Genomic DNA, 57,671 nt, shown 5'->3' on the forward strand with positions numbered 1-57,671 from the left:
AATTCAGCCAGGAAGACGATTTGACCTTGATTGTTTAACCCTTGACGCGAAAAACGCACACTCTTCACAGTCGAGCCGAATAAGGTATCACCACTAGCTATCACTTTATCATTCACCGGGTCAGCACCTGTGAAAATCCCTGATTCTCCCAAAGCTAATGTCGCAGCAAACGCTACTTTACCACTGTTATTAATCACAGGATTGCCAAATCCTCTAAACTGACCACTAGTGTTGGCGATCGCGTTCAATATCCCGGTAGCACGATGGAACAAACGAATAGTATTCCCAGTTAACAGCGCCACATCGCCACTATCATTAATATCTAGTGCATTAGCGCCTGTTTCCACCAACGGAGAAACTGAACCACCTCTATTTGTATAGATTGCTTTTGTACCATCTCTGCTGGTGGCAGCAAAAACTACTTCGCTATTGTTATTAATGTCAAATGAGCTAAACTCGCTAAAAAGTACATTAGGTGGGGGTGGGGGGTAAGAACCGGAATTACCTCTAGCAATAAGCCTATTCCCAAATGAATTTGGTCTGCTGAGCACAATTGTATTCGTATTAAAGGCAAAAGATCTTTCCAAATAAACTACTTCCTCAAGATCGTTAAGTCTTGGTTGACTTACCTCGACAGTTCCACCACCCAGGCTGATAGTGCCGAATGCGCGACGTGTAGTGAAGCCGTTTTGACTTGTTGTAAAAATATCTATCCCCCTATGGAAAGCTGTAAATGCAATAGTACCGTTGTTATTAATTCCTTCTACTGAGTTAAGAAAGTAATTTCTCCCCCCAGGGAATTCACTGGATGCAAATAATAAAGATGGTAAGTTATCCGAGTTAACAATCTCTGTCAACTGGTTTCCATTACTGGTGTATACTATCTTGTAGCCGGAAATATATTGGCTTTGTCTTGTTGAAGTTACCAGAAAAGCTACTGTGCCACTATCATTAATGACAGGATTGGAAATACTTTGCCAGGGGAAGCTTTTGGTATCAGCGATTTTAGTGAAGGAATAAGTAGCTGCTTGTACCTGTGTTGCGGCAAGGGCGCTCAGACACAGGCTCAATGTTACCCCTCCACACCAGTTTTGTAACCATTTTTTCCATTTCTCGCCCAGCTTCGCATTCTGGTGAGAATTTTCCACAGCAAAGTTGGTCAGTCGGCGCTGATTCACAGTCTGACGGGTAGATGTATTCATTTGACAATTGTGTTATTTCTGGGTAGTATGAATAAAATGGGTAGTATTTAACTTCGTAGCATGAGTGAAACGTTGCCGCACTTGTGCGGACACACAGTTAAGATACAGCAATAAATACTCTAATTGAGCGAAGCTTTAAAATTATATACAATAGACATCTCCAAAAATTAATTATGCGTTGTCTACAAACCTTGTAGAGACGTTGCATGTAACGTCTCTACATTGTTTTTCACTGCTGATGTGGTCTTAACGACATTTCAGCGCTATTGCTAACGGCGCTCACGCCCATGCCAGAATAGTTGGTAGATATCTTCATTCTGTATCTCAGGTGAGTGCGATCGCTACGTTCTCATGATTGCAGACTTTGCCCCTATAGCAATACCCTAGAAGGGTATTGCTTCCTGCAAAGGATACTCATTCGGTTCTGGTTGTGATGGTGGAGTTTCTAATGCTGGATCGGCACGGTAGATACCTTCTGTACCATCTGCCAACCGAGCAAAGAAAGCGATTTGTCCATAGTTATTTAATCCTTGGGACGCAAAACCTACGCTAACTACAGTAGAACCTAACAGAGAATCACCCGTAGCGATCACTTTGTTAGTAGTGGGATCGGCACCTGTAAAAATGCCTGTTTCACCGTTATTCAAAGTGGCTGTAAACGCTACTTGACGATTATTATTGATAGCAGACACATTACTACTGAGAGCAGGAGATAAAAATGACTTGAACAAACCGCTGTTGGTATCAGTAAGGGTGCGCACAGTACCATCTGCTGAGTCTAATAAGTCAATGGAATTGTTACTTGACAACAAAACATCGCCGCGATCATTGGTGGAAAAAGATACATAATCTGTAGAATTCAAAAGGGTAGTGCGAGAACTACCATCACTGATAAAAATACTTTTTGTGTTTTCTCCTCCCTTGCGTGCGGCAAACGTCACTATGCCCTGGTTATTGAAAGCAAAATTTCCCAGTTCGGCAAATTCATTTTGTATTCCTATGTACGAACCTGCACCAGCAATAGTGACATCAGGTTGATTTATTCTAGAGAGGATGAGATCGGATGTGGTGGGAGCTGATTTTCGCGCAACAACTGATTTATAAACTAAATCATCTTGATTATTCAGCGTTAAATCTAGGCGCAAACCAGACAAGCCAACCATGAGATAGTCGTAAGTAGTTCTGGAGCGATTAGTCAAGGCTCCCCCAAGATTAGTAAAAATGCCGATCTTAAAATCTGGTAAGGAAGCTACTGAGAATGCTACTGTACCATTGTCATTAATATCTACTTCGCGAAGAATAAAGTATTGTGACGGACGGTTGGAACTATTAAATAAAGATGGTAGGAGACTATTATTGACAACTTCTGTGATTTGCGCCCCATCACTAGTGTACACTCCGCGCACTTCATCAGTTTCAAAGATACTTCCTAGATTTGACGGTCCACCAACTGGTCTAGCAACAAAAACTACTGTACCACTATCATTAATTGCTGGTGGTGCACTCACAATGCTGGGAAAGTCACTTTTAGTATCAGCCATTTTTGTGAAGGAAAAGCTATCTGCCATTGCCTTACCTACAGCAACTAGGCTCAGGCAAATACTTATCGCCACCGACTCAGTTAGTCGGCGCATCCATCGTGATGATTTCTGTTTGTCACAAGTGACTTGATGATTGATTGATGTTTTCATGATTTACAGTACTTCTCAAGAAAGGTAAAAAAACATTTGCTCTCTCGACTATGGTTGTGTGAATTAAATCAGTGCGAGAGCTGGGGACTTTAACACTTCCCACAAAAGCCACAATGTCACCTTCAATTACCAGATATTTGAAGCTATCAAAGGTTCTCCTACTATCGGTAATCTTTGTATTGTTATTTAATAACTGTATTACACCAGCGCGGCTAATGTATATTCCCTGCTGAATATTAACACCAAACTTATCTAAAGTCGCTTTTGAGTCAGCAATTTTAGTGAAGCAATAAGTAGCTGAGAGCGCCTCTGATACGGCAAGTCTGCTTTAATCTTACCCTTTTAACTTGTAAGTACTTTTGGAGGTGTTGGTAACGGGTGCGATCGCTACTGCTTTGATGATTGGTAGATATCTTCATTATTCTTCTTAATATTTACTAAATCTTCAGGCACTGGCTGTAGAGGAGTTTCGTCTGAGTCTGGCTCAGCGCGAAAGATACCTCTAGTACCATTTGCTAACTGGGCATAGAAGGCAATTTGACCAAAGTTATTTAACCCTTGAGGTAAAAAGCTTACGCTAGTGACAGTGGAACCAAGTAGGGAATCACCAGTAGCAATTACTTTGTCAGTAATAGGATTATTGCCTGTATACAGCGATTCCTGTGACGATCGGTGAATAGAGAACAGTGTCCGTCTGCTGTTAACAGGCGGATACTAAGGTTGTTAATGATTAATTGTTCATAGCAATTAACCATTAACCATTAACTATTAACCACCCTCTTGAAGCGCGTGATTGTCCAGACTTGATGTTAAACTATGGCTGTGTGATTAAATCAGCGCGGTAGATACCTCTAGAACCATCAGTAAATCTTGCGGTGAAAGTCGCAGAACCAGAGTTATTGAGGGCATCTCGACCTAAACTTAAATAAGATAATTTTTTTCCGTCTAATCGATGATTAAAATCAACTACCTTTAGTAAGGTATTACCTTTGTAAATATATATACCTATAGGTATATTATCAACATTTCCCGCAAAAGCGACAATGTCACCCTTAATTACCGGATTGCTGAAGCTATCGAAGGTTCTCCGACCACCGGGAACCTTTGTATTGTTATCTACTAATAACTTTAGTACACCATCGCGGCGAATGTAGATTCCCTGTTGACTATTAGCACCAGACCCACCAAACACAATATTATCACCGTCTATTCCCGGATTGCTAAATCCAGTGAAGTTTCCCACACCACCAGGAATATTAGTATTGGTATCTGCTACTACCTCTAGTGAGCCATCACGGCTTTGATAAACACCAAATTGTCCTTGTCCCCCTGTAGAAAAAACTACACGGTCCCCCGACAGTGCCACGTCACCAAAAGACGAGAAGTTACCTGTACCACCAGGAATCGGAGTGTTGCGATCGGCAATCAGTTCCAAAGTCCTATCATGACTAAGATAAATACCTTGTTGATTGAAATCTCTAAACGCTACATTACCTCGATCTAAAGCATAAATTCCCAAACTAGAGAACTTTCTACCACCGCCACCGGGAATAGGAGTATTGTTATCAACGACTACGGACAATGTCTCTCCACGTTGGATGTAAATTCCTTCAGTAAATGCCGACGAGTTGGAGCCAGAAGCGCCAAACACTACATTACCACTCTCAATCACTGGAGCAAAAAAACGAGAAAAAGTTAAATTACTACCAGGAATGGCGGTATTTTTATCAGCAATCATACTTAGTACACCGTCACTAATTTTGTAAATACCTTGACTTATATTGAAGACTATAGTGTTGCCATCAATTGCTGGATTAGTCAATAAGAAGTCCACGTCATCAACAACTTTGCTGATTGTAAAGGCTTCTTCTGGTAGAGGGATTTGAGGCTCTTGTTCAGAAGTGACGTCGGATACAGGTTCGGCAAGGAACACCCCTTGTGTGCCATCTGTCAATTCAGCCTGGAAGACGATCTGATCTTTATTGTTTAACCCTTGACGAGAAAAACGCACACTCTTCACAGTCGAGCCGAATAAGGTATCACCAGAGGCAATCACTTTATCCTTCACCGGGTCAGCACCTGTGTAAATGCCTGTTTCTCCCAAAGCTAATGTCGCGCTAAACGCTAGTTTAGCATTGTTGTTAAAAGCAGGTACGCCCAATCCTCTATACTGACCACTGGCCTTAAAGATCACGTTCCATATCCCAGTAGCACGATGGAACAGACTAATAGTATACCCAGTACTAAGCGCCACATCGCCACTATCATTGATATATAGTGCATCCGATTGACCAGCGCTTGTTTCCACCAAACGAGAAACTGAACCACCGCTACTTGTATAGATTGCTCTTGTACCATCCTGACGACTAGTCGCGGCAAAAACTACTTCGCTATTGTTGTTAATGTCAAATGGCCCAAGATCCCCGATAAAACGTGTATTATTTGGGGGGGATGAAGATAATAAAGCTGCTGAAGCAATATACACACTGTGTATAGAGTTAGATGGATTTGGGCGTGTGAGGATAATGTTATTTATATTACCTACAGCAGCCCAGTACAAATAAACTACTTCCTCAAGATCGTTAAGTCTTGGTTGACTTACTACCTGAGATCCACCACCACCGAATGAGCTGGATGCGATACGTGTAATGAAGCCGTTTTGACTTATTGTCAAAATACCTGGGAAAGCGCCTGCTCTCAATACAATAGTACCGTTGTTATTGATTCCTTCTACTGAGTAAATAGAGGATGATATGGTACCGGAGTTACCAATCTCTGTCAACTGGTTTCCATTACTGGTGTATAGTATGTTGTATCTGGAAATATTCTGAGTTTCTCTTAAATTTACCAGAAAAGCTACTGTGCCACTATCATTCATTACCGGAGTGGAAATACTTTGCCAAGGGTAGCTTTTGGTATCAGCGATTTTAGTGAAGGAATAGGTAGCAGCTTGTACCTGTGTTGCGGCAAGGGCGCTCAGACACAGGCTCAGTGTTACCCCTCCACTCCAGTTTTGTAACCATTTTTTCCATTTCTCGCCCAGCTTCCCATTCTGGTGAGAATTTTCCACAGCAAAGTTGGTCAGTCGGCGCTGATTCACAGTCTGACGGGTAGATGTATTCATTTGACAATTGTATTATTTCTGGGTAGTATGAATAAAATGGGCAATATTTGGCTTCGTAGCATGAGTGAAACGTTGCCGCACTTGTGCGGACACACAGTTAAGATACAGCAATAAATACTCTAATTGAGCGAAGCTTTAAAATTATATACAATAGACATCTCCAAAAATTAATTATGCGTTGTCTACAAGGGTTGTAGAGACCGTACATTACTGTCTCTACATTGTTTTTCATTGCTGATGTGGTCTTAAAGACATTTCAGCGCTATTGCTAATGGCGCTCACGCCCATGCGAGAATAGTAGGTAGATATCTTCATTCTGCATCTCAGGTGGGTGCGATCGCTACGTTCTCATGATTGCAGACTTTGCTCATATAGCAATGCTATAGTAAGCTGAGGATCTTGCCAGTCCCTTTTATTTTTTGACTTCGGGATACCTAAGGCGCGTGCCGCTGTTGACGACGTAAACCACCAAGTCCTAGCACAGCAAAAGTTGCTAATCCAAAATAGGATTAGAGGCGGATGTCACAACAGTGGTAGTAGAGCCGTCGCGAATAGTAAAAACGGATCAACTACCCCAAACCCAAAATTACGTGATGCTAAGAAAGCTACAGTGCCATTATTATTGATGTCCACTCCATGAAATAAGTAATTAGGGGAGACACTGGGAGATACAAAACCAAATAGAGGCTGAAGTTGACTTATGTTGAGCAATTCTGTAATTACATCACCACTACTGGTATAAATTCCCTGATCTCCTATTTTTGGAGTAGCAATGAAGGCAACTGTGCCACTATCATTAAATGCCGCTCCACCAAAGTTGGTAAAATCGCCGCTATCGGCAATTTTAGTGAAAGAAAAGCTAGCGGCAACAGCTTCACTAGCAGCTAGTAAACTCAAACAAAGACTTGCTGCTACTCCAGTACAAACCTGAAGTAGTGATCGCTTGAATTTGTCTGTGTCAATAGGAAGATGATTGGTAAATTTCTTCATTAAATTCAGTATTTTTAATGTTACTTGCCTGGGTTAATTTAGTTACGTTTGTGCCACAGTTTCGCTCAAGCTCTTTAATCAACATAGATCGATAATTGTGATCGCTTCTTTTGTGACGCAACCTATTAGAACTCGACCGAATTTCAATGTGCGTTATCCTTAATCCTTGTAGAGACGTTCCATGAAACGTCTCTACATTATTTTCACCAGATGCCTATTGAAGAACAAGGCAACTAAAACTAACCCCAAAACCGAAGTACCTTCAGGAACTGACTTCGGTGATTCGCTGATTAAATCAGCGCGGAAAATTCCTTGAGTGCCATCAGAAAACTGTGCAAGGAAGGCAATTTGACTATTGTTATTAAATCCTTGAGGGATAAAATTCAAATTTGTCACTGTGGAGCCGAATAAGGTATCGCCAGTGGCAATTACTTTGTCGGTGATGGAATCAGTGCCTGTAAAAATGCCTGTTCCGCCTATATCTAAGGAGGCGACAAACGCTATGTTACCGTTATTATTGATTGCTGGACTGCCGAGCCTGCTGAAAATACCACTGGTGTCAGCAATTGTGGTTAGTACATTGTTAGAACGGTTGAATAAACCGATGGTATTACCATTAGAGAGTACAACATCGCCATTGTCGTTAATATCTAATGCAAATGCAGAGGCGTTTGTCTCAACTAAGGTATTGAATGAATCACCAGAATATGTAAAAATTGCCGATGTACCAGGAGATAGGAAAGGAGAGTTTTCTCGGCGTCTTGTGGCATCAAAAATCACTTCACCAAAGTTATTGATGTCAAAACTGTTAATTCTATACAAAGATATCTGTGCTGCTGGAGGATTACCACTTGGAACTCCAGACAATGCTCTAGCGATATTAACATTAGTTTGATTTGGTCTACTCAAGGTGAGACGAGAACCCGATACTCCTGGAAAACTATTGGTTTCGGTAAAATAAACTAGTTCATCTTGATTGTTGAGAGCAAAATTCAAGATGCTGTCTCCCCCGAAACGAGATGTACCAGATTCGCTCCCACGAGTTATAACAGAACCACCTTGGCTAACAAAAACACTTGACGTAATTCCTATTACAGAATTAAGTCTCCCAATAAATGCTACGGTATCGTTGTTATTAATAGCTACATTTGAAATCAAAAAGGTGCCGAAAAAACTTCTAGGGAGTGTATTCAAAAAAGGGGGCAAAGAGTTAATCTCCGTAATCTGAACGCCGCTGCTGGTATACACTCCCTGCTTTGTTCCACTCAAAGCAATAAAGGCGACTGTGCCACTATCGTTAATTGCCACGCCATTAAGAATGCTAGTGAACTCACTTCTAGTATCGGCAATTCTGGTGAAGGAAAAGTTAGCGGCAATCGCTTCGCTTACTGCTAGTAAACTTAGACATAAACCTGCTGCGACTCCAGTACAAATCTGAAGTAGCGATCGCTTTAATTTGTGTGTTCCCATTGTTGCATCTAGGCTCATATATTTTGATTTTGAACTGGTAAGTATGGAAAGATGATTGGTAAATGTCTTCATGAGATTCAGTATTTTTAATGATAATCGCCAGAGAAAAAGTCATTGCTTTTGGTTTAATCTGCTTGCTCTTGCTAATAAAGCAAACGCCATTAACCCAAATGCATTCGCTCCTTCAGGAACAGACTTGGCATCCGGATGAGTAATTAAATCAGCGCGGAAAATACCTTGAGTACCATCTGCTAGCTGTGCAAAGAAGGCTATTTGACTATTGTTATTAAACCCTTGAGGTAAAAAATTCACACTTGTTACAGTGGAACCATTTAGAGGATCGCCAGTGGCAATTACCTTGTCTATGGTGGAGTCAGCATTTGTAAAAATGCCTGTTCCTCCCAAATCTAAGGTGGCGGCAAACGCTACGTTACCGTTATTATTGATAGCCGGACTCCTTAGGCTGCTGAAAATACCACTAGTATCAGCAATTGTCGTTAGTACACCGTTAGCACGGTTGAACAAACGGATGGCATCACCATTAGAGAGTACAACATCGCCATTGTCATTTATATCCAAACTAGAGGCGTTTGTCTCAACTAAGGTATTGAATGAATCACCAGAATATGTAAAAATTGCTGTTGTGCCATCGCGTCTGGTAGCAGCAAAGATTAGTTCGCTCTGGTTATTGATGGCAACAGCGTTAATACTAGCAAAAGGTGAATCTGTGGGTTGAATTGATGCAGTGGCAACATTGATATTAGGTTGATTTGTTCTGGAGAGAACTAGGCGATCGTTCTGAAGTCCTGTTATAGGTTGACTAAGTCTGATTGTATAAACTAGTTCATCGATATCGTTGAGAGCGTAATCAACGAATGACGCTTCTCCCCCAGCAATTGATGCACTAATACCACTTGCACGATTAGTCAAAGAGCCGTCAATACTGGTAATAATACTTGTTTCAACTTCACGGCTGTTTAATGCCGCTTGTGCTATGAATGCTAAATTGCCGTTGTTATTAAGATAAACTGAGCCAAGATTGTTAAATACAGCATTAGGAACGGACGGATTGGAGTTATTAAACAGAGGTGGTAGGACATTCGAGTTGACAACTTCTGTAATCAAGCCACCATTGCTAGTGTATACTGCCTGCTGTCTTTGTCCAAGAACAGGAGCAAAAGCTACTGTACCACTATCGTTAATTGCAACTTCTCTGGAAAAGCTTTGGAAGTTGGTGCGATTATCTGCGATTTTGGTGAAGGAAAAGCTGGCGGCGATCGCCTGTGTTGCTGACAGTAAGCCCAAGCAGAGGCTGAGTGCCATTCCGCCACTGATCTGACGTATCCATCTATTTACATGAAGGTGATCGCCTGTAGCTGTCTTGTTAGTCTTACTACAAGAGTACTCGGTAAATGTCTTCATTTAATTTGTGTGCTTGTCATGAGCGTTACCAAGGTGTATTTAGCCACAATTGGTACACCTGCACAAGTTAATTGTTGCCACACAAAGCTAATTTTCACGAAAAATACAGTAAATCAGACCAAAATTCATGAAAGCTTCACAGTAAGTTCTGTTCAGCATTTAAGTAAATCTACTCCCCCCAATGCGATCGCGGTGTTTATTGACGTGTAGTGAGCGCTTAAGCGCTTACTACAAACAGGAATTCTTTATAGTAGTAGCACTTTACGGAATTAACTTGGGCGTATCAGTAATTAAATCAGCGCGAACGAGAGCTTGAGTGCCATCAATTAAAGATGCTCTAAAAGTAAGGGAAGTACCGCTAAGCTTGATAGTATCCAAGTTTAAGGAAGATATTCTCGCACCGTCAAGGCGATCGCCTAAATCAGCTACCTTCAGCAAAGAACCACTAACATTAGCATATATACCAATTGCGGTAGAGTCGAGAAATCCTAAAAATGCCAAAGTTTCCCGCTCGACTACAGGGTTGCTGAAATCACTGAATTTGCCTTTACTACTAGGAAAACTTGTGTTAGTTTTGTCTACTACTACTTGCAACTGCCCATTACGTTTAACGTAGATTCCTCTTTGCCCGTTACTGCCAAAACCAACAAAAAACACATTGTCACCCTCGATTTTCAGAAAATTAAAATTATCGAAGTTGCCCACACCGCCAGGAATGGGTGTGTTTTTATCCACCACTACCTGCAAAGCGCTGTCACGATTAATATAAATGCCTTGTAACTGACTAAAGCTGCCACCATTTAAACCATTACCTAGAAACACTACGTTATTTTCACTTACGGCAGAAGTAGAAAAACTAGAGAAATTACCTATACCACCAGGAATCTGCGTTTTGTTATCTACGACTACAGATAGTGGAGCCTCGTCACGTTTAATGTAAATTCCCCGTTGCTCACTAGAAGCATATCCTTCAAAAACAACATTGTTTCCCTTGAGAAAATAAGAAGAAAAATTGGCGAAATTACCTGTACCATCAGGAATCGGTGTTTTACTGTCAACTACTAGCTGCAAAGTTCCGTTACGGTTGACATAAATGCCCTGTTGCCCCGACGCATCTGAGCCTTGAAACGCTACATTATTGCCATCAAAATTGCTATCAAAGATATCATCAAAATTAGAGAAATTGCCTGTGCCACCAGGAATAGGTGTGTGGTTGTCCACCACAAGTTGCAAAGTACCTTCACGGTTAATGTAAATGCCTTGCTGCCCATTTGAATCAAATCCTCGAAACGCCACATTGTTTTGTTTCAAGCTATAAACATCAACACGCGCAAAATTTCCACTACCATTAGGAATAGCTGTATTCGTATCGGCAATTACAGATAAAGAAGCGTCACCACGTTTGATGTAAATTCCCGAATTTCCTTGTGTACCAGAACCACTAAATACTACGTTGCCATTTTCAACTTGAGGAGTTGTATCAAAGGAACTAAAAGTTCCACTACTACCCGGAATAATTGTATTTAGGTCTACGATTGTACTAATTGTGCTGCGATCGCTATTATAGATCCCTCTTTGTCCATCAGATCCTGAACCAGAAAAAACTACATTATCACCTTGAATGAAGAAGCTATCAATATTGATGAAATTGCCAGTTCCATTTGGAATTGGTGTTTTGGTATCAACTATTCTGCTCCGCTTAAAGGTATCTTCTACCGGAGACACTGGTTGTGGTGGTGGAGCTTCGGCAACAGGCTTTGCACTGTAAATACTAGTAGTGCCATTTGCCAATTGTGCAAAAAAGGCAATCTCACCGTTATTGTTAAATCCAGACTTCAAGAAATTTAAGTTAATGACAGTAGAGCCAGCCAGGGGATCACCTGTAGCGATTACTTTGTCAGTAATCGGGTTAGTGCCTGTAAAAATACCTCTTTCACCATTATTTATGGTAGCTGTAAACGCTATATTACCCTGATTATTTATAGCAGGACTACCAAGTCTTTGAAATGAACCATTATTATCAACAATTGTGCGCAAATTACCACTAGCATAATTAAACAGTTGGATACCATCGCTAGTGGAGAGTATCACATTCTCATCGTTAGCGTCCAGAGCAGAAGCACCTCTTTCAATTAAGGTAGTAAGCCCAGTACCAGTGCCTGTGAAGATTGCCTGCTGTGAACTTGGGATAAAAGCTCGCTGTGTTTCAGGTAAGCCTGGTGGGAAGATTTGTTGAAATTTTGTGGCGCTAAAAGTTACTCTGCCCAAGTCATTGAGAGCAAAACTATTAATCTGGTACAAAGGATTTTCTAGTGTTGAAAATCGATAGTCTCCTGCATCAGCAATAGTAATATTAGCTTGATTTGGTCTATTGAGAAATAGTCTATAAGTTTCTGGATTTAATCGAGCAGAAGACTTGGTTAAATAAGCTAATTCGTCCTGATTGTTAAGAGCAAATCCTATGATATTTGTAAAGGCGTTAGCAATTCCTCCACTGGAAATAGCTGTTGCACGAGTGGTAAAGGAACCATCTTTACTGATAAAAATGCCTGATACTTCCCCTCCCCCACTTCTGGAAGTTTTTCTTGCTGAAAATGCAACAGTGCCGTTATTGTTAATATCTACCAATGAATTAAATAAGTATGCTGGGAAGGGAATTGGTGCAGCTTCAGTTATTTTACTTAATAAGTCTGGCAGTTGATTTTCATCGATAATCTTGACAATCTGTTCACCATTGCCAGTGTATACTCCCCGCGCTCCTACTAGTGGTGTAGCAATAAATACTACACTTCCACTATCATTCATAGCTGTTGTGATGTTAATCTGAGAGAAATCAATACTGTCAGCGATTTTAGTCAAAGAAAAGTTGCCAGCCATCGCTTTACCAGTCGCCACCAAACTTAGGCAAATAGCGTACGCTAACCCCTGACTCAGCCGACTCATCCATCGAAGTGATTTCTTTGTCCTTAAAGAAGCATAATGAGGAGGACAAGATACTGTGGTATGGTTGTGTATTTTATCATACATAACTGAATTATTGCTCAATGTTTTCATAGGATTAATTATTACTCATTAACGAGATTAATTTAATGAACATGATTTCAGTAATACAAGTTAAGTTTTGACATTGAGAGAATATATTCATGAAAATTTGAAAAACTTTAGGCAAATTTAGCAAATATAGATGATTCGTGAGCAAAAATTGGTTACTAATTAGACATAGCAGTGAAAAATAATGTAGAGACGTTCCATGGAACGTCTCTACAAAGGTTACGATATCTACTTATTAGTAATTAAATCAGCGCGGAGTATAGTTCGAGTGCCATCTGACAAGATAGCAGAAAAGACAACGGAATTTCCACTCAGTCTCAAGTCGCTTAAAGCTGATATTCTTTTTCCGTCAATTTTACTATCTAAATCAGCTACTTTCAGCAAGCGATCGCCAATCAAAGCATAGATGCCAAAATCTCCCAAAAACGCCACATTATCGCCATCAATTACAGTGTTTCCAATGCCACTAAACTTGCTGTTAGTGCCAGGAATATTTGTATTCTTATCTACTAACACTTGCAGTAAACCATCACGACTGATGTATATACCATTTGGCTGATTAGTGCTAGAAGTAGTTATAAATATCACATTCCTACCATTAGTAGTTAAGAACAAGTTAGAGAAATTTATAAAGTTGCCTGTGCCGCCTGGAATCGCTGTGTTTTTATCTGCGATTACTTGCAAAACCCCGTCACCACTAATTTTGTAAATACCTTGCTGTTGATTTGTACCTCTTGCTGTAAAAACTACATTATTTTCATCCACCACAAAATTACTGAAGGAGATGAAATTGCCTGTGCCGTTGGGAATCGATGTGTTAGTATCAGCGATTAACTGTACAACTCCGTCACCACTGATTTTGTAAATACCTTGTTGCCCCGAAGCACCGCTTGCTGTAAAAACCAAATTATTTTTATTTAACCCCACCGAACTAAAAGAAGAGAAATTGCCTACGCCACCAGGAATCAGTGTGTTAGTATCTGCTATTACTTGTAAAGTGCCGTCACGCAACAGATAAATACCTCGTTGCCCCGAAGCACCAGATCCTATAAAAACCAAATTATTTTCATTTAACACTACCGAACCGAAAAAAGAGAAATTACCCGTGCCACCAGGAATTGGTGTGTTAGCGTCTGCTATTACCTCTAAAACACCCTCACGACTGATGTAAATATTTCCTTGTCCATTTGTGTTTCTAAAAACCACATTATTTCCATTCACTGCAAAATCATTAAGACGAAAGAAGTTTCCTGTAACACCAGGAATCAGTGTGTTTTTATCCTGGTTAACAGTTGTATTTTGATTGACTATCGTCTTGAACTCGCCATTACTAACTTTGTAGATACCTTGTTGCTCTCCACTAAGTGCACCAAAGTTTATGAAGCCTATGACACCAAAAAACACATTATCGCCGTCAAAATTTAATAAATTCAACGATAATTCGTTTCCGAGGGCTTTGATAATTGGTGTATTGGTATCGACAATTTTACTTAAAGAGAAAGCATTTTCCACGGACGGCAGAGGCTTCTGTTGTGGAATTTCTACTCCAGGGACTGGTTCAGCACGGTAGATGCCACGAGTACCATTTCCTAACAGTGCATAGAAGGCAATCTGACCGTTATTATTTAACCCTTGTGGTAAGAAATTCAAGCTGATAACAGTGGAACCAAACAGAGTATCACCAGTGGCAATCACTTTGTCAGCAACGGGATCTGCACCTGTAAAAATACCTTTTTCTCCCGTATTTGATACAGTGGCTGTAAATGCTATGTTGCCCTGATTATTAATGGCGGCATTACCTAGTTGGCTGAACGAACCACTGGTATCAACAATCGTGCTCACTTCATCACTAGCGCTCTTCAAAAGACGGATAAAATTAGTACCTTTTAAAAACAAAATATCACCATTGTCGTTGACGTCAAGTAGAGATGCGTTTGGTTCAATTAAGGTAACAGGAGAACTGTTACTTACTGTGAAAACAGATGAACTACTTCCAACTGAACTAGCTGAAAAAGTTACTTGTCCTTGATTATTAATTTTAAAAGTTCCTATATTTAAGAGAGTCACAAAAGGAATTACAGATCCCCCACATAGGGAGTTGCCTCGGCAGGCACTAGCAAGAGTGAAAGTTTGGTTTGCTCTATTAATCAGGAGACGCTGAGACTCAAAGGGGCTTAAGAACGGCGTGGACAATCTTAAATAAGCCACCTCTTCAAGATCGTTAAGGTCGAAATTAGTGACTATGTTACTATCACGACCAGCAAATCCTGTTGCAACTGTTTTAACAGTACTGTTACTAATAGTAGCAATAACTAAATCCCACTGGGAGCCTACTAATCGAAAGGCTACAGTATCATTATTATTGATGTCCACACGATCCGTATCAAATGCGTAAGTATAGTTATTAGGTCTAATTATAGATACCAGGAGTTGATTGGTGTTCAGCAGTTCTGTAATTATGCCGTTGCTGTTGGTGTAGATTCCTTGACTTCCTGTATTTGGAGTAGCATAGAAGACTACTGTACCACTGTCATTAATTGCTACATTTGGAAAAATTTGGCTGAAATCATTGCTATCAGCGATTTTAGTGAACGAAAAGTTGCCCGCAAATGCTTTACTAGCTGCTAACAAACTCAGGCTCATCGCGATCGCTAACCCCTGACTCAGCCGACTCATCCATCGAAGTGACTTCTTTGTCCGTTTTGAAGCATAATTAGGAGGACAAGATACTGTGGTATGGTTGTGTATCTGATCATTCTTGACGGAATTATTGCTCAATGTCTTCATAGGATTGATGATTTCTCATACTGATGTATGAGATTAAATTAATCAACATGTTCTCCGTAGTACAAGTTAAGTTTTGACATGTAGAGAATTTATTCATGAAAAGTTGAAAAACTTTATGTAAATAAGAGCAACTGAACAGAGAAACCGGGTTTCTGCAAGAAACCCGGTTTCTGAGGGCTAACTAATTTATAACTCAAATAGGAAGAATATCTACTTATTAGTAATTAAATCAGCACGGAGGAGAGATCGAGTGCCATCTGACAAGGTAGCGAGAAAGACAAGGGAATTTCCATTCAGTCTCAAGTCCCCTAAACCTGATATTCTTTTTCCGTCAATTCTACTATCCAAGTTAACTACTTTTAGTAGGCGATCGCCAATCAAGGCATATATGCCAAAATTGATAGTGTTAGAAATGCCAAAATTGATATTGTTAGAACGTCCCACAAACGCTACATTGTCGCCATCAATGATAGAGTTTCCGATGTCACCAAACTTGCTCAAACTACCAGGAATATTTGTATTGCTATCTACTAACACTTGCAGTACACCATCACGACTGATATATATGCCATTTCGCTGATTAGCGACAGAAGTAGTTCTAAATATCACATTCCTACCATTAGTAGTTAAGAACAAGTTAGAGAAATCTCTAAAGTTACCTGTGCCGCCTGGAATCGGTGTTTTAGTATCTACTAAAACTTGTAAAACGCCGTCACGACTGATATAAATACCTTGTTGCCCCGAAGCACCGCTTGCTCTAAAAACTAGATTATTTTCATCCACCACAAAATTATCGAAAGAAGAGAAATTGCCTGTGCCGTTGGGAATCGATGTGTTACTATCTATTAAAACTTGTAAAACGCCGTTACGACTGATATAAATACCTTGTTGCCCCGAAGCACCCCTTCCTCTAAAAACTAGATTATTTTCATCCACCACAAAATCATTGAAAGAAGAGAAATTGCCTGTGCCGCCAGGAATCGGTATGTTAGTATCTACTAAAACTTGTAAAGTGCCGTCACGACTGATATAAATACCTTGTTGCCCCGAAGCACCGCTTGCGATAAAAACTACATTATTTTCATCCACCACAATATTACTGAAAGAAGTGAAGTTGCCTGTGCCGCCAGGAATCGATGTGTTAGTATCTACTAAAACTTGTAAAACGCCGTTACGACTGATATAAATACCTCGTTCCCCCGAAGCACCGATTCCTGTAAAAACCACATGATTTTTATTCGCTGTGACTAGAGAAAATCCAGAGAAATTGCCAGTACCATTGGGAATCGGTGTGTTTTTATCCACTACTACCGATACTGGAGTATCGCCGCGCTTAATATAAATTCCCTGTTGTTGATTTACACCGGAACCACTAAACACCACATTGTCACTGTTAATGCTGATCGTGCCAAAAAAAGTGAAAGTTCCATTGCCACCGGGAATAGTCGTATTTTGGTCGGCGATCGCCTCGATTATACCATTACTAACTTTGTAGATACCTTGTTGCTGTCCACTGCTTACACGAAAAAACACATTATCACCGTCAAAATTTAATAAATTCAACGAGTTAATGTTATCGATGGCTTTGAGAATTGGTGTATTGGTATCAACAATTTTACTTAAAGAGAAAGCATTCTCCACGGACGGCAAAGGCTCTGGTTGTGGAGTTTCTGCTCCAGCCTGAGCGCGGTAGACACCACGAGTACCATTTCCTAACAGCGCAGAGAAGGCAATCTGACCGTTATTATTTAACCCTCGCGGTGAGAAATTCAAGCTGTCGGCAATTTGAGTGAAAGAAAAGTCAGCGGCGATCGCATCGCTTGCAGCTAGTAAACTCAAACATAGACTTGCTGCCACACAATTACAAACTTGAAGTAGCGATCGCTTGAATTTGTCTGTTGCAAATGCATCTAAGTTAAAATGTTTTGCTATTGATTTGGTGAGTACATCACCACGAGTAAGACGATTAGTAGATATATTCATGAGAAGTATTTTTCATGCAGGAGTGCCAAAATTAGCTTATTTACAGTCGCTTCCATCGCACAAGTTAACACTGGCACTAATACACATTACGAATAAAAAATATAGAAAAATTCATCGTTTTCAGTATGTTGGCTCTCTGACTAACACATATTGCAAACCGAAATTGCATTCTCAGATACCCGACTTCTTCAAGAAGTCGGGTATCTTATTGCTCAGATTTCTGCGCACAATCAAACAGGTGTAAACCTAAATGTTGGGAAAGTTCTTCACAAACCTTCACGCCTCGCACACTATTACCACGTGAGTCTAGCAATGGTGAGAATACACCAATTCCCATTTGGTTGGGAACTATCGCAATAATCCCCCCAGAAACACCGCTTTTTGCCGGAATACCAACTTTATACGCCCATTCCCCGGCAAAATTATACATGCCGCAGGTATACATAACACTGAGAATATCTTTGATGTAACGCTTATCTACAGCTTGCTCTTTAGTGATAGGGTTGATCCCTTTATTAGCTAAGGTAGCTGCCATTACAGCTAAGTCGAGGCAATTCACCATTACAGAACACTGTTGAAAGTAGAGATCCAAAGCCTCATCAATGTTACGGTCAATCATACCGAAATTTAACATTAAGTGAGCCATAGCGCGGTTGCGGTGTCCGGTGGTGCGTTCGGATGTAAATACGGAAATGTCTACGAACACATCATGTCCGATGTATCGATGGAACATTTCTAGCATCCGATTGAGACGTTCGGTGGGACCAGATCCTTTGATGAGGCTTGTAGTGGCGATCGCACCTGCATTCACCATTGGATTGTAGGGTCGTTTTGATTGCTCGTCAAGGACAATCGCGTTGAAAGCGTCCCCAGTTGGTTCGACACCTACCCTAGTCAAAACGTAATCCCTTCCATGATCCTCAAGTGCCAGCCCGTGAACAAACACTTTGGAAATCGATTGAATCGTAAATAGCTGGTTATAATCTCCAACTTTGTATACTTCGCCATTGACTGTGACAATACAAACGCTGAATAAATCTGGGTTTACCTTTGCTAGTTCGGGAATATAGTTTGCTACCTTACCATCCTGCAATGACTTGTACAAGTCATGCAAGCTGGTGAGGAAAGATGGAAACGACTCGGTAGGTAAATCATCTTGTGCCATGAGGTTAATATCCACAGCCGATCAAATTACGCTTTCTTAACTACACTTGTGTGACAAATGCCTCTGTATGCGCAAGCAAATATTTTTAATTTTTTCATCAGAGTTTTTCGTGAATTGTCAGTAATATTAACACATACTGCATTGACAATACTACTTTCAGTATTCACACTACTAGTAAATTACTTTACAAGTTTTTCATGAAAATTTATTTTCTTTTTCTACTTAAGCTTGTATTGTAAATGACTTATAACAGAAGATAAAAAAGAGCAGTATGACTTGAACACCTAGTTTCCAAGTCCGATGATAAATGCTTTTTATCCTACCCAAAATGAAAATTAATGATTGACAACTAGTATCTTTTGTGTAATTAAGGTAATTAAAATAACTAATAAAATTATTGATAGGTAAAGCTTGGCATAAAGTATAAATACTGTGTTATAAGTATTATTTTGGTCAAAGATATTTTGTTGGCTTAAAATAGCATTAATTGACTTTGTAGGCAACCGTAAATTCCTTTTCATCAATTTAATTAACAAATTATTGTGAAGTTCTGCTAATAAAATTTCTAATTAATCGAAAAACTTTTAAATAGCCAAAATTCGCTTTTGAGAAAGGTTTTGCGCTAAAAAAGGAGATTTAAGTTTGATAAAATTACCCATACTGCGCTAAAACCCTGATCCCCTAACATAGAAGTTCATGTTAGTCTGTTGCAGTCATAAACAAAAAGTGAAACCGGAACGAGTTTAAGTTTTGGAAACATTCCATTTCTACGGGTGTAATATCCCACGAAGATCAAAATCTCTGTTCTTAAGTCGCTTTAATATCGGACGCATGAATCAAAGATATATTTGGATTGTTGTCTTGTTTACTACTCTTTTGGGGATACCGTCAGTCGGTCGCGCCCAAACTACCAAACAAACGGCATCAGCTTCGATGCCTTCTAGCGATGTAGTGAAGGTTGGAGAGTACCAATCCCCTGTAGAGAATTCTGCCTCAAATGCTGCTGCGATCACTGAAATTCGTACTCATAACCAGGCAGGTCGTCAAACAGCAACGCTCTATATTCGCAAAATTCCTGTTATCAGCTTTGTCGGAAAATCAGTTGCAACCGAAGAAACTAAAGTTGGTGTAATTAACAATATCGACCGTACTCCAACAAAAGTAGCGGCAATTGGGGCAAGTACAGATAATGCTGCCGCTAATGACCCAGTTCAAAGAGCTACAGTAGTAGCAGCGAAAATCAATCAGCTCATCCAAGATAAAGTGGATGCCAACAAGATTACGGTGAGTTGGACAGGAGAAAACTCACAGAATCAAAAGTCGTCACCTCGCTACATCATCAAATTCAACGAGCAAGAACTAGTGAAAATTGATGGTGACACAATATTAGCGGATACAACCAAAGATCCAGCAATAGATGCATTGCAAGCAACCAATCGCTTGCGCAGACTTATTGGCAATGCATCACCTTTAAAGGAGATTGCTGACTTACCGCAAAGAATTGCGATGCCAATAGCATTGCCAAAACAGATTGCGATCGGACCTGTGCTATTGACCATGAACGGTAAAGCTTCTTGGTACGGCTATGATGGTTCGGGAAATCGCACTGCTACTGGTGAGAGATATAAACCGGAAGGAATGACAGCAGCTCATCGCAGCTTACCTTTCGGCACGCGAGTTCGCGTTACCAATACCCGTAATGGTCGTTCTGTGATAGTGCGAATTAATGACCGGGGACCATTTATTCGCGGCAGAATCATTGACCTTTCCGCCGGAGCAGCACGAGTCTTAGGCATGATGGGACGCGGTATTGCACCAGTGCGGATTGAAGTTCTGGGAAGGTAAAATTCGTATTTCCCTAGTTAATAGTCTCTTCTCTCCCTAATCAGAGATAAACTAACGGGGAGAGCAAGAGAAAAACTAGGGGTATTTTTTGTGCGCCTGTTGTCAACAGTTGCGGCTTTACGCTGCTATTTAACTAAACGCCGCACCTTAAACCAGTCTTTGGATCAAGATCTGCCGCAGCAATATGAGGTGACTGGCAGATCTAAGACTGCTGTCGGGCTTGTTCCCACAATGGGAGCTTTACATCAAGGTCATTTAAGCTTAATTCAACGAGCGCGACAAGAAAACGCTACGGTGATTGTGAGTATTTTTATTAATCCTTTACAATTTGGACCAAACGAGGATTATCAACGCTATCCCCGCACTTTGGCGCAAGATCGGCTTTTCTGTGAACAAGTTGGAGTAGATGTAATTTTTGCGCCGACTCCGGAAGAAATGGGAGTCGTCTTGAATAATATACAAGAGTTAAAAGTTACACAAGTTGTGCCGCCGGATGCTATGATATCAGGCTTATGTGGTCGTTCTCGACCAGGTCACTTTCAGGGTGTGGCTACAATTGTAACCAAGCTTTTTAACTTGGTGCAACCTGAGCGAGCCTACTTTGGTCAGAAGGACGGACAGCAACTAGCAGTTATTAGAAAGCTAGTTGCTGATTTGAATCTGCCCATAGAGATTGTTGCTTGCCCAACGGTGAGAGAACCATCTGGTCTTGCCATCAGTTCTCGTAACCAGTATTTGACTGCAACACAAAAAGAGCAGGCGGCGGTGTTGTATCGTGGTTTGCAAAAAGCTCAAGCAGCTTTCAAAGCAGGCGAACGTAATAGTAGCAAGCTTATATCAGTGGTACAGCAAGAAGTGGCAATGGTCAGTACTATATCTGTGGAATATACTGAATTAGTTGAACCGAATACGTTAATGCAACTACAAACAATTGAGGAGGAAGGAATGCTGGCGATCGCAGCTCGTCTTGGTTCTACACGTTTAATTGACAATACCATTTTGCGCGAGCGCTCACCTATCATCGCCATTGACGGACCTGCCGGCGCTGGAAAATCCACTGTCGCTCGTCTTGTTGCCAACGAGCTAGGCTTAGTATACTTGGATACAGGAGCAATGTACCGAGCAATTACTTGGTTGGTGTTGCAAAGTGGAATTGCTATAGACGATGAGTGCGCGATCGCCGAATTGGCATCTTCGTGTGCGATTGAACTTACTCCCAGTCAAGGTTTAGATTTCTTAGTGCGAGTTTGGATTAACAGTTATGATGTGACCAAAGAAATTCGTACTATGGAGGTAACTTCTATTGTATCAGCAATAGCTGCCCAAAGCTCTGTGCGCCAAGCACTAGTTAAACAACAGCAAAGCTGGGGTAAAAAAGGTGGTTTAGTGGCGGAAGGAAGAGACATTGGCACCCATGTTTTCCCGGATGCGGAAGTAAAAATATTCTTAACAGCCTCCGTAAGTGAACGCGCACGTCGCCGCCAGCAAGACTTTAAAAAACAAGGTCAACCTGAAGTATCCTTAGAGCAGTTGGAACGGGATATTGCCGAACGTGACTGGAAAGACAGTACCCGCAAAGTTTCTCCTTTGCAAAAAGCCCCAGACGCGATGGAAATTAATACAGATGGTTTATCTGTGTCTGAAGTTACAGCACAAATTATTGATCGTTACCAACAACGGTTATCTCAATTGTAATTATCGGTACAAGTAAGGGTGTAAGGGTGTTGGGCGCTTTAAAGTTAAACGAAAGATGTATTGGTTTTTCTTTTTACTTTTACCTTGGTTCTTTTAACTTGTATTCACCCTGCCCTTACCATGCATTCCAAGATAAACTTGATAAGCAAAACACTCTTAAGTGCCACCACGATGAAACCATCTGCAAAATTCGACTTTGAGGACGAGAAATTTAATGCGCCGCCTTCTCAAGTCATACCTTGGTGTCAGATGATTAATCCTCGGTATGGCGAAGATGGTATCCAGCCCTACGGCTTAGCAGTTAAGCTGGATAATGCCCATACTGTTGGTTTTCAACCAGATGACAATTGGCATCAAGTAGAGCATGAATTCAGTTCTGGAAACGAAACAGTTTTTATCACCACCACTCCACGCTTAGTCGTAGTGCGTCGGGGACCTTTGTCAGTCAAAGACCGGGAAACTGGAGCTAAACTGGGTACACTCAAAGATAATTATGATGCTTTTTTAGCAGACAAACTTAAATTTAGAACCTTCACTCGTTATCTAATTTTTTTAGTCGGAGAAAATAAAGAATTTTTACATGAATCACCACTGCAATTAACTCTTAACGGTGTAGCAGGGGTAAGTTTCAGTAAAGCTTACTGCGAATATCAACAAGGTAGAATCACGGGTGGGTTCCTTGGTGAACTAGAAAAGGCTTATGCAGGATTTCGCAAACTACCACCAACACCAAAAGGTCCCCTGTTCCATGCCCACGGTATTTTTTGCCCGATTATTGATTGTGAAGAAAGAGGAATTGATCAAAATACTGTTTTAGTAGCTTCAACTGTGGACTATAAACATCCCACAGTATCAACTTTAACACAGTACCTGATTGCTTCCGACGCCGATGAATCAGCAATTCTCTCTAAAACTTTTGAAGAATACAAGGAATTTGGTAAGGAACCTGTAAAACCAGAATCCAAAATGGAAATGGCTGCAGTTTCTACTTCTTACGTCTACCCTGACGAAGATTTTGCCTACCCTCCTTATTGATGTCCCCACCTTAGAAGGGTAAGGCTACACAAACAAGAGCCACACCTGCGTGGGCTTCTCGTCCCCCTCGCTCCCACGCGGAGCATTCCTCGTTCCCACGCGGAGTGTGGGAATGCCTGTCTTGTGGCTCTGCCTCCAGTAACCAGAAAAACCAGAAAAAGAGCCTTTCAAAAGATTATTTCTTAGTTCTACTAGGAAACCAGAGTATCGTAATAAGGATGATAATTTCTGAACAAGTGGTGGAAGCGCTTCGAGCAGACATTCAGCGTGTCTTAGAGGTGTTTAAGGTTGAAGGCGTTGCCAAAAGTGACAGTCCCTACTCTGATTTAAATATCTCAGATATAGCGGTGATTATGTTTATTGGTCAGCGCCAAACCTGCATTGTGCGTGAAGTAGCCGAGCATCTGCGGCTTCCCCTCACCACTGTTTCAAGCATTGTTGAGCGACTAGTGCGGCGAGAGTTAGTGCAGCGCGATCGCACTGAAACGTTCCTTAAAAGGAAATCCAGGTCGGATCGTCAATATTAGCTCAGTTGGTGGTAAGCTGGCAGGACCATTTATTGGTGCTTACATAACTTCCAAGCATGGTTTGGAAGGTTTTTCTGATAGTTTGCGCCGTGAATTGATGCTCTACGGGATTGATGTCATTGTTGTTGCACCAGGATCAGTAGCTACGTCTATTTGGGATAAGGCAGAAGCTTTTGACTTGTCCGCTTACAAAAATACTGATTATGCAACAGCCATGAAGAATTACCGCGATTACATAATTCAGCAAGGGCGCAAAGGATATACGCCAGAGCGGATTGGCGAGAAAATTTGGAAAGCTCTAACAGTTCATAATCCATCTGCACGCTATGCAGTTGTGCCGCAACGCTTATTCAACTGGATAATTCCGATGATGCTTCCTAAGCGCCTAGTGGATAAGATGATTGCACGTCAACTCGGTTTCAAGCGCAGTTGGTTCGAGGGTAGGTAAGCGATCGCGATCGAAGGCGGATTAATTCAAGATTGCTTCAATTCCATTTTGTACTCGTGTCAATTCTTCACGCTGCTGCTCAATCCAAGCTTTTTCAGCTGAGCGTTGTTCAGGTGTCTCTTGCCGATACCGCACCTGCCGCTCTAAAAACTCATTATAGAATGCTAAAGCTTGCTCAATCGCTTGAGTTGCTAATCTAACCAACTCATCAAAAACGGTAACTACAATTGTTTCCAATTTTGTAGCAACTTCCTCGTAGCACTTTGTAAACTGTTCCCTACTAATTCCTAAAACACCTTGCTTTGCTAAATTTTCTGCGGCATTTCTTATAGAATCAATTAAACCTTTAACATTAACAGAAAGAGTATATAATCGCTCATTAAATACTCTTTCAACTAAATTAATTATTGGTTCAGCGATTGAATTGAGCTTAGATGTTATTTCAGCTTTTTGTTTCCCATCTAATTGACTAATACATTTCTGAATAAATGGTATTTGCACTTCAAGTTCTTGAATGATTAACTCTGTGCTTTGTCTAACAGTTTTTTTCAAATATTCTATCTGTAATTCCGTTGCTGAATTTAGCTCTTTAATTAAATTATCCTTCTCAAAAATACTTAACCCACTTTTCAAAGTTTTATTATCATAAAAACATTGATTTGTAATTCTTTGTACTCTTACATACCAAGAATTTTTAACTTGTTGCACAGCTTCTAGTTTACATTGACTCCCTAAGCGACTAATTCTGATGGCACGCCCACTCAAATCACCAATTTGTTCCCATACATCATGAGTTGGTAGTTCGGAAATTTTCTGCTTGCTATGCCAAACATCTTGAGCATGATGCAAATCATAAAAACATTGCTGAACTAAACCCTTTAATTTTGTAGCTGATTGCTTAAGCTCCTGAAAGCAGGGTTCAACTGACTGCTTCAAACTTGTGGCAGATAGTTTAATTTCTGGCGAATTATATTCATCTGTTAGCAATGGTTCAACAGATTGAGTAATAGATTGAAATGTCGTTAAATATTCATTCATCCGTAAAATCTCCGATGCTGTTTGTTATGAGCAAAAAATAAAATTATAACTAATGTATTCTTACCCATGCTTATTATATAAAAGTTATGCTTTTTGTATTTCGCCCAGAACACTTAGTTGGTATTGCCAATGGTACTCTAAAGCAGGTCGTATCATCATCAGGGGTACCACTGAGTATGGTTAGAGATGTAGCGACTGGTAAAATTGTTGGTCATGCTGTTGGTATAGTAAGTCAGCCATTTGTAGTTATTCCAGAGCTAATAATGGACGGCTTACAAATGATTCAAATCGATAGAGGGTTTCAAAAAACCTACAGAATGCTTGACGCTCTCCAAAATAGTGTTGGAGTTCTGCAAGCAACTACAGCTTTGATTGGTGTGGGAACTGTAGCAAGTGTAGTTTTATCAGCAGTGAACCTCCACCAAATCTTGAAACTGAGGGAAGATGTAAAGCAACTAAGAGTGGAAGTCAAAGATGGATTCATTGATTTGAAGCAAGCCTTAAAAGATCAAGGAGCAGAAATTATCAAAAGAATCGATCAAGTTGCTCAAGATATCAAATTTGAGGCACATCGTTTAGTCTTAATTCAAGCTTACGGAAAGTTTCAGCAAGCGCTGAAGCTAATTAAAACTGCTTTATCTAGTGAAGACATAAGTATCAGAAACGCTACTTTGGGACATGCACAAATCATGTTATCTCATGCTTTAGCAGACTATAACAGTCCTCATCTATTATCAGAAACTTGTGCCGCAGGACATCTTCGCCGAATGGAATGTGCTTGGGCAATCGAGCAGACTTTTGCGTTAACATATCAATTGCAGAATCAATCTGCTGCTGTATGCGATCTCCTTGCCAATCTCCAAGATAAAATTAGTCAAGATTGCCTTACTGTGATTGAACAGTGTGAGTCTGAGGAAGAGCTAGATTTTCTCTTTCCGGAAATCAATCGGATTTGCAATCATGATTTACCTGTTCTAAGCTCCTGGCAAAACCACGCTGATTGGATGCGAACTTTATCTCCAGATGAACGACAGTTTTTGGCTATTTCAGATATTCAATATGCTGATATTTTAGATACTAATCAAGACTCAGCCATTGTCAAAGAAGCAGAAGAATTATTACTTTATAAAAACTTAAAGCAAAAATCTCATTATTTATCACTACGCGACCAGCTTCTATTTATAATTAAGCCTAGTTTACGTACAAATCACGAATCTTACATAACTCAGCAAGCAACAGCCTCTGGTTATAAAGGTTTAGCTCCTTCCAATTGGCAAGAAATACCCGATTTAACTGTTGCTAACCTCTACTGGTATTTCAAGGTAAAAAATAAAGAAAATTGCTTGTAAAATAATTCATCTGTAACTTGTACTAGTGAAAAATTTCTGAAGGACTCTACCAACGTGGCTATACTAGAAACCAGATTCTGGAGTTGTTCCGGTTAATTGAGTGGATGATGGTGCTACCGACGGCTTTAGAAGGTAGCTTTAGAGAGGAACTGAGGCGTTACTAGGAGGAAAGAAGGATGCCATACATTACAGGTTTTGAGCGAGATGGAATGGTTAAAGCTACTCGCGATAATGTGATTGAAATTCTACAGACGCGCTTTGAAGTAGTACCAAAAGAATTAAGCGCGAGCCTCGCTCAAATAGCGGATAAGTAGGTAGGCATCAAAAATTAAAGGTTTGTAGTCAGCGCTTCAGCGTACAAGAGCGCTGACTACGAGCGAAAGAGATAAATTTTACATTTCTTTACATAGTTTTGTTTATTCACGCCAACTTACTTATTGCTTTACTCAAACAGCTTCACAAACAATCGATTACCATCGGTTCTGTGCAAGAGTTTGAGCAGTTGATACCAGAAGAGCACAGATAAAATTTAACATTTTAGAAGTTTGGAGAGCAATCTCCGTCTGTTGATGAGGAATAGAGGATGCCGTTGGGCAACCTATCTTGTAGAGACGTTACATGTAACGTCTCTACATTACAGCGCTCACGGAAAATTTAAATTAGCCTTACTTATTGAAAGATTGTATAAAATTTAAAGATACAGCTTTTCTGTATTCTCAAGCTTGTCTATATTATTACTTACATCACCTAAGTAATTTTTAGCGTAAATTTAGCTGTGTCAAGTTTCACTTCTCAGACAGAATCCTATGAAGCTAGGAATTTAAACTTACTGAATCATCTTGATTCAGTAGAATTACCACAACAAACTTTTCATCCTTCTGTGACAAGCATTACCAAACGATTAATTGACATTGTTGGTGCTATTGTCGGATTGATGATTACGGGTGTGGTGGCAATTCCCGTAGCAATTGCTACTCAGTTTGACAACCCCGGTCCAATATTATATAGTCAAATTCGTTGCGGTCTTCACGGTAAAACCTTTCGGATATGGAAGTTCCGTTCCATGATTGTTGGAGCAGAAAAACTCAAGCATCTAGTGAAAAACGAAGCTAAGGGTCATATCTTTAAATCAAAAAGCGATCCTCGCATTACTCGTGTAGGTAAATTCTTGCGGCGTACTAGCTTGGATGAGTTACCACAATTTTGGAACGTTTTAATGGGGGAGATGAGCCTAGTTGGTACTCGTCCACCCACTCTTGATGAAGTGAACCAATACGAAACACACCACTGGCAAAGACTGCAAGTCAAACCAGGTATCACCGGTGAATGGCAGGTTAATGGTCGTTCTAGTATCAAAGACTTTGAGACTATAGTAAGTATGGACATTAACTACCAACGCAATTGGTCTATAGGCTACGATTTAATGTTGATTCTCAAAACTATCAGAGTAGTGTTCCAAAAAAACGGTGCATATTAACCTTTTATACCGCTACTAGTTTCCGTAGGTACAATGTAGCGTTGTAAAAATATAAACAATAACAGTACTGGGGCGATAGAAATTACTGAGCCTGCTGCTACCAACCGCCAGTTTAAGTCTCTTGAACTTGCTAGATATTCTACTCCTAAGGGGAGTGTAAATAAATTTTGGTCTTGAATGATAATTAAGGGCCACAAAAAGTCACTCCAAGAGCCAATAAATACGAAAATTGCCAGGGTTACCAGTGCTGGGCTAATTGCGGGAAGCATGACGTACCACCAGATGCCAAGTTCTGAACAGCCATCCATGCGTGCCGCTTCTTCCATTTCTTTGGGAACACCGATAAAAGCTTGTCGCAAAAGAAAAATACCAAAGGCAGAAGCTAAGCTGGGAAAAATAATTCCTAAATAAGTGTTTCTCAAGCCTAGCTGCACTGTCAAAATGTACAACGGGATCATGACTATTTGGAAGGGAATCATAATTGTAGAGACGATCGCCACAAAAATCCAGTCTCTTCCCGCAAACGATAGTCTTGCTAACGGGTAAGCAGCTAAAGCGCAAAACACCAAATTCAACAACACAGTGAGTACGGCTACAAGGGTGCTATTGTACAGGTATTGCCCAAAAGGTAAGGTGTTCCAAACAGAGATAAAATTCTCAAGCGTTGGTTGAGTGGGCAATAACTGTAGTGACGTAGCAAAGATATCTTCGGTTGACGATTTCAGTGCTGTACTCACAAGCCAAAATAGGGGGAAAAGCGTCAGTAGTGCGATCGCCCCTAGTAGTCCATACATCCACAACCGATTTTGCATCTTCAAATTATTCATTCAATTACCTTTGCAACAAAAATATACAACTACTGATTATCAAGCTGTTTTTTCATGAATTATATTTGAACTTCTATCAGAAAAAGTCAGAAAAAATGCAGAGGCGACAAGTTAATATTTTCTCCACAGGAAAATGTCTACCTGGAAATCTTGTCACAGCATCTGAACTCGAACAAAGTCTTGGATTAACCAAAGGGTGGATTGAGAAAAAATCAGGAGTACTAATTCGCCACTTCGTTGTTGTTATTAAGTCGATGCTTCCTCTGGCTCCTCAATATCTGAGATGCCAACTAAGGTAACGGGTGGACAATTTGGAAACTCAACAACAAGCCTTAACTCGCCCCCCATTGCCTCAACGTACTTTCGCAAAGTTGAAAGCATTAAGTCAGTTCGCTGTTCAAGCCGAGAAACATTTCCTTGATCAATTTGTAAATGTTTTGCTATTTGCTCCTGAGTTAGTTTGAGTGCTTGCTTAAGTTGCTGCCGTGTCATTTCTTCTGCTAGAAGTTCGGCAGAGCGTTTTTCAATTTCCTTCTGTTCTTCCAATGGCAACTGTTTTATTATTTCTCTTAAAGGTATTCCCATATTTATCTTTATTCTTCCTAGCGCTCAAGGGGTCAAAAGGAGAGATAAACCGTAACAGAATGTTTGTATCCGCCATGTAAGGCATCAGTCATGATCCCCATAGATGCTTTCACGAGTAAAGGCGTCTTCTGGTAAAACGGGTATTTCTTTCGCTTCAGCAAGTACTTTCACATCGGCTTGCCAAGCTTGGGGATCAAAAGGACGCTTCAGCAAAAGTTCGCTTATTCCAGTAACCTCTATTACGTTATTTTCCATTTTATTTTTCATTTTAATGCTTCTATTATGGAAAAATTTTACAACAAATGTAAAATCACTGTATGCCAATCCTTATAAGTAACCATTGACTGCTGCTGATGACTCGTAAAATACACCAAGGTTTGCTTGTACAAACCTACCAGCATCCGTTTGATCGCAAAGCGCTCTTCGCTTTGGAGAAGATGCCGGGATTACCGCTACTGCTGAAAAAGATTAATGAGTATGGGATCGATCGCCTCCTGCGGCTACAAACCAAAGGCGGTGAATTACGGGTTTCTCCGCGCAATTTTCCCAAGTTGCATAATGCCTTGGTTGAAACCTGCCTTCTGCTAGATTGCCCCCAACCAGATTTGTACCTCTATCTGGGAAAGGGAAGCATTTCCACCTATGCGATCGGCGTGGAAAAACCGTTGATTGGTGTTAATTTAGAGGCGATGGAATGGCTCTCTGACGAGGAACTGCTGTTTGTGCTGGGGCATGAGATTGCCCGGATTAAGGGAGGTTATTTAACCTATCAACAATTGGCTTCTGTGATGCCGTTGCTGAAAAATCTGATCAGCAGTACGACGCTGGGATTGGGCGGATTAGCCGCTAACGGGATCGAAGTGGCATTGTATAATTGGATTATCATGTCAAAATTCACAGCAGATCGCATAGGGTTATTAGCTTGTCAAAATCAAGATGTGGCGATCGCTGCTTTGATCAAATTAGGTGGGTTACCCAGTGACTACTTGAGTCCGGAAGTCATCGAAGATTTTTTAGCGCAAGCACGCGAGTTTAACATTCAAGACCTTGATCGATTAGACCAAGTTACCAAAATTTTCAGTTTTATGGAATATCTATACCCGTGGAGCATTATGCGGGCGTCAGAACTGCTAAAATGGGTCGATTCTGGGATGTACGAGCCGTCGGGACAAGAACCAGAGTCAGAGCAGTCAGACAAGCCATCAGAACCTCCAGAACAGTGGAATTTTCTTTCGTCTTGGTAATGGCATTCCTGATGCCATCAACCTAAGCTGTTGACTTGCTCAAATATTGCTGCAAGTTTGCGCTCCGTAGAGTTTACCATTAGTACGCGGGGTATTAGTAGTATCGGAACCGAAAACCGGGTTAAGCTTAAAAGTCTTATTGCATAAGGATTTTATTGAGAGTTGTAGTAGCTCATTAGACATCTGCGAAAATTAATCTCAAACCCTTGCACTGTTTAGGCTGATGTTTCATTTCTGAAGATGTCTATTTTTGAAATCGCCAACTCACCTCTTAACGAAAAATCAAGGGTTTCAGCCCATGACCCCTATCTGTAGTAGTCATGTAATACGCCGAAACCCGGTTTTCTGTTCCAATGATACTTGTAGCCCAGATTAGTCGGCAGATTTGCAGCGGGGTTGGTTCGCCCAAGACATTCTATGGCTTACCGCATGGCTTCTAGAAAGCGGTAGTCGTGCATCCAACCTTCCTTTTCGTAGTCGCTCAGCACGGCGATCCGACCCGTACTCAAAAACGCCAGCTTGAAAATTTCCCACTGCTCGTCGGTGATGTCACCCACCTGCGAGGTGACGCCTCCCTCCTCCCAGATAATCGTCGCTTCTCTGCCTCCGGCAATCTCGAAGTTCCCTAAGCGGGTAACCCGACCGAAATGCCACTCGAACTTAGCCCCGGCTTGTTTAGCCTGAGCCGCCTCGAGTCCCTCGGTGCTGGAGTGAAGAGTTTGGTCTCCCTCATTTGCTAATGATTTTTCCTGTGTCATTACTTAGCCTTGCTTTAGTTAATTCTGCCAAAGGGCAATTTTATCTGCGGTTCGAGTTCAACTATTTGATACCACCCACGGCTCATGTCGGGTTTTGTTTTTGGTAACGGGGTGAAATGAGCAGTAGAGCAGAAAGTTACGTTAAAGACATGATGAACCAGTCTTATCTGCCTGCACATAACCCCTATATAGAAGCTAGGAGTCGATGTGCTCTTTAGAGAAGCCCTCATCCCTAAGACTCTAGATGAGATTTTTGTTTCAAAGCTTAGTAGCGATTACGGGAGCTGGCGTATCCTCCCCGGTTACCACCAAACGAACCTCTGTCTTCCTTGGGCTTTGCTTTACTGACTTTCAGGTCACGACCCATCCACTCAGCACGATCAAGACCATCAATGGCAGCAGCTTCTTCAGCATCTGTACCCATTTCCACAAAACCAAAGCCGCGCACACGACCTGTTTCACGGTCAGTAGGTAGCTGAATCCGCTTGACAGTACCATATTCTCCAAAAACAGTATTTAGAGCATCTTCTGTAACTTCATAGGAGAGGTTACCTACATAAACTGACATAAATTGTCTCCAAAATCATAAGCTGTAGAGATTTAGATTTCGGAGAGAAGGTTGCAGATACCAAAAGGGAAAAACCTGTCAATATAAGGAACAAACACAATCACCGAATTAATTCTCATCTTTAATGATGACATATCAGCCAATCATTAGAAGAAGAACTTGAAAACTGTCACAAAAAGTTAATGTGTCCAAGAAATCCTACTGATTTGGGGTTATTCTAGCCAGCGTGTTATGAGGGGCATTCTGAGACTGAAAGTATTGCTATATATACTTTTCAGATATTGTTTCCTCTGAAATCATCTAGACCTAGCTCGTGTTCATCTGCCTAAAGTTACCACAAGGGTGGAACGAAAGAATAAAGGTTTTAGCCATGTTCTGTTATACTACAAACTGAAATTTTGTACTACTTGCCCCTGGTAACACGCTCGCGCTTATTAACCCCTATAAGTGTGTTTTCCCAACAATAGGTCATAAGTTGGTATTTGAGTTCTAACTGTCTTAATTAGTTCCCATCCTCTGTCAACCGTATATTTATGCTTTTTGGTGTAGCAACCTTGTTCTCAAGAATGGCTAAAAGGTAGACCTAGCAGTAGTGTTCAAACCCGGAATGCCTTATTTTACAAGGCTATAGGCTCAATACCAACTAGATATGGATTGTAATTGTTATCTAGTCATCTTGAGATGACTTTAGCTATGAGCCATTGATTTTAATCAATGGCGGTTATTCAACCAACATCTCCAAATCTACTGCCCAGCAAAAAATAAGTAGTCATCAAACCTTTACCTTTAACCTCAATTTCACCACGCTTTTCAAAATAGAACTCATCTTGCAATCGTTGATAAACTGCTTGTGTGACTTGAATCTTGCCCGCCATACCACCAGACTCCATCCGGCTAGCAATATTTACTGTATCTCCCCACAAATCGTAAGCAAATTTTTTGATCCCAATCACCCCAGCCACCACAGAGCCGGTGTGGATACCAATGCGGATGCTAAAATCTTGATTGTTCTGAGAGTTGAAACAAGCGATCGCACGACGCATATCTAATGCCATATTAGCAATTGCGTGCATATGATCTGGGTGAGGTGTAGGTAAACCACCCACTACCATATAAGCATCGCCGATTGTCTTAATTTTCTCCACATGATATTGTTCGCTTAAACGGTCAAAAACTGAGAAAATTTTGTTAAGTAAATTTACAAGTTGGATGGCACTAAGTTGAGCAGCAGTTTTGGTAAAATCAACAATATCTGCAAATAGAACTGTGACATCAGCAAAGTCTTCCGCAATTAAACCTGGTTGTTGTTTGAGACGGTTAGAGATTTCTTGCGGCAGAATGTTCAGTAACAAGCGTTCTGTTTGCTGTTGTTGTTCGTGCAGTGCTTTTTCTACTTGAATCCGCCTAGTGATGTTGCGGAAAATGCCCCTAGTTGCCACTGGTTTACCTGCGACAAATTTACAACTAATATTACCCTCCACAAATATTGTTTGCCCATCTTCAGTCAGAAATGCGATTGTCACTTGTTCCAACTTTTGCCCAGACATTGCTTGATAAAAAGCTCGCCGGCATTGACTGAGATAATCTGGATGTACAATGTCAAAAAAATTCATCTGAGATATTTCCGCTTGGCTATATCCCAAAGTTTCCAGACAGGCACGATTAACATACTCAAAATTACCGTAGGGAGTAACAGACTGAATTAAATCGTTAGCATTTTCAAATAAATCTCGATATCGTTCTTCACTTTCTAACAGTGCCTCCTCCGCGCTTTTACGTTTAATATATTGAGAGATTTGACTGCTAATAGAAATCATCATTTCGATTACGTCTTTATCTCGTGGCTGCACTTCATGGCTAAAGAAAACCATTACCCCAAATATTTCGTTTTGAGCCAGAATCGGAAAACCGAATGCAGCGTGTAATCCGGCTTTAAGTGCGAATAGCGATCGCTTGTCTTCTCCATCATCTACAATATTCTCAATCCAGTGTGGAGAAAGAGTTTTCCAAATTTTCCCTGGTAAACCAACCCCAGGATTGTACATAGTTTGCCAGGTAACTGCCTTAAACTCTGGTACAGTGGCTGCTCGACTTGATGAAATTTCTACACATCTGAGCACTGGATGAGCATTATGTTGCTGTAAATTGGATGCAGCGATATATTCATGGGTAGTCCAAAGTTCTCCTAAATCCCATCCTAAATTTTCACAAATCGCTTGTAAAACTTGTGGTATTGCCTGCTTGACATTTTGCGCTTCTGATAAAATGCGTGTTATGGTATACTGAGCGCCGTTACGTTGTTGTCTGCGTTCTCTTGCCGTAATATCTCTACCTATATAGACAATCTCTTCTAGATCATCTAATGTTTTGCAAATAACTGAACAAGAAAAAGCGATTAACAACTTTTCTTTTTTTTTAGTTCGACAAACTACCTCTACATTTTGTAAGTAGTTTTCAAATAAATTCCGCTGTTGAATAGCTCTTTGTAATAATTTATCTTCTATGATTAAAGATATAGGTTGATTGAGCAATTCCTCTTCACTATAACCAAATAACTCTACTGTTGCCCGATTTACTTTCTTGATTTCTCCCGTCTGAGTAGTCACAATCAAAGCATCTGCCATGACGGTGAATACTTGTTCCATATAATTTTGATACGCAGTCAAGACACTTGATACTAAATTTGCTTCATTAACTTTTTGGGATAAATTTTTTTGAATAACTATCTTCTCGGTCACATCTTCTATTAAGATAATTAATTTGTTATCAAGATAGTTTTCCCGTACTTCACCAATAATATATATATCTATATATATATTGGCTCTCTCAATACTATTTAATTCAAATATTTCCTGTTTTCCTTCAAGCAGAGATATAAAGACATCTTCAAGTCCGATAAATTCAGGAAAACCTAGCCGGATATCTTTCCCAATCTTAACATCCTCCGGGCAAGTAGCAAATCGTTGCGCCTGTTCAGATAGATCTAAGATGTGAAAACACCTATCTAATTCTAAACGTTCAAACTTGCGCAGAGCTTTATTTTTATTGAAAATCCGTTCTAGTACCTGATATTTCATCATACTTGCAAGCAAAATTACTAAAGCGTGGTGTGAGCAAGATAAAATTGGCAGAAGTCAAATTTAGAAAATCAGTTTCTACCTTTTTTATGTTCTAAATTATTCTCTTTTATGAAAAATTAAACACTCTACCTTCAGCACCACTGGTAATTTTGACTAAACGCTATTTTTATGCTTAGTCTAAGTCAATCAGAGAATATGAACAAGTCTGGAAAACAGTTGATTGATATCAACTTCAAGTTTCCTTTATAGATTTTAACCGTATATTAGCTTGATTTTTAGCTTGATGATTAAATTCTGTAATCGGGAATAGGTGTTCTGCTTTATTCAGAGAATTACAGAAGTAAATTTTTTGAGTGATATGGGACATTTTTAAAGTTTCACTATTGATTAAACGACTTTAGATATACATACATATTTGCGCAGCTAGATAGATTATAATATATATCTAAAGATGGATTTGTTTTATTTATAAATCAGCATGTGTACTGAATGCTACAATATTATTCAGCCGCGAATTAAAAATTATATAACTGTAGAGACGTTCCACCGGAACGTCTCTACGATAATTGGAAATACGTTCCACCGGAACGTCTGTACGATGATTAATACTGCGGAACAGAAGGATCTACTTCCTTGCTCCAAGCAGTAATTCCACCCTTCACATTTGTACCTTCAATGCCGGCTTGTTTGAGAATTCCGAGAGCTTTTGCAGAACGCCCGCCCATCTTACAATGAGCAATCAAACGATGTCCATTAACTAGCTCCCTCACCTTAGCAACACCTTCCCCCTGTTCAATATCAGGTAAAGGCACCAAAACAGAACCGGGAATTTTTGCAATCTCATACTCATGGGGGTTGCGCACATCCAATAGTACAAAATCCTGTGCGCCACTATCAAGCAGTTGCTTTAACTCCTGCACTGTCATTTCTTGAATTTCCATCTGCTGTTTCGCCTCCTCGGCTTTTGCTTGTGGAATACCGCAGAATTGTTCGTAATCAATTAACTTCTCAATCACTGGGCGTACTGGGTTAGGACGCAACTTCAATTCGCGGAACTTCATTTCCAAAGCATTGTACAGTAGCAAGCGTCCACTTAAAGTTATTCCCTGACCAAGGATAATTTTGACAGTTTCTGTTGCTTGAATAGTGCCAATAATTCCACACAGCACACCCAGTACACCACCCTCTGCACAGGAAGGAACCATTCCTGGTGGTGGTGGCTCTGGGTATAAGTCACGGTAATTTGGTCCCTCTTGGTAGTTAAATACAGTAGCTTGCCCTTCAAAGCGGAAAATGGAACCGTAAACATTCGGCTTATTCAGCAACACACAAGCATCGTTGACTAAATACCGTGTAGGGAAATTATCAGTACCGTCCACGATAATATCATAATCCTTCATGATATCGAGGGCATTTTCTGAACTCAGCCGCGTTTCGTACAAATCAACCTGACAAAACGGATTAATCTCATGAATGCGGTGCTTTGCCGATTCAATCTTGGGTTTACCCACCCAAGATGTAGCGTGAATCACTTGACGTTGTAAGTTGGAATGATCGACAACATCGAAATCAACTATTCCAATTCGCCCGATTCCCGCTGCCGCAAGATATAAAAGCAGCGGTGAACCTAATCCACCTGTACCAATACATAGCACACTGGCAGCTTTCAGGCGTTTTTGCCCCTCCAACCCAACTTCCGGCAAAATCAGGTGGCGAGAGTAACGTTCGTATTCTTCTTTTTCTAACTGGACTTCATCCAGATTGGGATTGAGCATAGCAGTTTAATCAGCAACGGACTTTTTATCCTATCTAAAAAAGATACACTTTGCGTCCTTTGCGTCTTCGCTGTTTTAAACTATCTTTTCAATTTCCTCCGGTTGAAACTGGTGATGCTCATCCAATCTCCAACTAGTTAATTCACCCAAAACGCCCTTTTGTATAGATATAATGACATAAGAATACTCTTGCCAAGCATACAGGCGATCGCATTCAGACGGAATGGCTGGGTGATCGGGATGAGAGTGAAAAATACCGATAATCTCTAAGTGCCGATCGCGTGCTTGTTTTTGCACACGTAACATCTCGAACGGTGCGATCGCATATCGTTCTGTTTCACCATGTAGAGACGTTTCTGGGAACGTCTCTACAAAATTTGCCCAAACATTCTCGGTGGGGATTACTTCTACCACAGAATTATGAACGCCCACTATTATACCACAGCATTCTTGAGGGTAGGTGCTGAGGGCGCGATCATAAATAATTTGCAACTGTTCTTCACTAAATCTAATCATCGTGTTATTCGTAGAGACGTTCCGCCGGAACGTCTCTACACAATCAGGTTAGCATTGAGAGTTTTCCACTAGCAAGATCGTAACGACCACCAACAATTTTCAATTTACCTTCCTTCACTAAATTGCCTAAAATCGTCGAACCTTCTCTCAGCCTTTCCACCTGATATTGCACATTTGCCATGACAGAATTTTCTTCTAGATTGCCAGTTTTCAGTCTTACCTTTTCCACCGCTGGTTTAATTTCCTCAACAAAAACACCAATTCTACCTGGAAGCGGATCGCCTTTAACAGCTGCGATTACAGCACCGCATCTTGCATGACCTAAAACCATCACCAATTGGACACCCAATACTGCTGTTGCAAATTCTAAACTACCTATAGCTGTTGGACTAGCAACATTACCAGCGTCTCGCACTACAAATAGATCCCCAAGTCCTTGGTCAAAGACAATTTCTGCTGGTACTCTAGAGTCTGCACAACCTAGTATAGCGGCAAACGGGTACTGAGCTACAGAAGTTTCTTGCAAACGCAAGCGTGATTGATTGGGTTTCAGACTTTTACCATCAACAAACCGTTTATTTCCCTCCATCAACCTTTTTAAAGCTGCATCAGGATTAACTGGTTGAGGTTTTTTTTCTGGAGTCGATGGTTTTTGAGCAACAGCTTGTTGTTCCCCAAATAGAATACCAGCACTACTTACAGCCATAGTAGCACCACCTGCACCCACTAATTTTAATAAATTTCGACGCCCAACAATTCCGTTAATGCGACTCATGAACACTCCTCAACATCCAGAATAAATTTTCAAAGCAGTTTTTTATATTTATTAATCTTTTACCAGATTTATTTAAATAATCATAGATCTAATTAATCAAATAAAAAAATGGATAACTGTGGTTTTTCTCTATACTTAACATAAATAAACATAGTTTATGGCGATCCCCGAATATAGTTTTTATAGTAAGTAACAAAGCATAAATAGAAGTTTGTAGTAAGCGCTTAAGCGCTGAAAATCTATGCATTGAGCGCTGAAGCGCTCACTACGAACTTTTCTATTTATCAAGTAACTATAGACACCTTGCCAGTATCCAAATTATAAAGAGCGCCAACAATTTTTAATTTGCTTTGAGCCATAAGTTTACCCAAAATAGTGGAACGTTCTTGTAATTTTTCTGTCTGATATAGAATGTTTGCTACCACTGCCTCTTCACTAACATCACCAGTACTTAACTTTACTTGTTCTATACCTGGTTTAATACTCTCAATAATTAAACCGACTCTACCAGTAACTGGCTTTTCTTCCAACGCCGCCGTTACTGCACCGCATCTTTTATGACCCAACACAACAATTAACCCAGCACCTAAAACTGCTGTAGAATATTCTAAGCTCCCTATAGCTGAGTCACTAGCAACATTACCCGCGACGCGCACGACAAATAAATCCCCTAATCCTTGATCGAACACTATTTCCGCAGGTACTCGAGAATCTGCACAACCCAAAATGGAAGCAAAGGGATACTGAGCTTTAGCTATTAATCGCACTCTTTCCAACGATTGATCGGGATATTTACGTTGTTGCCGTAAAAATCGGTTATTTCCATCCAATAATCTTTGTAAAGCTTCATCAGGAGTGACTGGTGATGGGTTTACTTTATCAGCATCAGCAAGCGCATGTTGTGGAGTAGTAACTTCCTGTACACCCCAAATCAAACTACTAATTCCAGCCGCCGCCACAATCCCACTACCAACTAAAAAATGGCGTCGCCCAACAAATCCATTTATTCTGCTCATCTGCCTCACTCAGCCAACAAGAAGCTGTTGAGTGGAAGATATCAAACTTCTGTGTTATGCAAGAGTTAGCGATGACACTATTTTAAATTGATTTAAGTTTTTATTTTCAAGAGTATAGAGGTTAGCATCTTCAGGATTTGGTGCAGGAATATTCACAGGAGACTGGTTTTCTAGTTTAGAGTTTTGAGCTATGACTGTTCCCACTTCAATGTCTCTTACCTGCACCTAGATACAATTCACCTACTTTGGGATCGTTCAATAATTCTAAACCCGGACCTGTAATCGCATCACGTCCAGATTCGAGTACACAACCCCGGTGAGCCATCTCCAGAGCCTTGCGAGCATTTTGCTCTACTAGTACAATTGCTGTACCCGCTTGGTTAATGTGTTTAATTTGCTCAAATACTTGTGTGACTAAGATGGGAGATAACGCTGCTGAAGGTTCATCTAAAAGTAATAGACTGGGTTCTAACATTAAAGCTTTACCCATCGCCAGCATCTGACGTTCACCACCAGAGAGAGTGCCAGCACGTTGGCGACGGCGATCGCTTAATCTAGGAAACATGGTAAATATTTTATCTTTGAGTGGTTTGAGCGCGACATTGCGTACAAACGCTCCCATTTCCAAGTTTTCTTCTACACTCAGTGAGGGGAAGACATTGGTAATTTGGGGTACATAGCTCATCCCACGTTGCACAATTTGATTAGACTTGAGTCCAGCAATATTCTCACCTTTAAAAGTAATTGTACCTGTATGGGGAGTTAAAAGCCCAAAGATAGTTTTTGCTAAAGTCGATTTACCAGCACCATTGGGACCAATTACCGTTACCAATTCCCCTTGTGCTACTTGGAAATTTACACCTTGTAATATATCTACGTCTTTAATATACCCTGCATGAACATTTTTAACTTCTAGTAAATAGTCATTAGTCATTGGTTATTAATTCCTTGTTATTGGTTAATTGTTAATGGTTAATAGAACAATTAACAATTAACTATTAACCATTAACTATTATGGTGTTTTCTGCAAATCTGGTCGTTCTTCTGGAACGATCGCCCCTTCCACTGGACAAACTTGAATACATATGCCACAGTCGATACAGGTAGAAAAATCAATCCAGTACCAATCTGTTCCCTTGACATTTTTGCCAGGACCATCATGGATGCAAGCTACTGGACAGGCGTCTACGCAATCAGCTACGCCTTCACAAACATCAGTCACAATCGTGTGTGGCATAATTCCCCTCCTCATTCGTCGTCAGTTTCTAGGTTAGCAATAATACTTTAGTTTTTTACTAACGACTCTATTGTTATAGAACCATCAGCTTTAACCCAGGCAATTTGGCTGATACTGCGATCGCGTGCATATTGTTGAATTGCTTGAAAGTCTGTTCCTCCCAAATCTATTTCCACCCGCACTACTTCATTAGAGTCTCGCAGTTTTTGAGCGTAAGTAAAGGCTACTGTGTAAGCACTGTTACTTTCCGGTACTACTAACCAGTCGCTTGCTGGTATAGCCTGTGGTAATTGCTGACAAGACAAGAGAATTTGGTATAAATCTTCAAGAAAAAGTGCAAAGCCGATCCCAGGAATATTTTCTCCTTGAGGATGATACAATCCTAATAAGCGATCATAACGACCACCCCGTCCTAAAACTCTTGTTTGCCCACAAGCATCACTGACAACTTCAAATACAATCCCAGTGTAATAGTCGAAGGTTTGAATTAAACTCAGGTCTAGGATTATTTCAATTCCGGGACGGGATGATTTGAGTAATTCTATCAACGATTGGAGATTATTTACCGCTGCTTGCAAGGGCTGATCTAAACCCATGCTGGTAACTTTTTGTAAGACTTGCTCAGGATTTCCACGTAAATCCAACATAATTATGGCGCGTTCCCTAAGTTCATCACTAAGAGGTAAAGTATCAATAGTGATGCGATCAAGGTGAGAGATCGCAATACGGACTTTATCTTGTAAATGAACAGGAAAAGCTTTCAGCAGCGAGCGGGTAATTTCCGCCTCACCGAGAATAATATACCAAGGAGAAAGCGAGAGTGCTTGTAAACAATCAGCAAGCAACAGTAGAACTTCAGCATCTGCCAAAATACCGCTACTGCCCAACAACTCCACACCAGCTTGATAATATTCATGCTGACGATTTTGCTTATACTCTCGCGTGCGTTGAAAGACATTGGTATTGTAGTATAGACGTTGCGGATAACGTACATTTGCCATCCGCGTTACCGCAGTGCGAGCGATGGATGCTGTCAATTCTGGGCGCAATCCTAACTCTTCATCTTCAGCATTTTGAAGTTGAATCACTGTAGAGCGCTCAATTGCGCCTCCCGCCATCAGCGTATCCATCCGCTCTAAGGTGGAGGTAATAATTCTGTGATAGCCCCAACGGTGAAACACCTGTTGTAACCTATCTTCAATCCAACCTTTTTGCGTCACATCCAAAGGTAGTAAATCTCTAGCACCCGTTGCTGGTTGATAAACCATCATTTTTTCTTCCCACCAAACAAACCACCAAACAAACCGCTACCCCCAGAATCCGGTTGCTTTGTTCCAGAGTGAGGCGTTGCTGTTTGCTTCGCACTACTACTAGGCTTTTGCCCCGTAATCTGTTCTATTTTACGTTTTCCTGCCAACGCTGTTTCGTCTTGAGGATCTAACTGTAGGGCACGATCAAAGTGAACTTTTGCAGTTGTGGTAAGATTTTGCTTCAAATACACTACTCCGATCAAGGTGTGACAACGACTATTATTTGGTGCCAACTTGAGGGCATCTTGTAATTCTACCTTAGCTGGTGCTAACTGATTTTTAGCGATCAACTCTTGCGCACGACGGATATACTGCTCTACCACTGAGTCTTCCTTGGCGGGAGGTGTTGGGGTTTTTGGCGGTGGTGCATTTGGCGTAGGGTTACTTTTCGGTTGAGCAACGGTTGATGAAGCGGCAAATGATTTGCCAGCAGTGCGCATCAAGTAAACTAAATTCAACTCGCTGAGTAAGGCAATTATCTGTGGTACTTGTTGTAAAGAATCGTATTGGGTTTCCGCAATTTTGGCGATCGCCGTTTTATAAGTATGTTCAAAATTGGGCGTACTTGCTAACTGCCTTGCCAAATCACTCTTTAACTCCACTGAAGTAGATTCTTGTACCAACCGCTTGCCCATTTGCGATAGAACTAGAATGTATTCTGTGCGATTTTTTTCTTGAGATAGTTGTTCGTAGGCTGGATTTACTAGCTTAGACAATAATTGGCTCTTGTGTTGTTTTTCCGCAACGCTTGCTATCGTCACGCTATCTGGGTGTAGATGACGAGCAATTTTGAGATACCGTTTGCGAATTTCCTTTGCATCCGCATCTACAGGTGTAGCTAAAATAGCATGGTAATCTACGAGTTCATACTTAAATAATCCGCGTTCTATTTTTAATGACATAGAGAGGTTTTATACCAAGGGTTTAATTAGATTTGTTCTAGTGTACTTCCCTTAATTGGTCCTTTGTCATTAGTTAAATTAAGTAAAAAGTAAAAAAATTTATTTCAGGGGTGGAGTTTGTTTGAGTTCGCGGCTGAGGCTGTCATGAATGATACCGTTTGTTGCCAGAATTCTCCCTGATTCAATCACAATTGGTGTTCCATCGTAAGCTGTGACTTTACCTCCGGCTTCTTGTAATAAAATTATCCCAGCAGCAATATCCCAAGGAGAGAGTCCCCTTTCCCAATAACCATCTAAACGCCCACAAGCAACATGAGCTAAATCTAGCGATGCAGAACCACTGCGTCTCACTCCTTGGGTAAGATGGGTAAGGTGACAAAATTCTGCGTAGTTATTGTCAGAAGTTTCACGGCGATCGTAAGCAAATCCCGTAACTAGTAAGCTTTTATTTAGTTCAGAAGTTGACGAAACCTTGATTTGACGGCGATTGCGTGTTGCTCCTAAACTTTTGGCTGCACGGAATAACTCATTGTGGAAAGGGTCATAAATTACACCAACTTCTGGAACACCATTAATTAATAGTCCGATGGAAACAGCAAAAAATGGGTATTGGTGAGCGTAGTTAGTTGTACCATCTAAAGGATCGATCGCCCAAAGATATTCATCTTCTTGATTTCCTAGCGCCCCTGATTCTTCAGAAAGAATTGCGTGGTGAGGAAAGTGGCGTCGCAAAATATCTAAAACTACGACTTCTGAAGCTTTATCCGCTACAGTAACTAAATCACCAGGACGTCCTTTTTCAATAATTGTGTCTTCTAATTTACCCAAGTAGTCTTGCAGTACCGCACCAGCAGCCAGCGCCGCTTCTGTAGCAATATCTAAGCAAATTTGTAGATTAGTCATGAGTAACTCGTAAGTCGTAATTATCAGCTTATTACGAATTACGAATTATTAACGGTACTGACGACGAAACTCAGCCGGAGAAAGACGCATGGGTTTGTCAGGATTCCAAATTCCTAGCCCCATGATTCTAGCCCATTGTTGAGCACGTTCCAAACGTAGATCGTATTTGTGGTTGGGCGAGCGCGACACAAACAGCGCATCTCCATTTTTGACTAACTGTTCATTTAACAACACCCCATCTTTCCAAACATAAGCCAAAGTCCGCCCAAACTGATCTTTTTCTTGGAGATCAAACTCTAAAATCACAGGTTTTCCGCCAATCATTTCCTCTAAATGTTGTTTAGCTGCATCTCCCCAAGGGCGCTGCTGCAAATCTGGCGCATCAATCCCCAACAACCGCACATGAGAAATCAAACTTGGTTGCTCAACAGTACCCACCACCTCTATAGTTTGCCCACTTACCACCTGTGCCACTTTCAGTTGTACCTGTCTTACCACTTCCTCTGGCTTCTCCCCCTGCTGACAACCCAATAAAAGCAATAGACAGCACAAAATGACTACTTTTCCAACTTTTGCGCCTTTGCGCCTACCCTGCGGGAACGGCTCCGCCGAATGCGTGAGGCAAATCTTAATCTTCATCCAACGGCAAACCCCTTTGTACTCTCCCCTTGCCAAAATAGCGCCCAAATTGAAGCTCGTAAACTTCATCTTCGTCTTGAGTCTCCACCTCTAAATCCGTGCGAGCGTAACTGACACACAACAAAGCGTAACCTTTTTCCCGTAACTCCGGGGAAAGTCCTACCGCCTCTGGTTGGTAAATTTCTCCTGACACCACTCTTACAGCACAAGTGGTACACGCTCCATTTCGACAAGAAAATGGCAATTCTACCCCAAGATTTTCTGCACTATGTAAAATATAACGGTCATCGGGAACTTGTAGGGTGTGTTCTATGCCTTTGGCGCGATCGCGCACTTTAACGGTGTATGTACGAGACATTTAATTTCAGATTTTGAATGAATAGTATTGACATTTATGTTATCTTATTGTATATTCGTCTATTAGTGACATCTGGAGAGATGGCCGAGTGGTTTAAGGCGCGGCACTGGAAATGCCGTTTGGGGGCAACTTCAACTAGGGTTCAAATCCCTATCTCTCCGTTTTATTGATGATGAATTTAGGATTGTAAAACATAACACCTATAAGAAAACCCCCACTGGTTAGGTAGGGGTTTTTGATTGGGTGAAAAGTTAGGTCTTACTTCCTGATGATGTCTGGTAAACTTATTCGCTCAATATCAAGCTTAAGGTAATGTTCCTTGATGACTTTTTCGCTATTACCTACTAATTCCGCAAGCTTATGAATCGGATAATCATTGTTGGCGTGATAACTAATCATGGTATGACGTAATTGGTAAGGTACACGATAGCGAATACCCATTGCTTCAAGCAAGTTTTTCCATACGCCATTTAAAGCTTGTTGGGCAATAGGTTTCCCGTTAACGTTGATGAACACATAATCGGTCTTATAAGGGATAGAGTCAAGAAGTTCCATTAATTCTTCATTAATAGGGAAATATCGAACAGGTACTGTCTTGGTTCCCTTTTTCTTGATAATTCTCCCACTAGCATTAACTTGTGCCTCACAAAATTTGATTCTCTTCTTTTGTAAATCAACATTCTCCCATTTCAAAGCTATTGCTTCTGACGGTCGGCAACCAGTTAACCAACAGAAGTAAACGTATTTGAAGTATTGATAGTGCTTACCATTGAGTCGTGAGTAGGTTTCATTTTTCAGGGCATCTAAAATTTGGTATATTTCTTTCACTGTGAAGATATCAATATCATCTTCCTCACAGTTAACGCTTCTTTTATTATCAGTTTTAACACTGATACTTTCTAACAAATCACGGTACTCTATCCCCCACTTTCTAGGGATATTACCTTGTTTGGAATTCCAATCAATAGCAGCAACTATTAGTTTTAACCTATCTTTATTAGTTTTTGGACTACGCTTTTCATCACTAAACAACCATTCCACTAATTCATTTTTTTGCTCCAAGCGTTGAAACGGACAACGCTTGACAATATTGCTGACTGTCTGGATGGTAGTCAAGATGTATGTTTGTTCCCAAGCTTTGATTGAGGTATGGAAACTAACATATTTGCTCCATAGCACAGTTAAGTCATCTTTCTCAACTATTCTCAATTTTTCATTTTTCTTAACCTTGATGGCGTTTTGAGCATTTTTAACTAATGCCTTCAGGTAATCAATCTCAATTACTTGATCATTAATAATGCATTTCTCAATTTCTTCATCCACCATTAAAGCTAGGTTGAGTGCTTGAATCTTGTCACTACCCAAACCAATTGTTTTACGTCCTAGCCTACTGGATAAACGTAACTGGTACATAGCACCATAATCTGTATTCATGGTTATAATCGACAAATGCTTAAATTCATTAGTTCTATTTGCTACCATAATAAATTCGTAGGTAAATTTATAGCACTAATTATACATTAATTGGTTGAATAATTGGTTGAAGTTTTTCAAGCACTACTAAGCTAAACTGCGAAAACCAAATGATGACAAGGGATATAGATGAGAAAAAAACAGCACTGGAACTGCTATGTCTTGGAAGGGGTGTACAAACAAAAGCCAGCAGTACAAAGGTATAGTCCAGCAGCTAGCCGCTTGAGGAACAAATTTAACTCTGTCCACCGTCACGTTTTCCTGATTGCAGCCGATATGCTGAGTATTATGTAACTAGCAGCTTATGTAAATACACTGTGAAAGAACAGCAGCAAAGTCTTCAGAGACTGATGAATGCTCTACTCAATCTTGGGCAGACGCAATACAACCAAGGCGACTATCAGAGTGCTATTCAGGTCCCATAATGAGATGCTGGAAAACAGTGGTTTTCTCGCTGCGGGTGCTACCACTGTCGTCAGTAGCCTCTGGAAAGTGAGTGACATTTCCACAACATTTTTGATGATCAAGTTTTACGAAAACTTAAGACAAATTTCTCCACAAGAACCTGGAGCGGTTGCTGTTGCCCTTAAAGTTGCCCAAAAATGGATATCCTTCACACTGCTGAATTACATCAAGGGCGGCGATCGCATCTGAATCATTTGCTAACTCAAAGCGGAACTGGGTAATTTCTTCTGGTGTAATGGTAGTCATAGTGAAAAATATTGTATAATCCCTTACATATTTCCACTTGTTTTAGCACTGCACCGGATAATGTTTGGGGGCAGCTTCAACTATGGTTCAAATCCCTATCTCTCCGTTCTCCTTACATAGTAAAGGTTTCAGCTAAGCTATACATTTTGGGATGGTTGAAGTATTGGTTGAATAAGTAAAAGTTACTAAACCACTTCAACCCGGTCAGAATAATTTAACGTAAACTGCTGTTAAACCCAAAATGAAACCAGCCCTAATCAAGCAAAATGCTAAAATGATCGGGACATACCCCTTATTTATCAAATATAAACTGATAAAATAGTATGATTATTTGATATAATATTAGGTCTGGAAGTAAAATTATGTCCAGATCCACTTTTCTTCGCTAGTATGAAGAAAGACATTTCTTCGGCAAGACGAAGGAAGATGTAGGTGTAGATAGCCATTATAGGCGCTTGCATATACATCGCCAGGAGGCAAAAAAATACGGAGACTAAAACCAGGAAACACTCAGCATGGTCAATCAGAAACTAACCGCTACTACTGAAATTGGATTTACTCACGACGATTTCGCTGCTTTGCTAGATAAGTACGACTATCACTTCAGCCCAGGTGATATAGTACCAGGTACAGTTTTCAGTATAGAGCCTCGCGGCGCTCTGATTGACATTGGTGCGAAAACGGCAGCTTATATACCTATCCAAGAAATGTCGATCAACCGGGTAGATGCCCCGGAAGAAGTTCTACAATCAAACGAAACGCGGGAATTTTTCATCCTCACAGATGAAAACGAAGACGGTCAACTAACTCTTTCTATTCGCCGCATAGAGTATATGCGGGCTTGGGAGCGAGTAAGACAACTGCAAGCAGAAGATGCTACAGTCCGTTCTGGCGTTTTTGCGACCAATAGAGGTGGAGCGTTGGTACGGATTGAGGGATTGCGTGGTTTTATCCCCGGTTCTCACATCAGTACTCGCAAACCCAAAGAAGAATTGGTAGGCGAAGAACTGCCTTTGAAGTTCTTAGAAGTAGATGAAGAACGTAATCGCTTAGTTCTATCTCATCGTCGAGCGTTGGTTGAGCGCAAGATGAACCGTTTGGAGGTTGGCGAGGTAGTAATTGGTACGGTAAGAGGCATCAAACCATACGGTGCATTTATTGATATCGGCGGTGTGAGCGGTTTACTTCACATCTCAGAAATTTCTCACGAGCATATAGATACACCTCATAGTGTGTTTAATGTCAATGACGAAGTAAAAGTCATGATCATTGACTTGGATGCAGAACGTGGACGCATTTCTCTATCTACCAAACAACTGGAACCAGAACCAGGTGATATGATTAAGAACCGCGATCTGGTTTACGACAAAGCAGAGGAGATGGCGGTTAGATATCGCGAACAAATGTTAGCTAAGCAACAAGGTGCTACTACTCCTGAAGCAGCGGAAGTAGTGTCCGAAGATATCCCACCAGCAGTTGAAGAAGATATCCCACCAGCAATGGAAGAAGATATCCCACCAGCAGTTGAAGAAGATATCCCACCAGCAGTGGAAGCGGTAGAAGAGGAAATTCCACCAGCAGTGGAAGCAGTCGAAGAAGACATCCCACCAGCAGTGGAAGCGGTAGAAGAGGAAATTCCACCAGCAGTGGAAGCAGTCGAAGAAGACCCACCAGCAATTGAAGCGGTGCAAGAAGAAATACCAGCAGCAGTTCAAGAGTAATACATTTCAAAGATTAATGTTATCTTTTGTTAGATTTAGAGGGATCAAACCCTCTTTTTTAATAGACATCTCCACAAAAGACGTAAAGACAAGAGTTATCGCGTCTCTACCAAGGGTTTTGTGAATTATCACTGCTATGTCTAATACCGTTTTAAAATCGATAAGCTAGAAATGGAATCAGCATCTCGGCGCGACTTAAACCACCGTGAATCCCAATGGAAGTTGAGTGGCGATTTCCATAAAAGCAAGCCCAATCATGGCGTGGCATGAGTATCAAATCACCAATGCGATGAACAGATTCCACCGCCGTAGGTTGCTCTGGTAAACCAAATAAACCTAACTCAATTGCCTCTGCCTTAGATACAACTAGAAACTCGGCTAAATGTTTTTGCACATAATCTACCACTGCTGCTTCTGCATGATTAATCAGATGCAAAAAGCGGGCTGAAGAAACTCCAGCCTGCGGTGGTACAAACAGTGATTGAGTCAGAGTTGGATGCTCACCCAGCCAGAGAATTTTTTCTGGGTCGATGTAACGCTGACCATGATCTGCGACAATTAATAAGATGGTATCGCTGCGACCAGCTAGGGGACGCAAAAGTTCTCTTTGTAAAGAGAAATCGAGTGCAGCTACTTCTGCTCGATAACAAGAACTAAGTGGTCCAAAACGATGAGCAGCACTATCTACATTGGGTACGTATAAATAAGTAAAACTCTTGTATGAGCTTCGTTTTTGCAGTCTTTCACGCAATTGGGCAAAACCATCCGCAGGTGTGAGATAACTGATGTAGCCATCAGTTCCTGCTTGACTGCCAACGCTAGTAAAGCGACTAATACTTGAGTGTTTATACTGGTAAAAATTAACAATTTCTACATCGATCCCGGCTTGCTCTAAGAGATGATATAAGTTAGGAACTGGCAGCAGCGTATCGGGGTTAAGTTGTGTATCTAAATAGGGAGAATTAGTGGGAGCGATCGCCGGACGAAAGCCCAGTATGTTAACTACACTACCAACTTCGCGAAAATAAACTTTTGTACCCATAATTCCATGCTGAGCTGGTGCATGGGCTGTCGCCGCCGATGTTAAAGCTGTCACAGTAGTGGTAGGAAAAACTGAGGTAGCTGGCATGAAAAAAGCCTGTGGACTAACACAAGCACTTGCTAAACCCGGTACATCTCCTTCATCTATCAGTGTGCGTAACTGATCGTAGCCCAGCGCATCCACAATCAGCATAACCACATGGTTAATTGGTGCTTGATTTAACCAATTTCTCCAAGCATCAGTTACCGTCGGTATGGCTAATAACTCTGGATTAAAAGGCAGTAATGCTTTTGGTTCACCTAAATTCAGCGTTTCAGGACATAGCCAAGAAAGTACTAAAGCCGCAATGTTAGCTAAACCCAACCCATCGTAGCTTGGTCGTACTTTATCAAAACCCAAGCTTGGTGGTAGTTTTTGCCGAGCTATAAGAGTTTCCTCTGCGATGGTAAATATGTCACCCATTTGTATTTTTTCAGCTCGCCTCACTCATTCTACCTTAAGGTAGAAGCGCATGAAAAAACCGGATTACTCTGTAACCCGGTTGTTGCCTAATTCCGTTGTCAATTTCATCAATATTCTCAAGAGTTGAGCTTAAGCAAAGTTGCTGAAGTATAAACCCCACAGACTTCCGGTTACACCAACAGCAATTAAAAGATTGGTGAAAAACTTGCCTAATTCATTTTGTTGTCCTAATACTTTGTCATCTTGCCCTGCAGTGAAAAACAATGACCAAGCTTGATTGACGGTGATTGCCTGTCCATTGTTGAAGTCAGGGCGGAAAACTACTGGTCCAAGTAGATCTTTGTTGGGGTAATCAAAGTCAGTTCTCATAACTTTCTCTTCAATCGTTGTTTTCTTATCTGTAAACTAATATAAATTAATGTAACGAAATATTGCAATAGCTTGACATAAATAAGCGAGTACGGAGAACCGTATTAAGTTGGTAGGGAAAACCGTATCAATACAGTAAAGTGCAAATATAATTCTTGTGGTGTGGGCATCCGGAGCGCGTTGGAAGAGCTAGAAACCCATTGCACAAGATGGGCGCTTAGAGCTACATCCCACAATAAAATCTCTTTATATAAGGTCGGTTTTCCTCCCATTTTCTCTCCCCAAACTTACTAGAAATTTAGTCACAATTGGATTAGGGTGATATTTGGAAGGATAAAATACTATGTTCCCATTTTCTTTTTGGTATAATTCCTGCTACGGTGGTGAAGCTCCATCTCGCCAATCTCAGTTGCAGCGAAAGCTTAGATTTCTCAAAACGATGCGAGATGATCTAGAAACTAAACTTGCTGGTCTTAATGCTGCTATTAGTAATGTTGAGCAGCAGTTAACTCGTGATGATGTTACTCAAGTCTAATTAGTTTTTCAAAAATCACGATTTTGTAGAGACGCCCCGGCGGGGCGTCTCTACGTTTTTAATTTTATTGATAACCGATCGCACCGACAAAATTTGTGTCAAATTTAGCCTTAGTTAAGTCAGCGCCACGAAAATTTGTGACACAAGAACTTGTCATAATTTTGAGTGCTTGAATTAATGAAATTATTGTCAGTACGATCGCTCCTAATGATAAAGTACTCCAGACAATTCCCCAAACAAAGTTATTTGTACTTAGGTATGCACTTGCTACTGTTGAGATGAAGAATGCCAAACCATAGGCAGCTATAGAACCAGCAACTGCAATTGGCACTGCTAAAACTTTAGTAAAATAGAAACTGGCGAGCGCGATTACTACTGCGCCCATCAACGCAGATGCACTGGCAATTTGTGCATTTTCACCACCTGCGGCACTTCCCCCATAAAAGAAACCGAGCAACGCACCAGAGGCTGAGCCGGAAACAGTAATTGCAATTCGTTGCAAAATAGACTTGCTGCGCATTAGACTACTGATTGCCGAACTGACTCCGGCAATACTCATACTTATAATTAAAGCTTGACTATAAACCCAAGCGGGATCTTCTGGAGTTTGACCGAGAACTCCGAATATCATATAGCTAATAGCATAGGCTTGGGCGATCGCTACTACTACCGCTACAACCAACAAAACTATAAATTTTTCCCGATTTTGCCCAGCTCTAACTCCCTGAAAATTGGCTCCTTGCAAAGAAGCATTGCTGAAATCGCAACCTCGAATATCTGCACCGCTAAAGTCTGCACCGTTAAGATTCTTACCTTGAAAAGAGCGGTTGCGCAAATCTTGATGAGCAAAGTTGAGAGGATGTGAAGTATTCATGATTATTGTGTGAAGTTGGTTGTAATTAGCATTAATTGAGCTAATTACTCAGATATAATTGATTACACAGACTTTTTTCTGACTCCTGACTCCTGCCTTCACGAATAAATTTAATTTTGTCCGACTACTTAATGCATCTTCGCTCCCAAGTTCATCTACAACGATTTGCGTTAGTTGCTGGAACTTTGGTGCTACTGTTACCAATGCTAATCTACGGATGGTTGTGTTTCCTACGCCCACCGCGAACAGATCAACAGCAAGTGTTGTTTAATGGTATTGTGTATCGACGTGATGCCCGCTCTACACCTCGTCCAATGATGATTCATATTGTGACGATTGATTTAACTTCTCCAGGAGTAAAAGTGTTTGTTACTCCTAGTACCTCAAATCAGAGTAATAGTGGCACTATTGCTCGAACTACATCTGAATTTATACAAGAATTTAAGTTACAATTAGCAATTAACGCCAGCTATTTTTTTCCTTTTTCCGAAAAAACTCCTTGGGATTACTACCCTCATAGTGGTGATTATTCTACTCCGATAGGAGAGTCAATATCTAATAGTCATCGTTATACTAAAGAACCGAAAAAATGGCCTGTGTTATGTATCTCTGCCAGCAATATTGCCCAAATTTTAGATAGTGGCAGATGTCCTGAAGGTACAGTTCAAGGTATCACAAGTAATAAGATTTTATTATCTGGTGGTAAGCCACAAGTAGAAAAATCTCAATCTCAGCAAGATAAAAAACCCTACTCTCGTGTAGCAGCAGCGATTAATCGTCAGGGTACAATATTGTGGCTAATTGCTGTAGATGGTAAACAACCTTTATATAGTGCAGGAATCACAGACTCTGAATTAACTCAAATTGCTAAAGAATTAGGTGCTGATACAGCACTTAACTTGGATGGTGGTGGTTCAACTACACTAGTAATGGCAACAATTACAGGCTCAAGAGTGTTAAATGCTCCTATTCATACTAAAATTCCTTTACGGGAACGTCCAGTTGCTAATCACTTAGGATTTTATGCACTACCTGCTAGTAATCAATGATAACTTATCATGAGAAACCCGGTTTCTTGTAGAAACCGGGTTTCTGAAGTAAGCTGTATCTACCGGAGTTAGCCTGTGGCAAACCAATTTCGTAAATCGCGTCGATTTTTAGTGGTTCTTTTTCTAGTAAGTTTTACGTGCAGTTGGTACTTTGGGTTACAAATTTCTGCCACTGCTCAAATTCCCAATGCTAGTTACATCGTACAGCAAGGAGTTGAACGTTATCAGGCGGGAGATTTAACAGGGGCAATTGAAGTTTGGGAAACAGCTTTAAAAAGCTACCAACAAAATAACTCTGCTCAGGCAGCCATTGTTCGAGAAAATTTGGCGCGGGTACATCAACAATTAGGTAAACCATCTCAGGCGATTAGCTATTGGAATCAAGTTATTGCTTACTATCGGCAAGTGGGAAATTTGCAGCAGGTGGGGCGATCTCTTACTGAACAGGCTCAGGCATATAATAGTTTAGGGCAGACAAAAAGCGCGATCGCACTTTTATGTAATCCTGACTTTCACAATAATTGCCACACAAATAGTGCATTGCAAATTGCCCGTGCAACTTCTGACTCAATCGGTGAAGTCGCCGCTTTGGGAAGTTTGGGTGATGCGATGCGCTTAAGGGGTGATTATGAATCAGCAATCAAAAATCTGGACCCAAGTCTAGCACTTGCGAAGAAACTTAACAATTCTACTTTGCTCACCTCAGTCTTAAACAGTTTAGGCAATGCCCAGATTAGTCTTGCTTTAGTTAAATATCGTCAGGCAAATTCCGCTGTACAAAGAGGTGATAGTCAAGAAGCGGAAAAACTGCAAAAACGTGCCAAACTTGAAGATGATCTAGCTCTGTCCTACTTAAGTGAAAGTAGAAAAATTGCTCGTAGTCAGAAGGATATGGCTAGTGAGATGCGATCGCTCCTCGCCATTATTCCTATATATTACCGCAACAATGGAATTGATGCAGCCAGTAGCTTGCAACAGGCAACTAAATTGTTAGACACTTTACCAGATAGTCGAGGAAGAGTGTATGCTACTATAGAATTAGTAAGTTTACTGCAACCAAATAAAATTCTGACTCCAACAGAGTGTTTAGCACCGTCAGTGTTACCTCAAGCCGAGTCTCTACTCAATCAAGCCGTATCTGTGGCGCAACGCTTGCAAGATTATCGTGCAGAATCCTTTGCATTGGGAGAACTAGGACATATATATGAGTGTCGTAACAAATATCCCCAAGCCTTAGACATTACTAGTAGAGCTAAATTAGCAGCGCAACAAGACTTAAAAGCACAGGATAGTTTATATCTGTGGGAATGGCAAACTGGACGTATACTCAAAGCACAAGGAAAAACTAGTGAAGCAATTTCTGCCTATGAACAGGCAATTAATACCTTAGAAAGCATCCGCAGCGACATCTTAACAGCAAATCGAGACATTCAATTTGATTTTCGCGATACCATTGAACCAATTTATCGGGATTTAGTCGCGCTCAGACTTAATAATGAGCAACCAGTGCAAACGGCAAGCAAATCACTTATTTCTAAAAGCAAAGATAACTTTCGTTTCATCCTCAAAACCATTGATTCGCTGAAACTGGCAGAATTACAAAACTTTTTTGGCAACGATTGCATCATTACTGCTGTTCCTCAAGCTGTGGATACAACTAGCAATTCCACAACAGCTTTCCTCAACACGATTGTTTTGTCAGATAAAACTGCGGTAATATTAAGTCTTCCCAAGGGGGAAAGGAAGCTGAGTTGGATTTCTATCAACCGTCAAGAACTTGTCAACAAAATTAATGAATTCCGTCGGGGATTGGAAAGATTTCGAGATGATTACGACACAACATTAGCTCAAGAAATTTACAACTGGCTGATTCGTCCTTTTGCCAAAGACTTGTCTGGGATCAAAACATTAGTGTTTATCCAAGATGGAATTTTGCGCAGTGTACCAATGGCGGCACTTTATGATGGAGAGAAGAAGCAATATTTGATACAGCAGTATGCGATCGCCACAACACCCAGCCTCAACCTGACAGACACTCGTCCATTGAATCAAGAACGATTGCGAGTACTGGCATTAGGTTTAAGTCAAGCTGCAACTGTTGACGGTAAAACATTTCCCCCACTATCTAATGTTGACCAAGAAATTACTGAAGTTACGCAAAAGATGAAAGGTAAAAAGTTACTTAATCATGAGTTTACTATCTCCGGCTTAAAGAAAGAACTGTCTCAAACAGTTTACCCAGTTATCCACATTGCCACTCATGGCGAGTTTGGCAGTGAGCCGCAAGATACTTTTATTGTTACAGGTAATAACGAGAAACTTACCTTTACAGAACTAGAACGACAAATTCGTAGCGTTACCCGCAGTCAACTGGAATTATTAACTCTAACTGCCTGCGAAACAGCAGTGGGAGACGAGCGCTCTACACTTGGATTAGCAGGTGTTGCTGTACAGGCAGGCGCAAGAAGTGCTTTGGCATCTCTTTGGGCGATTAACGATGCTTCAACTGTACAAATTGTCACTGATTTCTACAGCAAATTGTTGAGTGAGCGCAACGTAACTAAAGCACAAGCATTGCAAGCTGCGCAAACAGCACTGATTGAGGATAAGCAGTATTCTCATCCTTATTATTGGTCTGGTTTTATTTTAATTGGGAATTGGCTGTAGAATAGCCTCACGCAAAGGCGCAAAGACGCAAAAGTTTTATTAGCGCCTTTGCGTCTTTGCGTGAGATTCAATTTCTGACATAGCTGCTAAACTCAAAAATCGCGATCGCGCTTTTGGGGTTGCTTGTACATTTGGAGAGCGTATACAATCTGGGTTATTTAATTCTTCCGCTATCCGCCTAGAACTGAAGTACATGGCGAGCGTGTCTGGAATGAAATTGCCCTCCTATACAATATACATCTACAGAAATATTCTTGAGTTATGCAATGCTTTCTAAATTTTTTGTCCATTTAGTTTTGTGAATTTTAGATATATCTGCCCTGGGGTTTTGCCAGGTTCAAAAGTGCCATTTGTTTGGAAGATGAAAATAAATGGCACTTTTGAAGCCTAGCTTTGAATACCGAAGGTTAAGAGGTAATTACACAAATACAAAAGAGCCTGATAAGCTGGTATCTGGACCTGAAACTAAAAGTCTGGCGCCGGATGATAGGTCAAACTGCACAATAGCAATTAGCTCTGGAACGATCTCTCTGGCAAATGTTCCTCCTCCGGACAAAAATATTGCTGTACCTGATGGTAAGCCCGCAGGAGAAAAACCTATAGTATAGTCATTCCCTGAACCAGCAACCTCAATTGTATCCTGCCCAATTCTAAAGTCAGTAATTAGAGCGTAGTCGCCAGTTCCCGAACTAAAAGGATTGCCGTCATTGTAAAAAACGGTTCGACTTCCGTTTACTATTCCCCCCAAGACGAATGTATCGCTACCAGCACCCCCAGTCAACGTATCAATCTCGCCACTGCCAAAGCCTGATACAATATTAACACCTATTAGGGTGTCATTGCCCTCAAGTCCTAATAGCGTATCATTGCCTCCAAGTCCTAATAGCGTATCATTTTGTGAAGTACCGGAGAGATTATTGTTTCCGTTTGTACCTATTATGGTTGCCATAGTTTTTACCTCTGAAGAGTGAGCGTCAAACCCAGGGGATTGTTAAACTTATCAATTCTTATCAATAGTTGAAAATCCACTTGAGCTAGACAAGTCAATCCTATGCTCCAAATGGGATTTAAATACTACACAAAAGTGCAAATTTTTTTTGAATTTATGGTAATAATTATCCTTGACACAAAGTTGAATGGAGTGCTGTTACTCTCAATCTCCATCTTTGTTGTTGACGCTTGAAACACAAGTAAAATCGTTGTTTTATGTGGTGATCGCGCTTTATAGGAGTACCTCTGACCGACTTAGTTGAGAGTTGATTTACAATTCTAATTTACAATTAATAGCACTTTTGTGCAATCAGTTTATTTTATTTTAGCTAGATAAAATTAAATTGATTGCTGTGCGGTCATAGATCTAATGAAATAACCATGAATAAAATATCTCATTTTTTTAATACCTAGCAAAAATTATTTTTTGTTTGTGTAGAGAAGTGATTAATCGCGTCTCTACTCGACTGGTTAATTTGCTGTTTGCAGTTGAGATGGGTGGGATTGTTAGGTTGTATTGGTGCGATCGCATATTTTCAGAAAGACTACTTACCCCCCAGATTGCGATTTGCATGGGGGGTTTTGTGTAAACCTTAGGCAGCTACAAAAAAGTCTGCGGTTCTGATGACATCAGTGCTATCTTGTACTACACCGATTAAGTCATTACCGAAGTAAATCCCTGTATCTAAAGCAGAAGATCCAATCAAGTTTTGACTACTAATAGTGTAGAAATTAATACTTCCAGAAACTTGAATGCGATCAATTCCAGGCTGCCAGTCGGTAATTGCAGCGTAGCCTGAACCTGTGTAGAAAATACCCGAGTTATCACCCAAGACGAAAATATCGGAACCAGCATTACCCACTAAGGTGTCAAATTCTATGCTACCACCACCAGCACCAATCAAGATATCGTCACCAGCACCACCAAACAAGGTATCGTCGCCAGTACCACCCCTCAAGATGTCGTTACCAGCACCACCACTCAA

Annotated in this window: 51 protein-coding genes and 1 tRNA gene (1 of these 52 running past the window's edge); 16 read left to right on the forward strand and 36 right to left on the reverse strand. The window is 40.7% G+C overall.

The genetic code is table 11. The features are described from left to right. The 6 genes from ICL16_RS33625 to ICL16_RS33650 form a co-directional block, all read right to left on the reverse strand. Nucleotides 1–1,202, reverse strand: a 1,202-nt coding sequence (locus ICL16_RS33625) for a DUF7453 family protein (RefSeq protein WP_190835934.1), incomplete at its 3' end; no start/stop codon positions are given. 383 nt (nt 1,203–1,585) lie between these two features. Further along, entirely contained in the window at nt 1,586–2,893 is a 1,308-nt protein-coding gene (locus tag ICL16_RS33630) for a DUF7453 family protein (protein ID WP_190835935.1), read from the reverse strand. 814 nt (nt 2,894–3,707) lie between these two features. Further along, complete coding sequence (locus ICL16_RS33635; protein WP_190835936.1) at nt 3,708–6,017, reverse strand: DUF7453 family protein; 2,310 nt, start codon at nt 6,015–6,017, stop codon at nt 3,708–3,710. Between the two features lie 522 nt (nt 6,018–6,539). Then, nucleotides 6,540–7,007: a hypothetical protein gene (locus tag ICL16_RS33640; RefSeq protein WP_190835937.1), complete on the reverse strand. Its 468-nt coding sequence runs from the start codon at nt 7,005–7,007 to the stop codon at nt 6,540–6,542. 192 nt (nt 7,008–7,199) lie between these two features. Next, nucleotides 7,200–8,549, reverse strand: a complete 1,350-nt coding sequence (locus ICL16_RS33645; protein ID WP_190835938.1) for a DUF7453 family protein — start codon at nt 8,547–8,549, stop codon at nt 7,200–7,202. 39 nt (nt 8,550–8,588) lie between these two features. Continuing rightward, a complete protein-coding gene (locus ICL16_RS33650; RefSeq protein WP_190835939.1) occupies nt 8,589–9,899 on the reverse strand; it encodes a DUF7453 family protein in 1,311 nt (436 codons plus the stop codon). 18 nt (nt 9,900–9,917) lie between these two features. On the opposite strand from ICL16_RS33650, the gene ICL16_RS33655 reads away from it, so the two are divergent. Further along, nucleotides 9,918–10,109, forward strand: a complete 192-nt coding sequence (locus ICL16_RS33655) for a hypothetical protein (RefSeq protein WP_190835940.1) — start codon at nt 9,918–9,920, stop codon at nt 10,107–10,109. A 51-nt stretch (nt 10,110–10,160) separates the two neighbouring features. Here ICL16_RS33655 and ICL16_RS33660 read toward each other — a convergent pair whose 3' ends face one another. The 4 genes from ICL16_RS33660 to glsA all read right to left on the reverse strand — a co-directional run bounded on the left by ICL16_RS33660 (nt 10,161) and on the right by glsA (nt 18,885). Then, nucleotides 10,161–12,953, reverse strand: coding sequence for a DUF7453 family protein (locus ICL16_RS33660; RefSeq protein WP_190835941.1), 2,793 nt, complete (start codon nt 12,951–12,953; stop codon nt 10,161–10,163). A gap of 225 nt (nt 12,954–13,178) precedes the next feature. Beyond that, nucleotides 13,179–15,737 (reverse strand): DUF7453 family protein, encoded by a 2,559-nt coding sequence (locus ICL16_RS33665; RefSeq protein ID WP_190835942.1) that lies wholly within the window; start codon nt 15,735–15,737, stop codon nt 13,179–13,181. A gap of 210 nt (nt 15,738–15,947) precedes the next feature. Then, entirely contained in the window at nt 15,948–17,720 is a 1,773-nt protein-coding gene (locus ICL16_RS33670) for a DUF7453 family protein (protein WP_190835943.1), read from the reverse strand. Nucleotides 17,721–17,925: 205 nt separating this feature from the next. After that, nucleotides 17,926–18,885: a glutaminase A gene (gene glsA, locus ICL16_RS33675; protein WP_190835991.1), complete on the reverse strand. Its 960-nt coding sequence runs from the start codon at nt 18,883–18,885 to the stop codon at nt 17,926–17,928. An 831-nt stretch (nt 18,886–19,716) separates the two neighbouring features. Between glsA and ICL16_RS33680 the strand changes: the two genes are divergently transcribed. The 5 genes from ICL16_RS33680 to ICL16_RS33700 all read left to right on the forward strand — a co-directional run bounded on the left by ICL16_RS33680 (nt 19,717) and on the right by ICL16_RS33700 (nt 24,435). After that, nucleotides 19,717–20,730 carry a septal ring lytic transglycosylase RlpA family protein gene (locus ICL16_RS33680; protein ID WP_190835944.1) on the forward strand — a complete coding sequence of 338 codons (1,014 nt, stop codon included), beginning with the start codon at nt 19,717–19,719 and terminating at the stop codon, nt 20,728–20,730. Nucleotides 20,731–20,820: 90 nt separating this feature from the next. Then, a complete protein-coding gene (locus ICL16_RS33685) occupies nt 20,821–22,425 on the forward strand; it encodes a bifunctional pantoate--beta-alanine ligase/(d)CMP kinase (protein WP_190835945.1) in 1,605 nt (534 codons plus the stop codon). Between the two features lie 171 nt (nt 22,426–22,596). Then, nucleotides 22,597–23,460: a DUF5895 domain-containing protein gene (locus ICL16_RS33690; protein ID WP_190835946.1), complete on the forward strand. Its 864-nt coding sequence runs from the start codon at nt 22,597–22,599 to the stop codon at nt 23,458–23,460. Between the two features lie 218 nt (nt 23,461–23,678). Next, a complete protein-coding gene (locus tag ICL16_RS33695; RefSeq protein WP_190835947.1) occupies nt 23,679–23,987 on the forward strand; it encodes a MarR family transcriptional regulator in 309 nt (102 codons plus the stop codon). Beyond that, entirely contained in the window at nt 23,983–24,435 is a 453-nt protein-coding gene (locus tag ICL16_RS33700; protein WP_337907181.1) for an SDR family NAD(P)-dependent oxidoreductase, read from the forward strand. Before ICL16_RS33695 ends, ICL16_RS33700 begins: the two co-directional genes overlap by 5 nt. 21 nt (nt 24,436–24,456) lie before the next feature. Here the strand turns inward: ICL16_RS33700 and ICL16_RS33705 are convergent, their stop codons facing one another. Continuing rightward, nucleotides 24,457–25,473 carry a hypothetical protein gene (locus ICL16_RS33705; RefSeq protein ID WP_190835948.1) on the reverse strand — a complete coding sequence of 339 codons (1,017 nt, stop codon included), beginning with the start codon at nt 25,471–25,473 and terminating at the stop codon, nt 24,457–24,459. Between the two features lie 86 nt (nt 25,474–25,559). On the opposite strand from ICL16_RS33705, the gene ICL16_RS33710 reads away from it, so the two are divergent. From ICL16_RS33710 to ICL16_RS33720, 3 genes are all read left to right on the forward strand, one after another. Next, nucleotides 25,560–26,822 carry a hypothetical protein gene (locus ICL16_RS33710; RefSeq protein ID WP_190835949.1) on the forward strand — a complete coding sequence of 421 codons (1,263 nt, stop codon included), beginning with the start codon at nt 25,560–25,562 and terminating at the stop codon, nt 26,820–26,822. Nucleotides 26,823–26,998: 176 nt separating this feature from the next. Further along, complete coding sequence (locus tag ICL16_RS33715) at nt 26,999–27,136, forward strand: hypothetical protein (protein ID WP_190835950.1); 138 nt, start codon at nt 26,999–27,001, stop codon at nt 27,134–27,136. Between the two features lie 515 nt (nt 27,137–27,651). Then, nucleotides 27,652–28,299 (forward strand): sugar transferase, encoded by a 648-nt coding sequence (locus ICL16_RS33720; RefSeq protein WP_202895853.1) that lies wholly within the window; start codon nt 27,652–27,654, stop codon nt 28,297–28,299. On the opposite strand, the gene ICL16_RS33725 is transcribed toward ICL16_RS33720, so the two are convergent. The 3 genes from ICL16_RS33725 to ICL16_RS33735 form a co-directional block, all read right to left on the reverse strand. Then, entirely contained in the window at nt 28,296–29,126 is an 831-nt protein-coding gene (locus tag ICL16_RS33725) for a carbohydrate ABC transporter permease (RefSeq protein ID WP_190835952.1), read from the reverse strand. The two genes, ICL16_RS33720 and ICL16_RS33725, sit on opposite strands and share 4 nt — an antisense overlap. Nucleotides 29,127–29,372: 246 nt before the next feature. Continuing rightward, a complete protein-coding gene (locus ICL16_RS33730; protein ID WP_190835953.1) occupies nt 29,373–29,711 on the reverse strand; it encodes an XRE family transcriptional regulator in 339 nt (112 codons plus the stop codon). An 84-nt stretch (nt 29,712–29,795) separates the two neighbouring features. Beyond that, a complete protein-coding gene (locus ICL16_RS33735; protein WP_190835954.1) occupies nt 29,796–29,966 on the reverse strand; it encodes a hypothetical protein in 171 nt (56 codons plus the stop codon). Between the two features lie 98 nt (nt 29,967–30,064). Here ICL16_RS33735 and ICL16_RS33740 point away from each other — a divergent pair, with 98 nt between their 5' ends. Continuing rightward, nucleotides 30,065–30,955, forward strand: a complete 891-nt coding sequence (locus tag ICL16_RS33740; RefSeq protein ID WP_190835955.1) for a M48 family metallopeptidase — start codon at nt 30,065–30,067, stop codon at nt 30,953–30,955. Nucleotides 30,956–31,377: 422 nt separating this feature from the next. On the opposite strand, the gene ICL16_RS33745 is transcribed toward ICL16_RS33740, so the two are convergent. From ICL16_RS33745 to ICL16_RS33815, 15 genes are all read right to left on the reverse strand, one after another. Next, nucleotides 31,378–31,713, reverse strand: a complete 336-nt coding sequence (locus ICL16_RS33745; RefSeq protein ID WP_190835956.1) for a hypothetical protein — start codon at nt 31,711–31,713, stop codon at nt 31,378–31,380. 265 nt (nt 31,714–31,978) lie between these two features. Then, nucleotides 31,979–32,281, reverse strand: a complete 303-nt coding sequence (locus ICL16_RS33750) for an RNA recognition motif domain-containing protein (protein WP_190835957.1) — start codon at nt 32,279–32,281, stop codon at nt 31,979–31,981. A gap of 725 nt (nt 32,282–33,006) precedes the next feature. Continuing rightward, the gene (locus tag ICL16_RS33755; RefSeq protein WP_337907179.1) at nt 33,007–35,361 is read right to left on the reverse strand and encodes an adenylate/guanylate cyclase domain-containing protein; all 2,355 of its coding nucleotides are present in this window, start codon (nt 35,359–35,361) and stop codon (nt 33,007–33,009) included. A gap of 602 nt (nt 35,362–35,963) precedes the next feature. Then, nucleotides 35,964–37,136 (reverse strand): molybdopterin-synthase adenylyltransferase MoeB, encoded by a 1,173-nt coding sequence (gene moeB / locus ICL16_RS33760; RefSeq protein WP_190835958.1) that lies wholly within the window; start codon nt 37,134–37,136, stop codon nt 35,964–35,966. Between the two features lie 75 nt (nt 37,137–37,211). Then, entirely contained in the window at nt 37,212–37,652 is a 441-nt protein-coding gene (locus ICL16_RS33765) for a M67 family metallopeptidase (RefSeq protein WP_190835959.1), read from the reverse strand. Nucleotides 37,653–37,695: 43 nt separating this feature from the next. After that, on the reverse strand, nt 37,696–38,427 hold the full coding sequence (locus ICL16_RS33770) for a carbonic anhydrase (protein ID WP_190835960.1): 732 nt from the start codon (nt 38,425–38,427) through the stop codon (nt 37,696–37,698). A gap of 284 nt (nt 38,428–38,711) precedes the next feature. Continuing rightward, complete coding sequence (locus ICL16_RS33775) at nt 38,712–39,443, reverse strand: carbonic anhydrase (RefSeq protein ID WP_190835961.1); 732 nt, start codon at nt 39,441–39,443, stop codon at nt 38,712–38,714. Nucleotides 39,444–39,497: 54 nt separating this feature from the next. Next, nucleotides 39,498–39,647: a hypothetical protein gene (locus ICL16_RS33780; RefSeq protein WP_190835962.1), complete on the reverse strand. Its 150-nt coding sequence runs from the start codon at nt 39,645–39,647 to the stop codon at nt 39,498–39,500. A gap of 1 nt (nt 39,648) precedes the next feature. Then, nucleotides 39,649–40,377, reverse strand: a complete 729-nt coding sequence (locus ICL16_RS33785; protein ID WP_190835963.1) for an ABC transporter ATP-binding protein — start codon at nt 40,375–40,377, stop codon at nt 39,649–39,651. A 78-nt stretch (nt 40,378–40,455) separates the two neighbouring features. Continuing rightward, on the reverse strand, nt 40,456–40,680 hold the full coding sequence (locus tag ICL16_RS33790) for an indolepyruvate ferredoxin oxidoreductase subunit alpha (protein WP_190835964.1): 225 nt from the start codon (nt 40,678–40,680) through the stop codon (nt 40,456–40,458). Nucleotides 40,681–40,727: 47 nt separating this feature from the next. After that, nucleotides 40,728–41,948 carry an ATP phosphoribosyltransferase regulatory subunit gene (locus tag ICL16_RS33795; RefSeq protein WP_190835994.1) on the reverse strand — a complete coding sequence of 407 codons (1,221 nt, stop codon included), beginning with the start codon at nt 41,946–41,948 and terminating at the stop codon, nt 40,728–40,730. Then, a complete protein-coding gene (locus ICL16_RS33800) occupies nt 41,948–42,892 on the reverse strand; it encodes a J domain-containing protein (RefSeq protein WP_190835965.1) in 945 nt (314 codons plus the stop codon). Before ICL16_RS33800 ends, ICL16_RS33795 begins: the two co-directional genes overlap by 1 nt. Nucleotides 42,893–42,991: 99 nt before the next feature. After that, the gene (locus ICL16_RS33805) at nt 42,992–43,795 is read right to left on the reverse strand and encodes an inositol monophosphatase family protein (protein WP_190835966.1); all 804 of its coding nucleotides are present in this window, start codon (nt 43,793–43,795) and stop codon (nt 42,992–42,994) included. A 48-nt stretch (nt 43,796–43,843) separates the two neighbouring features. Beyond that, complete coding sequence (locus ICL16_RS33810; RefSeq protein WP_190835967.1) at nt 43,844–44,434, reverse strand: thermonuclease family protein; 591 nt, start codon at nt 44,432–44,434, stop codon at nt 43,844–43,846. Next, nucleotides 44,424–44,792 carry a 2Fe-2S iron-sulfur cluster-binding protein gene (locus tag ICL16_RS33815; protein WP_190835968.1) on the reverse strand — a complete coding sequence of 123 codons (369 nt, stop codon included), beginning with the start codon at nt 44,790–44,792 and terminating at the stop codon, nt 44,424–44,426. Before ICL16_RS33815 ends, ICL16_RS33810 begins: the two co-directional genes overlap by 11 nt. A gap of 74 nt (nt 44,793–44,866) precedes the next feature. Between ICL16_RS33815 and ICL16_RS33820 the strand changes: the two genes are divergently transcribed. Continuing rightward, nucleotides 44,867–44,953, forward strand: a tRNA-Ser gene (locus ICL16_RS33820). A 97-nt stretch (nt 44,954–45,050) separates the two neighbouring features. Here ICL16_RS33820 and ICL16_RS33825 read toward each other — a convergent pair. Beyond that, a complete protein-coding gene (locus tag ICL16_RS33825) occupies nt 45,051–46,274 on the reverse strand; it encodes a tyrosine-type recombinase/integrase (RefSeq protein WP_190835969.1) in 1,224 nt (407 codons plus the stop codon). Nucleotides 46,275–46,694: 420 nt separating this feature from the next. Between ICL16_RS33825 and ICL16_RS33830 the strand changes: the two genes are divergently transcribed. Both ICL16_RS33830 and ICL16_RS33835 read left to right on the forward strand, forming a co-directional pair. Beyond that, entirely contained in the window at nt 46,695–46,919 is a 225-nt protein-coding gene (locus ICL16_RS33830) for a CHAT domain-containing protein (protein ID WP_202895849.1), read from the forward strand. A 572-nt stretch (nt 46,920–47,491) separates the two neighbouring features. After that, a complete protein-coding gene (locus ICL16_RS33835; RefSeq protein WP_190835971.1) occupies nt 47,492–48,697 on the forward strand; it encodes a 30S ribosomal protein S1 in 1,206 nt (401 codons plus the stop codon). A 151-nt stretch (nt 48,698–48,848) separates the two neighbouring features. Here the strand turns inward: ICL16_RS33835 and ICL16_RS33840 are convergent, their stop codons facing one another. Beyond that, nucleotides 48,849–50,201: an alkaline phosphatase family protein gene (locus tag ICL16_RS33840; protein ID WP_190835972.1), complete on the reverse strand. Its 1,353-nt coding sequence runs from the start codon at nt 50,199–50,201 to the stop codon at nt 48,849–48,851. Between the two features lie 129 nt (nt 50,202–50,330). Then, a complete protein-coding gene (locus tag ICL16_RS33845) occupies nt 50,331–50,570 on the reverse strand; it encodes a hypothetical protein (protein ID WP_190835973.1) in 240 nt (79 codons plus the stop codon). A gap of 343 nt (nt 50,571–50,913) precedes the next feature. On the opposite strand from ICL16_RS33845, the gene ICL16_RS33850 reads away from it, so the two are divergent. After that, nucleotides 50,914–51,105 carry a hypothetical protein gene (locus ICL16_RS33850; RefSeq protein ID WP_190835974.1) on the forward strand — a complete coding sequence of 64 codons (192 nt, stop codon included), beginning with the start codon at nt 50,914–50,916 and terminating at the stop codon, nt 51,103–51,105. Nucleotides 51,106–51,169: 64 nt separating this feature from the next. On the opposite strand, the gene ICL16_RS33855 is transcribed toward ICL16_RS33850, so the two are convergent. Next, nucleotides 51,170–51,979, reverse strand: coding sequence for a pentapeptide repeat-containing protein (locus ICL16_RS33855; RefSeq protein ID WP_190835975.1), 810 nt, complete (start codon nt 51,977–51,979; stop codon nt 51,170–51,172). A 131-nt stretch (nt 51,980–52,110) separates the two neighbouring features. Here ICL16_RS33855 and ICL16_RS33860 point away from each other — a divergent pair, with 131 nt between their 5' ends. Further along, nucleotides 52,111–53,028, forward strand: a complete 918-nt coding sequence (locus tag ICL16_RS33860) for a phosphodiester glycosidase family protein (protein WP_190835995.1) — start codon at nt 52,111–52,113, stop codon at nt 53,026–53,028. Between the two features lie 75 nt (nt 53,029–53,103). Beyond that, nucleotides 53,104–55,695, forward strand: a complete 2,592-nt coding sequence (locus ICL16_RS33865) for a CHAT domain-containing protein (RefSeq protein ID WP_190835976.1) — start codon at nt 53,104–53,106, stop codon at nt 55,693–55,695. Nucleotides 55,696–55,734: 39 nt separating this feature from the next. On the opposite strand, the gene ICL16_RS33870 is transcribed toward ICL16_RS33865, so the two are convergent. The 3 genes from ICL16_RS33870 to ICL16_RS33880 all read right to left on the reverse strand — a co-directional run. Further along, the gene (locus tag ICL16_RS33870; RefSeq protein WP_190835977.1) at nt 55,735–55,890 is read right to left on the reverse strand and encodes a hypothetical protein; all 156 of its coding nucleotides are present in this window, start codon (nt 55,888–55,890) and stop codon (nt 55,735–55,737) included. 223 nt (nt 55,891–56,113) lie between these two features. Continuing rightward, nucleotides 56,114–56,644, reverse strand: a complete 531-nt coding sequence (locus tag ICL16_RS33875; RefSeq protein ID WP_190835978.1) for a calcium-binding protein — start codon at nt 56,642–56,644, stop codon at nt 56,114–56,116. Nucleotides 56,645–57,278: 634 nt separating this feature from the next. After that, nucleotides 57,279–57,671, reverse strand: partial view of a calcium-binding protein gene (locus tag ICL16_RS33880; RefSeq protein ID WP_190835979.1) — the 3' portion only. It continues 90 nt past the right edge of the window; 393 of the gene's 483 nt are visible here — the last part of the coding sequence; its start codon lies off the right edge, out of view; its stop codon occupies nt 57,279–57,281.

The organism is Iningainema tapete BLCC-T55 (assembly GCF_014698965.1).
In the GTDB taxonomy this organism is placed as follows: domain Bacteria; phylum Cyanobacteriota; class Cyanobacteriia; order Cyanobacteriales; family Nostocaceae; genus Iningainema; species Iningainema tapete.

Bases quoted from the DNA above. Each gene is read 5' to 3' on its own strand.
- ICL16_RS33815 (WP_190835968.1), bottom strand. From the start codon at position 44,792: ATGTCTCGTACATACACCGTTAAAGTGCGCGATCGCGCCAAAGGCATA.
- ICL16_RS33855 (WP_190835975.1), bottom strand. From the start codon at position 51,979: ATGAATACTTCACATCCTCTCAACTTTGCTCATCAAGATTTGCGCAAC.
- moeB (WP_190835958.1), bottom strand. From the start codon at position 37,136: ATGCTCAATCCCAATCTGGATGAAGTCCAGTTAGAAAAAGAAGAATAC.
- ICL16_RS33785 (WP_190835963.1), bottom strand. From the start codon at position 40,377: ATGACTAATGACTATTTACTAGAAGTTAAAAATGTTCATGCAGGGTAT.
- ICL16_RS33805 (WP_190835966.1), bottom strand. From the start codon at position 43,795: ATGACTAATCTACAAATTTGCTTAGATATTGCTACAGAAGCGGCGCTG.
- ICL16_RS33630 (WP_190835935.1), bottom strand. From the start codon at position 2,893: ATGAAAACATCAATCAATCATCAAGTCACTTGTGACAAACAGAAATCA.
- ICL16_RS33670 (WP_190835943.1), bottom strand. From the start codon at position 17,720: ATGAATATATCTACTAATCGTCTTACTCGTGGTGATGTACTCACCAAA.
- ICL16_RS33650 (WP_190835939.1), bottom strand. From the start codon at position 9,899: ATGAAGACATTTACCGAGTACTCTTGTAGTAAGACTAACAAGACAGCT.
- ICL16_RS33850 (WP_190835974.1), top strand. From the start codon at position 50,914: ATGTTCCCATTTTCTTTTTGGTATAATTCCTGCTACGGTGGTGAAGCT.
- ICL16_RS33695 (WP_190835947.1), top strand. From the start codon at position 23,679: ATGATAATTTCTGAACAAGTGGTGGAAGCGCTTCGAGCAGACATTCAG.
- ICL16_RS33660 (WP_190835941.1), bottom strand. From the start codon at position 12,953: ATGAAAACATTGAGCAATAATTCAGTTATGTATGATAAAATACACAAC.
- ICL16_RS33800 (WP_190835965.1), bottom strand. From the start codon at position 42,892: ATGTCATTAAAAATAGAACGCGGATTATTTAAGTATGAACTCGTAGAT.
- ICL16_RS33680 (WP_190835944.1), top strand. From the start codon at position 19,717: ATGAATCAAAGATATATTTGGATTGTTGTCTTGTTTACTACTCTTTTG.
- ICL16_RS33665 (WP_190835942.1), bottom strand. From the start codon at position 15,737: ATGAAGACATTGAGCAATAATTCCGTCAAGAATGATCAGATACACAAC.
- ICL16_RS33725 (WP_190835952.1), bottom strand. From the start codon at position 29,126: ATGAATAATTTGAAGATGCAAAATCGGTTGTGGATGTATGGACTACTA.
- ICL16_RS33765 (WP_190835959.1), bottom strand. From the start codon at position 37,652: ATGATTAGATTTAGTGAAGAACAGTTGCAAATTATTTATGATCGCGCC.
- glsA (WP_190835991.1), bottom strand. From the start codon at position 18,885: ATGGCACAAGATGATTTACCTACCGAGTCGTTTCCATCTTTCCTCACC.
- ICL16_RS33740 (WP_190835955.1), top strand. From the start codon at position 30,065: ATGACTCGTAAAATACACCAAGGTTTGCTTGTACAAACCTACCAGCAT.
- ICL16_RS33655 (WP_190835940.1), top strand. From the start codon at position 9,918: ATGAGCGTTACCAAGGTGTATTTAGCCACAATTGGTACACCTGCACAA.
- ICL16_RS33645 (WP_190835938.1), bottom strand. From the start codon at position 8,549: ATGAAGACATTTACCAATCATCTTTCCATACTTACCAGTTCAAAATCA.
- ICL16_RS33770 (WP_190835960.1), bottom strand. From the start codon at position 38,427: ATGAGTCGCATTAACGGAATTGTTGGGCGTCGAAATTTATTAAAATTA.
- ICL16_RS33730 (WP_190835953.1), bottom strand. From the start codon at position 29,711: ATGGGAATACCTTTAAGAGAAATAATAAAACAGTTGCCATTGGAAGAA.
- ICL16_RS33710 (WP_190835949.1), top strand. From the start codon at position 25,560: ATGCTTTTTGTATTTCGCCCAGAACACTTAGTTGGTATTGCCAATGGT.
- ICL16_RS33745 (WP_190835956.1), bottom strand. From the start codon at position 31,713: ATGACACAGGAAAAATCATTAGCAAATGAGGGAGACCAAACTCTTCAC.
- ICL16_RS33860 (WP_190835995.1), top strand. From the start codon at position 52,111: ATGCATCTTCGCTCCCAAGTTCATCTACAACGATTTGCGTTAGTTGCT.
- ICL16_RS33750 (WP_190835957.1), bottom strand. From the start codon at position 32,281: ATGTCAGTTTATGTAGGTAACCTCTCCTATGAAGTTACAGAAGATGCT.
- ICL16_RS33830 (WP_202895849.1), top strand. From the start codon at position 46,695: ATGCTGGAAAACAGTGGTTTTCTCGCTGCGGGTGCTACCACTGTCGTC.
- ICL16_RS33640 (WP_190835937.1), bottom strand. From the start codon at position 7,007: ATGAAGAAATTTACCAATCATCTTCCTATTGACACAGACAAATTCAAG.
- ICL16_RS33790 (WP_190835964.1), bottom strand. From the start codon at position 40,680: ATGCCACACACGATTGTGACTGATGTTTGTGAAGGCGTAGCTGATTGC.
- ICL16_RS33705 (WP_190835948.1), bottom strand. From the start codon at position 25,473: ATGAATGAATATTTAACGACATTTCAATCTATTACTCAATCTGTTGAA.
- ICL16_RS33875 (WP_190835978.1), bottom strand. From the start codon at position 56,644: ATGGCAACCATAATAGGTACAAACGGAAACAATAATCTCTCCGGTACT.
- ICL16_RS33755 (WP_337907179.1), bottom strand. From the start codon at position 35,361: ATGATGAAATATCAGGTACTAGAACGGATTTTCAATAAAAATAAAGCT.
- ICL16_RS33715 (WP_190835950.1), top strand. From the start codon at position 26,999: ATGCCATACATTACAGGTTTTGAGCGAGATGGAATGGTTAAAGCTACT.
- ICL16_RS33870 (WP_190835977.1), bottom strand. From the start codon at position 55,890: ATGTACTTCAGTTCTAGGCGGATAGCGGAAGAATTAAATAACCCAGAT.
- ICL16_RS33775 (WP_190835961.1), bottom strand. From the start codon at position 39,443: ATGAGCAGAATAAATGGATTTGTTGGGCGACGCCATTTTTTAGTTGGT.
- ICL16_RS33840 (WP_190835972.1), bottom strand. From the start codon at position 50,201: ATGGGTGACATATTTACCATCGCAGAGGAAACTCTTATAGCTCGGCAA.
- ICL16_RS33835 (WP_190835971.1), top strand. From the start codon at position 47,492: ATGGTCAATCAGAAACTAACCGCTACTACTGAAATTGGATTTACTCAC.
- ICL16_RS33635 (WP_190835936.1), bottom strand. From the start codon at position 6,017: ATGAATACATCTACCCGTCAGACTGTGAATCAGCGCCGACTGACCAAC.
- ICL16_RS33690 (WP_190835946.1), top strand. From the start codon at position 22,597: ATGAAACCATCTGCAAAATTCGACTTTGAGGACGAGAAATTTAATGCG.
- ICL16_RS33810 (WP_190835967.1), bottom strand. From the start codon at position 44,434: ATGAAGATTAAGATTTGCCTCACGCATTCGGCGGAGCCGTTCCCGCAG.
- ICL16_RS33845 (WP_190835973.1), bottom strand. From the start codon at position 50,570: ATGAGAACTGACTTTGATTACCCCAACAAAGATCTACTTGGACCAGTA.
- ICL16_RS33735 (WP_190835954.1), bottom strand. From the start codon at position 29,966: ATGGAAAATAACGTAATAGAGGTTACTGGAATAAGCGAACTTTTGCTG.
- ICL16_RS33795 (WP_190835994.1), bottom strand. From the start codon at position 41,948: ATGGTTTATCAACCAGCAACGGGTGCTAGAGATTTACTACCTTTGGAT.
- ICL16_RS33825 (WP_190835969.1), bottom strand. From the start codon at position 46,274: ATGGTAGCAAATAGAACTAATGAATTTAAGCATTTGTCGATTATAACC.